Consider the following 56,847-nt stretch of genomic DNA (forward strand, 5'->3'; position numbering starts at 1 on the left):
TGGTTTGGTCTGCCGGCCAAGCTGGCGCGCCCAAGGCTTCTTGCCCTGGAAAACGCTGGCCTTATCCCGCCGACACCGCCGATTCCGGCCACTTCAAGTTTGTTCATGTTCCAGCCATCGCTTCCTGGCGGCATCAGGGGCCAATCGTTTTTTGTTCAGGTGTTCGGAGGAGATAAACAATGAAATTTCGCAAGCTCATCGGCGCGCTCGGCGCCGCAGGTCTGTTGTGCGGCGTGGCGGCTCAAGCGGTTCAGGCTGCAGAAGCCGTGTCTGTGCTGCACTGGTGGACGTCGGGCGGTGAATCGAAGGCGATCGGCGTGTTGAAGGACGACATGACGAAGCAGGGCTACACCTGGAAGGACTTCGCGGTTGCCGGTGGCGCGGGCGCCGCGGCCATGACCGCACTGAAGACGCAGGTGATCTCGGGCAACGCCCCGTCGGCGGCTCAGATCAAGGGTCCGCTGATCCAGGAATGGGCTGATCAAGGCGTGCTGGTGCCGATCGACTCGATTGCAGGCGACTGGAAGAAGAACCTGCCGCCGGAAATCGACAAGATCATGCACGCAGGCGGTCACTACGTAGGCGCGCCGTTCTCGGTGCATCGCGTGAACTGGCTGTATATCAACAAGGACGCGCTGGATAAGGCAGGCGGCAAAGTGCCGACCACCTGGCCGGAATTCTTCGCCGTGGCCGACAAGATGAAAGCGAACGGCATCGTTCCGGTGGCAGCAGGCGGCCAGCCGTGGCAAGACCTGACGCTGTGGGAAGACGTGGTGCTGTCGCAGGGTTCGGACTTCTATAAGAAGGCGCTTGTCGATCTGGACCCGAAGACGCTGAGCTCGGACCAGATGGTCAAGGTGTTCGACACGGTCCGCAAGGTCCAGTCGTACTTCGATAACGGCCGTACCGGCCGTGACTGGAACCTCGCCACCGCCATGGTCATCAACGGCAAGGCCGGCATGCAGTTCATGGGCGACTGGGCCAAGGGCGAGTTCGCGGGCGCGAACAAGAAAGCCGGCTCGGACTATGTCTGCGTAGCGGTTCCGGGCACGGAAAAGGCTTACACGTTCAACGTCGACTCGTTCGTGTTCTTCCAGCAGAAGGGCGCGAAGGAAGCCACGCCGGGTCAACTGGCACTGGCCAAGACCATCATGACGCCTGACTTCCAGGAGCAATTCAGCCTGAACAAGGGTTCGATCCCGGTTCGCCTGGGCGTGTCGATGGCCAAGTTTGACGATTGCGCGAAGAAGTCGTACGCCGATGAACAGACCGCGATCAAGTCGGGCGGTTATGTGCCGTCGCTGGCTCACGGCATGGCGCAAGGCGACGCAACGGCGGGCGCCATTACCGACGTCGTGACGAAGTTCATGAACTCGACGCAGGACTCGAAGAGCGCAGTGGCTGCTCTCGCGAATGCCGCGAAGACGAAGTAAGCGTTTCAGGTCGTAATCGGGCGTGTTCCGGCTTTGCTGGAACGCGTCCGAACCGAAATTTGTTGTAAGTAAAAACCGCTGTATCCCTGTTCCGGCCTGAGACTCTTGCCGGCAAATTTTCAGGAGTCGAGAAGTGGCTGCCTCCCCTAGCGGTATCGCGAGCAAGACTTCGCGCACCCCGCCCCGCCGCACGTCGCCTCTGGCGGCGCTTGCCGATACATACATCCCTAAGCTGGTACTTGCGCCTAGCGTGCTCATTGCGCTCGTGTTCGTGTACGGCTTTATTTTGATCACCGGTTATCTTTCGCTGACCAATTCGCGATTGATGCCGCGCTACGACTTCACCGGTTTCCAGCGCTACACGGAGCTGTTCTCGAACGACGTCTGGTGGACGTCCGCTGCGAATCTCGGCTGGTTTGGCATTCCGTTCATTGCGATCTGCGTCGGGCTCGGCCTGTTCCTGGCCATCCTGCTCGATCAGAAGATCCGCAATGAAGGTGCGTTGCGCGCGATCTTTCTCTATCCGATGGCGTTGTCGTTCATCGTGACGGGTACGGCGTGGCAATGGATCCTGAACCCTGGCCTCGGGCTCGAAAAGGTCTTCCACGACTGGGGCTGGACGAGCTTTTCGTTCGACTGGCTGGGTAACCCCGACAAGGCGATCTTCTGCGTGGTGATCGCAGCCGTGTGGCAATCGACGGGCTTTGTCATGGCTCTGTTCCTCGCCGGTTTGCGCGGCGTGGACGCGGAAATCTTCAAGGCCGCGCAGATGGACGGCGCTTCATTGCCGCGAATCTATCGCCAGATCGTGATTCCCAGCATGCGCCCCGTGTTTTTCTCCGTGCTGCTGATTCTCTGCCACATCACCATCAAGACCTTCGACCTCGTGGTTGCGTTGACCGCGGGCGGTCCGGGCACGTCGTCGTCGTTGCCGGCCATGTTCATGTACACGTTTTCGTTCAATCGCGGACAACTGGGCCTGGGCGCCGCTTCGTCGATGATGATGCTCGCCACCGTCGTCGCCGTGCTCGTGCCGCTCATGTATCTGGAATCGAGGAGCACGCGAAATGGACTCTAAGATGACGATCAGCCGCGCCGTCATCTATGCGGCGCTGGTTCTGTTTGCCCTGTACTTCCTGTTCCCGATCTACGTGATGCTCTCGACGTCCTTCAAGGACCTCGACCAGTTGCGCTCCGGCAACCTGCTCACGCCGCCCACCACATTCACGTTCGCGCCGTGGGTCAAGGCGTGGTCGCAATCGTGTACCGGCGTGCGTTGCGACGGCATGGAACCGTTCTTCATGAACTCCGTGCGCATGGTGATCCCGGCCGTGCTGCTCTCGTCGATAATCGGCGCGTTCAACGGTTATGTGCTCACGCACTGGCGCTTCCGCGGCGCCGACGCGGTGTTCACGATGTTGCTGGTGGGTTGTTTCATCCCCTTCCAGGCCATCCTTTTGCCGATGGCGCGTTTGCAAGGCATGCTCGGACTCGCTAACACCACGACCGGTCTGGTACTGGTGCACGTGGTCTACGGTATTGCGTTCACCACCATGTTCTTCCGCAATTTCTACGTGAGCATTCCGGCGGAACTGGTGAAAGCGGCGCGCATTGACGGTGCGGGTTTCTTCACCATCTTCACGAAGATCCTGATGCCGGTATCGCTGCCTATTTTCATGGTGTGCCTGATCTGGCAATTCACGCAGATCTGGAACGACTTCCTGTTCGGTATCGTGTTCTCCGGCGTCGATTCAATGCCGATCACCGTCGCCCTGAACAACCTGGTCAACACATCGACGGGTGTGAAGGAATACAACGTCGACATGGCTGCTGCGATCATTGCCGCCCTGCCCACCCTGCTTGTCTACATGGTCGCCGGCCGGTTCTTCGTGCGCGGCCTGACAGCGGGCGCGGTGAAGGGCTGATTTCCGCAGGGCGCCCCTCACTCAAGGCTGGCGCCCGCGGTAGAAGATCAACTGATGCGCGCACGAAGATACTCAGCGCAGAGACATTAAAGGATTCATAGCATGGCAAGCCTTTCAATCCGTGACGTGTACAAGACTTATGCGAACGGCGTCCCCGTTCTGAAGGGCGTGAACATCGATATCGATGATGGTCAGTTCCTGATCCTCGTGGGCGGTTCGGGCTGCGGGAAGTCCACGTTGCTCAATATGATCGCCGGGCTGGAGACGGTCACCAAGGGCGACATCATGATCGACGGCAAGACGGTGAATAACCTCTCGCCGAAGGATCGCGACATTGCGATGGTGTTCCAGTCGTACGCGCTGTATCCGTCCATGACCGTGCGCGAGAACATCTCGTTCGGCCTGAACATCCGCAAGGTGCCAAAGGACGAGCAGAAGGCGATCGTGACGCGCGTGTCGGATACGCTGCAGATCCAGCATTTGCTGGACCGCAAGCCGGGTCAGTTGTCGGGCGGTCAGCGTCAGCGTGTGGCAATGGGCCGTGCGCTGGCTCGCGATCCGGTGATGTTCCTGTTCGACGAGCCGTTGTCGAACCTGGATGCGAAGCTGCGGATCGAGATGCGTTCGGAGATCAAGTTGCTGCATCAGCGCCTGGGTACGACGATTGTGTACGTGACGCACGATCAGATCGAAGCCATGACGCTGGGCGATCGGATCGCGGTGATGAAGGACGGCGTAGTGCAGCAGTTCGGCGCACCGCAGGATATCTATGATTCGCCGGCGAATTTGTTCGTGGCGGGTTTCATTGGCGCGCCGCCGATGAATTTCATCGATGGAAAGCTGGTCGAGGCTGGCTCGGGTATCGGGCTTGAGATCGACACGGGCGTGTCGCGTACCGTACTGAATCTGCCGTTCGATGCCGCCGCGGTGCGCAGCAAGATTGGTCAGAACGTGATTCTTGGACTGCGTCCGGAGCGGATTACGGATGCTCGTGGTGCGCATAACCTCGAGGATGCGCGGTTGCAGCCGATCGACGTGAAGATCGACGTGATCGAGCCGACCGGGCCGGATACGCTGGTTTTTGCGCAAGTTAACGGCAAGCGCGTGGTGAGCCGCGTGCACCCGGCATCGAACCCGCAACCGCTGACGAATATGACGCTGTTGTTCGATGTATCGAAGGCTGTGTTGTTCGATTCGAAGACGGAAGAACGGCTGGCTTAAGCGTTGTTGCTGAAAAGGCTGGTTGAAGCCGCGCAGACCGAAAGGGCTGCGCGGTTTTTTCGTTTGCGTCGAACGCTCCCCCGCAGTAAGGCACAATTCCCCTTCCGAATTCCTGAACAAACCGGCCGCCGCCTGCCCGCGCTCGTCCGCAACTACCTTGCAGGCTCTGCTTAAAACGATGACAGATTCTTTCCTCAGCCAGCATCCCGAACTCGAATGGCGCATTGCCGATGGCATCGATCCATTCATCGAACTGGAAGCGCTTGATGACCCGCGCGTCGACGTCTGGGTCAGCGCGCAGAACGCGCGCACGACCGAAGCCTTCGGTAAGGCCCCGGACACCGACAAACTCACGAAAAGGCTGGCGAAGGCCTACACGTCGCAGGAGCGCATCGTGTCCTGCTCGCGTTATGGCGACTGGGGCTACAACACGTGGCAAGATGAGCAGAATCCGCTGGGCATCGTGCGCCGTACGCCGTGGGCTGCATGGCTCGCAGGTAAGCCCGCGTGGCAGATCATCCTTGACGTCGACGCGCTCGACTTGAACAACGCCCCCACGAACGAAAGCGAAGAAGGCGAAGCAATCCGCTGGGCGCTGCATGACTTCGACATGCTCTACCCCACCTGGGACCGGGCGTTGGTGAGCTTGTCGCCGGGAGGCTCGGACGCGTGCATGGTCCGCGAATTCGATATTGAATCGCGCACGTTCGTTGCAGATGGATTCACGCTGCCCGATGTCGGCAAGCACGGCATCTCGTGGATCGATCGCGACACGGTGTATGTCGGCTGGGACGATAGTGCGCACAGCAAGAAACCCGCGCTGACCACCTCCGGTTTTCCGCGCCAGGCGCGCAAATGGAAGCGCGGCACGAAGCTCGCTGATGCCCCCGTGGTCTTCGAGGGCAAGCGTCGCGATGTATCCGCGGGCGTCGACTACGATCAACTCGAAAACCTGCATCTCGCCTCACGCGCGACCTCGTTCTTCGAGACGCTTCAATACTGGCTCGATGAAACCACCGGCGAGTGGCAGCAATACGACGTCCCTCCGCACGCGGAACTCGAACATTGGAACGGCTGGCTGTTTGTCACGCCGCGCGAGTCCTACGAAGCAGGCGATGCAACCTACGCAAGCGGTTCACTGCTCGTCACCCGCCGTGATGAATTCCTCAAAGGCGCACGCGATTTCACCGTGCTGTTCATGCCATCGGGCCGCAACGTCCTCGCCGATATCGACTTCACGAAGCACTGGCTGGTTGTATCGCAGATGGATGACGGGTCGCCGCGCGTTGAATTGCTCGCGCCGCCCGCTGAGCTGAAAGGCGACTGGACCCGCCGCGACTTCGCGTTGCCTGCAGCGAGTCAGTCGTACGTGGATTCCATCGATAGCGAACGCGACGACACCGTGCTCGTTCACGTCGAGCATTTCCTCACACCGCCGTCGCTTTACCACGCCGATCTCGCGCAGCCGGAACGCGAATGGCAGCTTCTCGCGCGCCTTCCGGCTCAATTCGATGCCACGGGTCTTATCGCTGAACGTCGCCACGCGACCTCATCCGATGGCGTCGAAATTCCCTACTGGCTGGTCGGCCGCGAAGCGAACGTAAAAGGTCAGGAAACCGCGCCCTGCCTGCTTTACGGCTATGGCGGTTTCGAAGTCGCGCTCGACCCGCATTACGATGCAACCACCGGCATGGCATGGCTCGAACGTGGCGGGTTGTACGCCGTCGCGAACATTCGCGGCGGTGGCGAATTCGGGCCGGAATGGCATCAAGCGGCGCAGCAAGAGAAACGTCAGGTCGCCTTCGATGACTTCATCGCAGTTGCAGAAGCGCTGGTGGCATCGGGCGTGACGACATCGAAACAACTCGCCATTCGTGGCGGCAGCAATGGTGGCTTGCTCACCGCCGTCATGCTGGTCCAGCGCCCGGAATTATTCGGCGCGGTGCTGTCGGAAGTGCCGCTGCTCGACATGGCACGCTTTCATTTGCTGCTGCAAGGCGCTTCGTGGATAGATGAATACGGTGACCCTGACAATGCCGACGACCTGCGCTTCCTGTTGACCTATTCGCCGTATCAAAACATGAAAGCCGATGCGGTTTATCCGCCGGCGCTGTTCACGTCATCGGCGACCGATGACCGCGTGCATCCCGGCCACGCCCGCAAGATGGCGGCACGGATGCAGGCGCTAAGACATGCCCGCGTGTGGTATCTGGAGAACCGCGACGGCGGTCACGGCGCGGGCGTGGAGGCGGAAAGCATCGCGCGAGTGGAAGCGACGGCCTTCACGTTTTTGCAGCGGATGGTAGGCAGCGAGTGATGATTTGCCGGGTTTGCTGAGCGCGGGCTGAAAAATCACCCCGCGCGACTCGCCCGCACCGGCGTGCCATGCCAGCGCAATACCAGCGTGCGCCCGACGAACGTCAACACGCCCGTCACCGCAATCACGGTTCCCATCCCCTTCGGCGTACCGTCGTGCAGCGCTCCCACGGCAAGACTCGCCAGCGCGCCGAGCGCCAGTTGCACCGCGCCGAACATCGCGGCGGCGGCGCCCGCGTTATGCGGGTATCGATGCATCAAATCCGTCGTGCAATTGGCCGACAACAAACCCACGACACCGACCACGAAGAACAGGCAGCCGACGATCGACCACAAGCCGCCAAACCCGGTGATGCATACGAACGCCGTCGCCAGCGCCGCGATCACGCTGACAAATGACGCAATCGAGATCAGTTTCAGCGATCCGAGCGGCCCGACCAGCCGCGTATTCACCACATTCCAGCCGATGATCCCGATGATGTTCAGCCCGAAGAAAAACCCGTAGTGCTGCGGCTTCACATGAAAGTAGTCGATATACACAAACGGCGTCGCGGTGATGTACGCGAACATCGAAGCGAACGCCATCCCGCCGCATAACACGTGGCCCCACGTGACGGGATCGGTGAGAAGACGGCCGTACGCGGCAAACGAGCGCCCGAGCGCCGAGGTCGCGCGTTTCTCGCGCGGCCAGGTTTCCGGCACGCGCAAATACGTGGCCACCGCGCAGAGCGTGCCGAACAGCGTCAACGTGACGAAGACCGCGCGCCAGCCGCCAAGCAGCAGCAATTGCCCGCCGATCAACGGCGCGAGCAGCGGCCCGATCGATGTGACGATGGCGAGCATCGACAGCACACGAGCCGCGTCGGAAGGCGCGTGAGCATCGCGTGCAATCGCCCGTGCCAGCACCGACGCCGAACCCGCACCGAGCGCTTGCAGAAAGCGCAAGACGACCAGCGAATCGATGGAAAACGACAGCGCGCAGCCGACGCTCGCGAACGTGTAAAGCACAATGCCGCCGAGCAGCACCGGCCGGCGCCCGTAGGCATCGGAGAGCGGACCGTACACGAGCATGCCGAGCGAAAAACCGAGCATGAAACTGGTCAGCGTGATCTGCGCCGCGGCCGCGGTCGTACCGAACGCGGCGGCGAGAGACGGCAGGCTTGGCAGATACATGTCGATGGAAAGCGGACCGCACGCCGCCAGCGCGCCGAGCAGCAGGATCAGTCGGCGATCGGCACGGCGCTTGATGATTTCGGGCATGAGAGGCGAAAGGAAGCTTGAGGAAAAGGCGCAGTTTTCGGTACTGGCGAGTGGCGAAACGAATACGAAACGAGTGCGAAAAACCTCGAGGCGGCCACGTCCGGCGTACAAACGAAGGGCTTAAACAAAGCCTTAAAACAGTGTGCATTGTACGCGCCCCGCTTTCGTCGGCTTGGCTTCAATGCTTTCGAATGCAGCGCCAGGCCCGAGCATCGCGGACTCGATCCAGACGACTCCGGTACAATTTCATCTTGATTTCCTGCAGCCGCGCCGACCCGCCGGACTGAATTTCCGGCGCTGATCAAGGCTTGTCGAAGCCGGCGTCCGCAGCCCTTCTCCGCAGAACCCGTCATCCAGCGCAGGTCCAGTCATGTCCAGAAATGAAACTCTCTTCGAACGCGCCCAGAAAACCATCCCCGGCGGCGTGAACTCGCCGGTGCGCGCGTTTCGCTCGGTCGGCGGCACGCCGCGGTTCGTCGAACGTGCGCAGGGTCCGTATTTCTGGGACGCCGATGGCAAGCAGTACATCGACTACATCGGTTCCTGGGGTCCGATGATCCTCGGACACGTCCATCCCGAAGTGCTCGACGCCGTGCAGCGCGTGCTCGTGAACGGGTTTTCGTTCGGTGCGCCGACTGAGTCCGAGGTCGAGATTGCCGAAGAGATCTGCAAACTGGTGCCGTCGATAGAGCAGGTTCGCATGGTGTCCAGCGGCACGGAAGCGACGATGAGCGCGCTGCGCCTTGCTCGCGGATTCACGAAGCGTGATCGGATCGTGAAGTTCGAAGGCTGTTATCACGGCCACGCCGACAGCCTGCTCGTGAAGGCGGGATCGGGTCTGCTGACGTTCGGCAACCCCACGTCGGCAGGCGTTCCCGCCGATATCGCCAAGCACACGACCGTGCTCGAATACAACAATGTCGAGCAGCTCAATGAGGCGTTTGCTGCGTTCGGCGCGGAAATCGCGTCGGTGATCGTGGAGCCGGTGGCCGGCAACATGAACCTCGTGAAAGCCACGCCCGAATTCCTGAAGGCGCTGCGCGAGCGCTGCGACGAGCACGGCTCGGTACTGATCTTCGATGAAGTGATGTGCGGTTTTCGCGTGGCGCTCGGCGGCGCGCAGCAGGTCTACGGCATCAAGCCGGATCTGACGTGTCTCGGCAAAGTGATCGGCGGCGGCATGCCGGCGGCGGCGTTCGGCGGGCGTCGGGAGATCATGGCGCATCTCGCGCCGCTTGGCGGCGTGTACCAGGCAGGCACGTTGTCGGGGAATCCGATCGCGGTCGCAGCCGGGCTGAAGACCTTGCAACTGATCCAGGCGCCGGGCTTCTACGAAACGCTCACCAAGCAAACGCGACGCCTCGCCGACGGCCTCGCGGCCGTTGCAAAGGAAGCGAAGGTGCCCTTCTCGGCGGACGCCATCGGCGGCATGTTCGGCCTGTATTTCGCCGAGCGCATCCCGGCGAGTTTCGCTGAAGTCATGCAAGGCGACACGAAGCGCTTCAACGCGTTTTTCCACGCGATGCTCGATGCCGGCGTCTACTTCGCGCCATCGGCGTATGAAGCGGGATTCGTCTCGATCGCCCACGACGACGCCGTCATCGACGCGACGCTCGACGCCGCTCGCGGCGCCTTCGCCCGTCTCGCCGCCTAGAGCCGCCGCCATGTTCTCGCAGACCGATTTCTCGCACATGGAGCGCGCGCTGGCCTTGGCCGCGCGCGGCATGTACACGACGACGCCGAATCCGCGCGTCGGCTGTGTGCTGGTGAAGGATGGTGAAGTTATTGGCGAAGGTTTCACGCAGCCGGCCGGCCAGGATCATGCCGAGGTTCGCGCATTGAAAGACGCGCGGGCGCGTGGCCACGATCCGCGCGGTTCGACCGCCTACGTGACGCTTGAACCATGCAGCCATTTCGGCCGCACGCCGCCGTGCGTGCACGCGTTGATCGACGCGCGGGTCGCCAGAGTCATTGCCGCAATGGAAGATCCGAATCCGGCCGTATCGGGACGCGGATTGGCGATTCTCCGCGATGCGGGTATCGATGTGCGCTGCGGCCTTCTGGCCAACGAGGCGCACGAGATGAACATCGGCTTCGTGTCGCGCATGACACGCCGCCGTCCGTGGGTACGTATGAAAGTCGCGGCCACGCTGGATGGCCGCACGGGTTTGCCAAACGGCGAGAGTCAATGGATCACCGGCGAAGCGGCCCGTGCCGACGGTCATGCGTGGCGCGCGCGGGCGTGCGCGATCTTGACGGGCATTGGCACGGTGCGCGAGGACGATCCGCTACTCACCGTGCGCGCTGTTGAAACGCCGCGTCAGCCGCAACGCGTGCTGATCGACAGCCGCCTGGACGTGCCGCTTACTGCCCGGATTCTGGAAGGCGCACCGCCGTGGGTGTTCTGCGGCGACCAGCCCGACCCCGCGAAAGCCGATGCGCTGCGTGAACGCGGTATCGAATTCACGCCGTTGACGAACGAACACGGCAAGGTCGATCTGCCCGCCATGCTGGGTATCCTCGCCGATCGCGGCATTAACGAACTGCACGTGGAAGCCGGCCACAAGCTGAATGGTTCGCTGCTGCGTGAAGGATGTGTCGACGAATTGCTGGTGTATCTCGCCCCGAGTTTGCTGGGCAGCGCACCGGGCATGTTCGATTTCACGCCACCCGATACACTCGATGCCCGGCCGCATCTGCGGTTTCATCGGATTGACCGGATGGGCGACGACCTTCGTATTCTCGCGCGCTTCGCCGTGGTGAAGACGGATGCGCCGACGGACGCGAAACCAATCATCTAACGCTTACGCGAAAAGCCAAGGAATCTCGACGATGTTCACAGGAATTGTCGCGGCGGTGGGCCGCATTGAAGCGGTTACGCCGTTGGGTTCAGCCACCGATGCCGATGCCGGCGTACGCCTTTCGGTGGCATCAGGCGGGCTGGATCTCGCGGACGTCGAGCTGGGCGACAGCATCTCCATCCAGGGCGCGTGCATGACCGTGATCGAGAAGTCGGCCACTTCTTTTGCCGTCGATGTCTCGCGCGAGAGCCTGAACAAGACCGCCGGCCTGTCCGATCCCGGCGATGTCAACCTCGAAAAGGCGCTGCGCGCGCATGACCGGCTGGGCGGACACCTGGTATCGGGACATGTGGATGGCTTGGGCGAAGTGACGTATTTCGCGCCGGTCGGCGAATCGCATGAACTGCGGATTCTCGCCTCGCGCGATATCGGTAAATATCTGGCTTATAAGGGCTCGGTGACCGTGAACGGGGTGAGCCTGACGGTGAATTCGGTGAACGACCGGCCGGACGGCTGCGAGTTTTCGATCAACCTGATTCCGCATACGGTGGAAGTGACGACGTTGCGGCATTTGAAGGCCGGCTCGAAGGTGAATCTGGAGATCGATCTGATCGCGCGGTACGTGGAGCGGATTCTAACAACGTCTCAGGACTCATGACGTGGAGGCCGATCGCCCAATGACCAGCGATGTTCTTGAAGTTAGTGCGAACGCGGTCTGCGGCTTTGCACCACGGCGCCGGATCGAGCGCGTACTCGATCGTCGTGCCAGATGCATGGCTAGCCTCGGCACGATGAAAAAGGATATGCCGACCTCCATGTCAGGGCTGTAATCGACGAGGATCAGCGCTACATCCGGGATGTCCGCCACGCGACCGATCTCTCGATACACGGTCGCGACGAGCCCTAGCTGAGCAAGCAGTGCTGCAATCCGCGTCTCGCCAAGATAGTACGGATCTCGCACGGGATGCTTTGTCTTGGCGATAGCGGTTTCCCGCACTTCTTCGATCGTTTTGCCGACTGGCATGGCGGCACAAGCAAAGACATCATCTGAGTCGTTGGTCTGCGCGACGAACCGGAACGCAGGGGTGAAGGTTGTCCGGGCGCTCTCGACCTTTGTCGGAATGGCGATGGCGGGCATGGAAGCTCCGTCAGAACGCAAAAAAGAAACGCGCGGCAACGCCTGGCTGGGGGCATCAGCCATTTTGGGTGGATCAGGGAGAAAAATTCGAAGCGAAATCCGCCAAATTTCCTGCGGATCTGCTCAGGCGTGCGCCGCGGCGCGAGCGGCGAGCCGAAAACCGGTTTTTGTCGGTTTTTCAGTCGTATCGTTACTTTATCAGGGTCAGATCATATTCTCAACGCCCAAATAACTTTGTTCAGGGGCGCGAAAATCCCGGGAATCCAACATTTTGGAACAAGCCCTTCCCTCATCGCCAGGGTTCCTCGAGGCTGTAGACGCTCGCGAAGTGCAGCAATGACGGTGATATTATTGTTTTATAATAGACCGTATTGTTAACCAATATTCGAGGTATGTGATGGTAGCTGAGACTCGAACGCTGACAGCACAGGTACCCGTCGAACTGGCGGAAGAAGTGGATGCATTGTCAGAGCAGATCGAACGTCCAAGGCAGTGGATCATCAAGAAAGCACTCGTCCAGTACCTCGCGCGCGAGGCAGAAAAGCGCCGCCTGATCCAGGAAGGACTGGACGACGTGACCGCCGGACGTTTCGTCTCGATGGAACAGGCCCGGGCGTGGGCAAACAGCCTCGGCACGGACAACGAAGGGCCGGTGCCGAAAGCGTGAGCGTCAAGGTCACCCCCACCAGTAAGGCCATGTCTGACCTTGGGGTCATTGCCGACCACGTCAAGAAGTTCAACGACGCCGCCACCGCTCGCAAGATCGTCAATGCGTTGCTAGACGAAGCGGAACGCCTCGGAGAAGACCACTTTCACCGGCTCGGCGAAGAACTTGACGGATACGACGGTCCGCCCGCCCGCGAAGTACACCGCTGGGTATGTCTCGCGGGCCGATACGAATTGCACTACGAGGTCCTGCCACCGTATGCCGAAGAGCCCACGACCATTGCCGCGCTTCGCGTATGGGACGCCCGGCAGGATCGTTGAGGGGCAACCGTAAATGGGCTATCACATTCGCACCTTCGCGACCTTGAACCAAGAAAGTTCACAGGTCTGGGAAATTGAAAATGATGTTGCCGTCCGGATCGGCGTCACGAATGCGGAACAAAGTCCCGGATGCTATTTCAGAGCTGAGCCCGGCGAGTCGATTTGGGATGCGCTGCGTCGTCAAACGCCGTGGTTTGAACCCAACGGGGAATGCCCGTTTCACCAACCCGTCCATCTGATGGACCGACTTTCGGCCGTTGCGCCGTTTTATCTCGCTAATACCCGGCCGGATGGCCTGACGCCCGTCCAAAACCGGCAAATCCAGCGACTTGCCATCAGCGGTGGCGTAAAATACGCCCTTTCTCGCACCGGACGACCACCGCAATGACGCTCGCCTCCACCCCAGAGATCATCGCCGAGCTGAAAGCCGGCCGGATGGTGATCCTCGTCGACGAAGAAGACCGCGAAAACGAGGGCGATCTCGTCATCGCCGCCGACTTCGTGACGCCGGAAGCGATCAATTTCATGGCGCGCTACGGCCGTGGACTGATCTGCCTCACGCTAACGCCGGAGCGCTGCCGCCAGTTGAACCTGCCGCTGATGACGCAGCGAAACGGCACGCAGTACGGCACGGCATTCACGATCAGCATCGAGGCCGCCGAGGGCGTGACCACCGGCATCTCGGCTGCGGACCGTGCCCGCACCATTCAGGCGGCCGTGGCGCATGACGCGAAAGCCGAGCATATCGTTCAGCCGGGCCACGTCTTTCCGATCATGGCGCAACCGGGCGGCGTGCTGGTGCGCGCCGGGCACACGGAAGCGGGCTGCGACCTCACGGCAATGGCGGGTTTGACGCCGGCATCGGTGATCTGCGAAGTGATTCGCGACGACGGCGAAATGGCGCGGCTGCCCGATCTGATCGAATTTGCCGAGCTGCATGGCATCAAGATCGGCACGATCGCCGACCTGATCCACTACCGCTCGCGCACGGAATCGATCGTCGAGCGCGTCGCCGAGCGCACCATGCAGACGGCGCATGGCGCGTTTCGCGCCGTGCTGTACCGCGATCAGCCGAGCGGTTCGCCGCATATCGCGCTGGTGCGCGGGCAACCGTCGCCGGAGCGCGAAACGCCGGTGCGCGTGCATGAACCGCTGTCGGTGCTGGATCTGCTTGAAGTGGACTCGTCCACGCACTCCTGGACGCTCGACGCCGCCATGAAGGAGATCGCCTCGCGCGATCTGGGCGCGATCGTGTTGCTCAATTGCGGCGACACGAAAGAACATCTCGTCGATGTATTCCAGGCGTTCGAGCGCGAGGACAAAGCGGCCGAACTCAAGCGCCGGCCGGTCGATTTCAAGACCTACGGCATCGGCGCCCAGATCCTGCGTGAACTGGGCGTGGGCAAGATGCAAGTGCTGTCGAACCCCCGCAAGCTTGGCAGCATGTCGGGTTACGGCCTCGAAGTAACGGGGTTCATTCCCATGCCGGGCTGCCCTGCCACGGCCACGACAGAGTCGGCCGATCCCGCTTCCATCGCCCATTTGCGCTCGGTCTGACCGGCGCCAACCACCACACCGCACCACACTGAAAACGGACAAATAATGGAAATCGGACAATATCAACCGAACCTCGACGGCGACGGACTGCGCATCGGCATCGTGCAATCTCGCTTTAATGAACCGGTCTGTAACGGCCTCGTGGACGCCTGCACCGAAGAACTCGAACGGCTCGGCGTGATCGGTGAAGACGTGCTGCTCGTCACCGTGCCGGGCGCACTCGAAATTCCGCTGGCACTGCAAAAGCTGGCTGAATCGGGCCAATTCGATGCACTGATCGCACTTGGCGCAGTAATTCGCGGCGAAACATACCACTTCGAGCTGGTATCGAATGAAAGCGGCGCGGGCATTTCCCGTATCGCGCTCGACTTCGGCACGCCGGTCGCGAATGCCGTGCTGACCACCGAAAACGACGAGCAAGCCGTTGCCCGCATGACGGAAAAGGGCCGCGACGCAGCGCGCGTGGCCGTGGAAATGGCGAACTTGTCGGTCGCGCTGGAGCAGCTCGGCGGCGACGATGAAGACGAAGACGACGAGGACCGCGCATGAAAAGCGCTCGACGACGCTCGCGCGAACTCGCGACACAAGGGCTTTATCAATGGTTGCTGTCGGGCTCGCCCGGCGGCGAGATCGACGCGCAGTTGCGCGGTGCGCAAGGCTTCGATAAAGCCGACCAGGAGCATCTGGACGCGATCCTGCACGGCGTGATCAAGGAAGCGGACACCATTTCCGCCGAGTTGCAGCCCTGCCTCGACCGGCCGCTCGACCAGCTTTCGCCAGTCGAGCGCGCGGTGCTGATGGTCGCTGCCTTCGAGTTCAAGCATCACCTGGACATTCCGTATCGCGTGGTCATTAACGAAGCGGTTGAACTGACGAAGACGTTCGGCGGTTCCGATGGTTACAAGTATGTGAACGGCGTGCTGGATAAACTCGCCGTTCAGTTGCGGCCGACTGAAGCGCAAAGCCGCGGGCAACGCAGCTGATCTGCTATGAACTTCGCTAAAGAACCGCTCGACGCCGCTATCCGGTACGCCGCACGCGTTGACGCCATCGAGCCTTTCTACGTGATGGAACTGGCGAAAGAAGCGCAGGCGCTGGAGCGCGCGGGTCGCAACATCATCCACATGGGTATCGGTGAACCGGATTTCACGGCGCCGGAACCGGTGATCGCAGCCGCTACTGATGCCTTGCGGCGCGGCGTCACGCAATACACGAACGCACTTGGGTTGACGTCGTTGCGCGAGGCGATTTCCGGCCATTATCGCGACACATTCGGGCTCGATATCGATCCGGCACGCATCGTGGTGACAGCGGGTGCATCGGCGGCGTTGCTGCTGGCGTGCACCGCGCTGGTCGATCGCGGCGACGAAGTGCTGATGCCCGACCCGTGTTATCCGTGCAATCGCCATTTCGTGGCCGCCACCGACGGCCGTCCGGTCCTGATACCAAGCGGTCCGGCCGAGCGGTTCCAGTTGACAGCCGCCCAGGTCGAAGCGCACTGGACGCCCGCAACGCGCGGCGTGCTGCTTGCCTCACCGTCCAATCCAACCGGCACGTCCATCGAACCGGACGAACTGGCGAAAATTGTCGATGTGGTGCGCGCGCACGGCGGTTTCACGATCGTCGACGAGATTTATCAGGGCTTGAGCTACGACGCGAAGCCAGTGTCGGCGCTGTCGCTGGGCGACGACGTGGTCACCGTGAACAGTTTCTCGAAGTACTTCAACATGACCGGCTGGCGGCTCGGCTGGCTCGTCGTCCCGCCCGCGATGGTCGCCACGATGGAGAAACTCTCGCAGAACCTCTTCATCTGCGCGTCGACGCTCGCGCAACATGCGGCGCTGGCGTGTTTTGAGCCGGCTACGCTTGCGATTTACGAATTGCGACGCCTGGAATTCGGGCGCAGGCGGGATTTCATCGTGCCGGCGCTGCGTTCGCTCGGTTTTGAAGTGCCGGTGGTGCCAGACGGTGCGTTCTATGTTTACGCCGATACGCGGCACGTCGCGCATCCCGCTGCCGGCGACAGCAGCGCGCTAACCCGTTCGATGCTGCACGACGCCGGCGTCGTGCTGGTGCCCGGCAACGATTTCGGTTTTCATGCGCCGAAGGACTATATCCGGCTGTCTTATGCAACTGCGTACTCGCAGCTTGAAGAGGCCGTGCAGCGGCTGGGAACGTTGTTTAAAGTTTGAGCAGCAGGCCAAGATCTCAGGAAAGCAGAAACTAAAAGGCCGTTCCAACGTGAGTTGGAACGGCCTTTTATCTTGCCCGGCCTTGGATCCACAGCCTGAGCGCGCCCTACTTCGTCATCAAATCAAGCGCCAAACTCCGCCGAGGCTACGTGCTTCGCTTGCGCGTCGGCATCGGCGGTGTCGTTGTGGTCGTGCGGTGCGGACGACTTGGTAGCCGGTGCGGTAATCGCCGGGGCGCCATCGAGCGTCACATGCAGGCGCTTTTCGCCCGCTCCCGAGCTCGACGACGGGGAAGCCGACGCCACCACCTGCTTGGGCGCAGGCTGTGCCGGCGCTTGCGGCGTGTTGATCGGCACATTGCGGCCGCGCGCCACGTCACGCAGGCGTGCACGTTCGGCCAGCACCTTCGCGCCGTAACCGCCGTCGTCCTGTGCCGTCGAACCCACGTAGAAGCGCAATCCGCCCGCCACCGACCCACCACGCGCGATGCAATCCTTCAGCACCAGCGCACCGACCTTGATGTTCGCGAGCGGCTCAAGCGCTGCGTGCGAACCGCCGAAGTACTGGAATTTGTCGGAGTGAACCTTCGACATCACCTGCATCAACCCTTGCGCGCCAACACCGCTTTCAGCGTACGGATTGAACCCCGACTCGATCGCCATCACGGACAGCAGCAACAGCGGATCGAGGCCGACTTCACGGCCGGTATCGAAGGCGGCTCTCACCAGTTCGCTGACCGGCTCCTGCGCCACGTGATAACGCCGCGAGATGAAGTTCGCCACCAGGTTTTGCTCGCGATCCGACACCAGCACGCGATCGTCGCGTGCATCGGCGACTACGCGCTGCGAGGAAATTGCGCTGGCGAGCGTCGAAACAGTCGGTAACGTGCGGGGATCGAGTCCATTCGGCGACACGGCGAGACTCAGGCCGCCGGTCAGCTTGCGGGTGCTGTCGTCGTCGCTGGCAGCGGCGCCGAGCGACGTCGTTTCGCCGTTACGCAACTCCTCTTCACGCCGATGACCGATCGCGAAGGGTGGCAGGGGTTGACCGGAGAGCAACCGGGCCGGGCCGGCTTGTACAGCAGCCGACACGAGCGGCATGAGTTTGGCGGCGAAGGAGCCGCGCCAGGCCGGAAGGAGCCAGAGTGCCAGCGCGGTAGCAACGGCCGCGCAACCAACCAGACAGAAAACCGTAAGACTCATGTGTTTGGCGCGACGCAGCACTGCGCGCAAATAAGGCGCCAGGCGAGCGTCGGGACGCCACGACAACCAAGCATTCATTGGATAGATCTCCCAAATTGCATGATTTCCGCAGATGAAAAACCTCAACAACCGGTCCACCACGCAGAAATCGACACCGCCAGCTCTGGGTTAGCCACGAGCGGTATCGGGAAAACGGCACAAACCGTTGGGGAAACCTGACCGGAACATTTCGTTTCCGGGTCCGCGCAGCACGAAAGACATGCCGGGGCGCGCACACAGGTCACCACGCGAAAAACCGGCGAAGAAGAGCGCCGGCAAGAAAACCAAAGCCTCGATTCACCGGACTAATCCCGGTGCAGGGGTGCAGGTGACGCCTCGCGTCGTTTCAAAAGACCTGTGGCAGTGGTAAAAAGTTTCAATTGGTGTTGTCAATGCCAAAGGATTCTAGCAGGCTCAAATGATCCGTCAATGCTGGTAATTGTAAAAGCTATGACTTTCAGTAATTATGAACACTGTTCAGGAGGGCAAGAGCGGCCTGCCAAGCCGCTTTCCAGCGGAAACATCGGAATTGTGCCGATATGTACTATGCCGCACCGACATTCACGCAGGTAAAATCGACAATCGCCCGCGCGCGCATGTTCTTCATTAGGTGCTTAAGCCGTAACATCAGCCGTCGCTTCTGCCATCCTCTGCCGCAGACCGCGCGTCCCCGCAGGCCTCCCTTCCCTTTAGCCGATGAAATACAAAGACCTGCGCGACTTCACCGCGCGCCTCGAAACGCTCGGCGAATTGCGCCGCATCAGTCAGCCGGTTTCCCCCGTTCTCGAAATGACCGAACTCTCCGACCGCGTGCTGCGTTCGGGCGGTCCTGCCTTGCTGTTCCAGGCGCCGACGGGACACTCCATGCCGGTGCTGGCCAACCTGTTCGGTACGCCGAGGCGCGTGGCGCTCGGAATGGGTATCGAGACGCAAGCTCAAGCGGCGGCCGACCCCAGTCTTCTCAGCGATAAAGCCGCGCTCGAGTCCCTGCGTGACGTCGGCCGGTTGCTGTCGGCGCTCAAGGAACCCGAGCCGCCGAAGGGACTGAAGGACGCCGGCAAGTTGCTGTCGCTGGCCAAGGCCGTCTGGGACATGGCGCCGAAAACCGTCAGTTCGCCGCCCTGCCAGGAAATCGTGTGGGAAGGCGCGGACGTCGATCTTGCGCGTCTTCCGATTCAGACGTGTTGGCCCGGAGATGCCGGTCCGCTCATCACATGGGGACTCACGGTCACACGCGGCCCGAACAAGACGCGGCAGAATCTTGGTATCTATCGGCAACAACTGATCGGGCGCAACAAATTGATCATGCGCTGGCTCGCCCACAGAGGCGGCGCGCTCGATTTCAGGGAGTTCGCGCTTGCCAATCCGGGCAAGCCGTATCCGGTAGCCGTGGTGCTCGGCGCCGATCCGGCAACCATTCTGGGTGCTGTGACGCCGGTGCCAGATTCGCTTTCCGAGTATCAATTCGCGGGCTTGTTGCGCGGCGCGAAGACCGAATTGGCGAAGTGCCTCACGCCGGGTGTCGATACGTTGCAGGTTCCGGCCCGTGCCGAGATCGTGCTCGAAGGTTTCATTTATCCGCAGAACGGTCCGGTTCCGGCGGCACCCGACGGCGCACCGCCAAGGCCATCGAAGACTGCGTCGGCGAAATACGAGCACGCGCTTGAAGGTCCGTACGGCGACCACACTGGCTATTACAACGAACAAGAGTGGTTCCCGGTCTTCACGGTCGAGAAGATCACGATGCGCCGCGACGCGCTCTATCACTCTACGTATACAGGCAAACCGCCCGACGAACCGGCCGTGCTCGGCGTCGCGCTCAACGAAGTGTTCGTGCCGCTGCTGCAAAAGCAGTTCACCGAGATCACCGACTTCTATTTGCCGCCCGAAGGTTGCAGCTACCGGATGGCGATTGTGCAGATCAAGAAGAGCTATCCGGGTCACGCGAAGCGCGTGATGTTCGGCGTCTGGAGCTTCCTGCGACAGTTCATGTATACGAAGTTCATCGTTGTGGTGGACGACGACGTGAACATCCGCGACTGGAAGGAGGTGATCTGGGCGATCACCACGCGCATCGATCCGTCGCGCGATACGGTGCTCGTCGATAACACGCCCATCGACTATCTCGATTTCGCGTCGCCGAAGGCGGGCTTGGGATCGAAGATGGGACTCGACGCCACCAACAAATGGCCCGGCGAAACGGACCGCGAATGGGGCCGGCCGATCGTGATGGACGATGCAGTGAAACGCCGCGTGGATGCGTTGTGGGACGAAATCGGCTTTTCAGGAGGGACGCGCTCATGAATGTCGCGGCGACGGTTTATCGAGGGGATCTGGTTGAAAACACACATGCCGCGCATGTGGCGGTTGTCGATGCCGAAGGCCGGTTGTTGTACGCGTTCGGCGATCCGGCGCGTTTGACGCTCGCGCGCTCCGCGGCGAAACCGGCGCAAGCGGTCGCCGTGCTGGAAACGGGCGCGCTGGAGCGTTTCGGTTTCGACGACGCCGATCTCGCGCTGATGTGCGCATCGCACAACAGCGAGCCGCGCCACATCGAGCGCACGCGCGCGATGCTGGCCAAGGCGCAAGTCACCGAAGCCGATCTTCAATGCGGCGGCCACGCGCCTTTGTCGGACGCGGTATGCAAGGAATGGATCAAGCGCGATTTCACGCCGACCGGCGTGTGCAGCAATTGCTCCGGAAAACACGCAGGCATGCTGGCGGGTGCGCGGGCGCTGGGCGCGGCGGTTATCGACTATCACTTGCCTGAGCATCCGCTGCAGGTTCGGGTCAAACGGACCGTTGCCGAGCTCTGCGATCTGCCGGATAACGGCGTGCAATGGGCTATCGACGGCTGCAATCTGCCTACGCCGGCCTTTCCGCTCGATCGGCTCGCGCGGCTGTTTGTGAAACTGGCAAATGCCAGCGCCGGGGCTGAAACCACGCCGCGCTCGAGAGCCCTCGCCCGGATCTATCGCGCGATGACGACGTACCCGGAGCTCGTCGCGGGCGAAGGCCGGTTCTGTACCACGTTGATGCGCGCCTTCGATGGCGAACTCGTCGGCAAAGTAGGCGCCGATGCGAGTTATGCGATCGGCGTGCGTAGTTCCGGTACACCCACTGGCATGCCCACCGGCACACCCACCGGCACGCACGGGGCGCTCGGCATTGCGGTCAAGGTGGAAGACGGCAACACGGCCGTGCTCTACGCAATCGTGGCTCATGTGCTCGAGCAACTCTCGATCGGCGACGAAACGCAGCGTGAAAAACTCGCCGCCTACCGACATCCGCCGATGCGCAACACGATGGGCATCGAGACGGGACGGTTGGTGGTATCTGTACCGCTCGAACGCGCTTAACCCGCAAGCGCCCGGCCGCTTGCCCCGGGCATGGTCGCGGGATGGAGAACGCGAAGCCGGACTAGCGGCTTCGCTCAATACAAAAAGAAGAAGGAACGCCTGGATGCATGTCTTGCCATTGCTGTCTGATGGATTTTTTCTGTCGCTGTCGCTGTGTCTCGATATTGGTATCGCAAACGTCGCGATCATCTCACTGACGCTCTCCCACGGATTCAAACCGGGCATGATGCTCGGCCTCGGCACCTGTTTCGGCGATCTCGCCTACGCCGCGCTTGCGCTTGGCGGCATGGCCGCGCTGCTCCGGTTCGACGCCGTGCGCTGGGTCGTGTGGATCGGCGGCGCAATCGTGCTGCTGTTCCTGACCTTCAAAATGGCGCGTGAAGCGCTTTATCCGGCATCGGCGCCACCAGTGGAAGGCGAACCCGATCTCACCACGCCGCGGCCCTCCCAGCTCCGCAGTTTCATGCGCGGCATGCTGCTGGCGGTGTCCTCGCCGAGTGCGATTCTCTGGTTCGCCGCCGTGGGTGGCGCACTGATCGCGAAAGCGGGCGCAACAGGCCCGGCGAGCGCGTCAGTGTTTCTCATCGGCTTCTTTTGCGGCGGGCTCGGCTGGACGCTCTTTATCTGCTCGCTCGCCAGTCACGGCCGCAAACGCGCCGGGACGGCGTTGCTGCGCGCGTGCCACGTTTTGTCGGCGGTGCTGTTCGCATACTTCTCGTACAGCGTGATCGTCAACGGCTATCACGACCTGATCGTGAACGGCGCATCGAGGCTCTGACGCCCTGGCGCCACACGATCACGCCAGGAACTGAGCGTATCGCGCCATGTCGACGTTGCCGCCGCTGACCAGCACGCCCACGCGCTTGCCCTTCACCGGCACGATGTTCTGCAGCACGGCGGCCGCGGCCAGGCATCCTGTTGGCTCGACCACCATCTTCATGCGCTCTGCGAAGAACTTCATGGTCTGTACAAGCTGGTCATCGCTGACGGTGACGACTCGGTCCACGTAGCGCTGCAGAATCGGAAAGTTGCATTCACCCACATGCGTGGACGCCGCGCCGTCGGCGATCGTGCGCGGCACCTCGATATGTACGATCTCGCCGCGTGCGAGCGATTGCTGGGCGTCGTTGCCCGCCTCCGGCTCCACGCCGATCACCGTACATGACGGGCTCAGTTCGGCCGCCGCCAGCGCGCATCCGGCGAGCAATCCACCGCCACCGAGGCACACGAACAGATAGTCCAGCGGCCCGGTTTCCTCGATGAGTTCCTTCGCCGACGTTCCCTGCCCCGCGATCACGTGCGGATGGTCGTAGGGTGGAATCAGAGTCATGCCGCGCTCTTGCGCGAGCTTTGCGCCGATTTCCTCGCGATTCTCGGTGTACCGGTCATAAGTGATCACCTCGCCGCCGTAACCGCGCGTGGCTTCCATCTTCGCGGCCGGCGCGTCCTCCGGCATGATGATCGTCGCCTTGATGCCCGCGATGCGCGCCGACAGCGCGATCGCCTGCGCATGATTGCCCGATGAATAAGTCAGGACGCCGGCCTGGCGCTGGGTATCGGAGAAATGCGAGATCGCGTTGAAAGCACCGCGAAACTTGAACGCGCCCATGCGCTGGAAGTTCTCGCACTTGAAGAACAGATTCGCGCCGCTAAGCGTGTCAGCGGTGCGGGAAGTCAATACAGGCGTGCGATGTGCAGCGCCGGCGATGCGCTCGGCGGCGTCGGCGACGTCGGCGTAGGTAGGTGCGGGAAGGATTGACATCGAAACTCAAGGGCGGCGGTTGAGGAACCGTCATTGTCCCAGCATCGTGGAGCGTTTGGAAAGCCGGTCGAATGGCCAAATACCTCCCGCGAGTGAGTGCCGCGCTTGCAGAACCCTGGCGCAAAATAAAACAGCGCAACGCCGGCTCATGCCCGCGTTGCGCTGTTTTCAGCAAATCTCAATGGTCAGATGCCCGACCTCGTCAAACATCGAACCTCAACGACGCCAGCCGCGGTCATAACCGCCGTGATATCCGTATCCATAACCGTCGTGGTAGTGACCACGCCAGTACGGACGGCCGTAATAACCACCATAACCACCGTAACCGCCCACCACCACAGCCGGCGGGCCATAAACCACAGGCGGCGGCGCATACACGACTGGACCGGGCGCGTAATACACCGGCGGGGGCGGCGCCGCATAGGCCGGATACGCCGGTGCGAAAGGCACCCCAATGCCGATACCCACCGAAACATGCGCCTGCGCGGCGCTCACAAAGCCTACGCCGAGTGCGGCGGCAGCCAGAATCTGGACGATCTTTTTCACTTTTATTCTCCGCGCCGCGGTCCTGTACACACGACCGGTTACCGCAACGACATGACTTCAATGTAGCTAAAAACCCTGAATCTCACCTTAAGCATTTGTTGCAAATTGCAATATGTACGGTCCTAAAAACGCGTTTCGTCTGGCGAATTTCAAGCCGCCGGGCAGCCCCGCTGGTGCTGGCGCGAACGCTTTATGAACCGGATTAAGGGTTTGCCGGGAAAGCCGGCACGCGCCCCCGCTGCGCGCGACACTATTCCGAATGTCACCAAAGTAATGATTCATTACACTTTGTCATTCGTGCGAGCCAAAAGGAAAAGCCCCGCCGACAAATAAGCGTCGAACGGGGCTTCTTCATACGATGCTGCTTTCTTGGCTAAACAGCCAGCTAGACGCTCAACCCACTTTCACATAGGCGAATTCGCGTGTCACGCTGGGTGGCACATAAGCCCCGCTGATTTTGACTCGAGGCGTGAGCCGTTTGCGCTGATCCCACCACTGACGCCGATTCGTCTGGCTGAGAAAACGCAGGTGTTTCCGATACGCAAAAATACTCATGGCGACCCCCAAACGTTGCAAAACAAGCACTGGCACTCATCGGCCAATAAGACCAACCCTGACTGTTCAGGCCCGATCGCAAGTTTGCTCGAGCCTCGCAAAACCGTTGGCGACGGTCTGCGGCGCGTTTTTATGGCGCCGGCGCCGTTGCGCGATACTTCATGGTGCGTTGCAAACGTGAAAACGCGCGACACCAAATTTCCTATGGAGCAAAAAACATGCCTTTTTCAACGGCTCCCCGTTTGGGGTTCGTCGGCGCGGGGCGTCTCGCGCGCTGCCTGGCGGCCATTTGGTCACGCGCGGGTTATCCGGTCACCGCGATCGCAAACCGTTCGGCTGCCTCGGCGCACGAATTCGCCAGCGAATTGCCAGGCTGTATCGTCGCCGACGATGCCAGTGCGGTCGCACAGCACGCCGATATCGTATTTCTAACAGTTCCAGATGACTCCATTGGTGCGACGGCGAACGCTTTGCAGCTGGATCACGCTCGCGGCCGCGCATTGGCCGTCGTGCATTGCAGCGGCGCCACGCCCGTCGATGTCCTCGCCTCGGCCCAGGCTCAGGGCGCCGATATCGGCGGATTCCATCCATTGTTCCTCTTCGGCGGACTGGCGAGCGACCAGACGCGCATTGCGGGCTGCTCGGTCACGATCGAAGCCAGCGGTCCCTTGCACGACACGCTCACGGCGCTAGCCCAGGCGCTCGGCTGCCATCCACTGTCGATTCCAGCAGGCGGCCGCCTGCTCTACCACGCCGCTGCGCACTACGCGGCCAGCTTCGCGCTATGTTCGCTGTCGGAGACGGTAACGCTCTGGAAGGAATTGGGTTTCGACGAGGACGACGCGTTGCGCGCGGTCCTGCCGATGCTCGCCGGCACCATCGAAACTGCGCGCGAAAAGGGTTTGGCGGGCGCGCTTGCAGGCCCGGTGTCCCGTGGCGATACAAGTATTGTCGTGAAGCAACTGGCGCTGCTGCAAAACCTCGGTGGCGACCACGCCACGCTTTATGCACTGATGTCGCGGCGCGCGGTCGCGCTGGCAAAACGCCGCGTGTCGCCGCCGCCCGCAGAGACGCTCGACGCGATGTCACACGCCATCGAGCTGGCACTGAACGGCGCCGCGCCGCATCTCGATTGATAGCCCGATTGATAGCCCCGATCCCGCGAGCATGGCTGGCCGCATGAGGACATCGGGCGCGGGGTATATGGCAACCCGCCCAAGCCGCCATCAAGCCATGCTATCGTGATGCCCGGCGCGCCAGTGTGGCAAAGCCGCCGAGGGGTTCGGCCGCCGTGCCCGGTCACCAGCAACAAGCGCTCAAAAGCGCGGTTCAAAACCTGGTTCAGGCCTGGATCCACGCGTTGACTGAATACGCGAGGATCCGGCTTCGGCTGCTACCCCCGACGCCGACCCATTCCAGCTACGAGAACGAACAATGATCAAGGTGAGCTTTTTTTATCCGTATCGCGAGAATGCGCGCTTCGATATCGACTACTACTGCACGAGCCATATGCCGTGGGTAGCGGGCTTGCTCGGCAGCGCAAGCAAAGGCTGGTCGGCGGATGCCGGGCTGGCGGGCGGCGCACCCGGTTCTGCGCCAACGTACATTGCGGCGGGCCATTTGCTGTTCGATTCCGTCGATGCCTTCACAGCCGCGGTCTCGCCCCACGTGAAAGCGTTCGCCGCGGACATCGTGAATTACTACCCCGAGGGCGGTCCGCCCGTCGTACAGATCGGCGACGTTCGCGCCGTTAACTGAAGTTAAAGCCGAGCGGTTTTCCGCGCCGGCTTTACTTGCCCTTGTGTCACCCCGCGCGGCCATGAGCGCCGCGCTTTTGCCTTGAAAAGGATTTGAGATGTTCGGCGAGATCGCCCGTTTTCTGCTCAACACCATCTTTACGCTGTTCGGCGCCGCGCTGCTGCTGCGCGCCTGGATGCAGGTTGTCCGCATGCCCCCGTACAACCCCGTTTCCAACGCGGTGATGCAAGCTACGAACTGGCTGGTCTTGCCGCTGCGCAAGATCTTGCCGGCGGCGAAAACCATCGACTGGGCGAGCATTGTCGCGGCGTTTCTTGCTGCGCTAGTGTTCATGATCCTGATGGTTTTACTCGCGGGCGTCGATCCCGCCGGCCTCGCGGCGCTGCTGCCCACGCTGCTTCTGGTCGCGGTGATCACCGTCATCAAATGGGCGCTGAATCTCATCATCTGGATGACGATCCTGATGGCATTGCTGTCGTGGCTAAATCCGCAATCCCCCGCCATGCCGCTGCTTTATCAGCTCACAGCGCCGTTTCTCGAACCGCTGCGGCGCGTGTTGCCGCGCATGGGCGGTATCGATTTGTCGCCCATCTTGTTGTTCGTGATCGTGCAGGTGCTGTTGATGGTCGTGACGCGGCTGGCCGTGAGCATGACCATGTTCGGGGTTTGATACGCGTCGATCACGAGTGACGTGTTGCGGTAAAGAGGGTATTCCGCGTAAAATCGCGGTCTCTGCGGGCGTCGTATAATGGTAATACCCTAGCTTCCCAAGCTAGAGCCGTGGGTTCGATTCCCATCGCCCGCTCCAGTTTTCGTTTTACAAAAAGCCGCCTTCGAAGGCGGCTTTTTGATTTACAGCAGCGCCAGGTTTTGCTCCCGTCATTTGCCTTCGGCGTGTGTTTCAAGCCTCTGCTCAACCCTCGAATCCGTCCTTTCAGATGATCCACGATCCCTCCTCCGACCACGACGAAAACGACGAAAACGACGAAAACGACGAAGCCGACGATACCAACGACAGCGAAGCGACGAATGCGGCAAGCACGCTTCGTCATCGGCGGATTCGTAGTTTCGTCACGCGTGCTGGACGGGTATCGACGGGACAGCGTCGCGCACTCGATGAATTCGGGCCACGCTTTGTCGTGCCGTTCGCGCCGCAGCCGCTCGACTGGGATGCCGCGTTCGGCCGCAGTGCGCCGCGCGTGCTGGAAATCGGCTTCGGCATGGGGGCGACAACGGCGGAAATCGCATCGGCGCGCCCCACCGATGACTTTCTCGGCGTCGAAGTGCATGAGCCGGGCGTGGGCGCGCTGCTCAAGCTGATCGGCGAACAGGGGCTGACGAACATTCGCGTCGTTCAGCACGACGCCGTGGAAGTGCTGGAACAGATGATCGCGGCAGGCAGCCTCGACGGCGTCCACATCTATTTCCCGGATCCGTGGCACAAGGCGCGTCACCATAAACGCCGGCTCATCCAGCCGAAATTCGTTGCGCTGCTCGTGTCGCGGCTCAAGCCGGGCGGTTATATCCATCTCGCCACCGACTGGCAGAACTATGCCGAGCAGATGCTCGAGGTGTTGTCGGCGGAGCCTGCGCTGGAAAACACGGCCGGCACGAATTACGCGCCACGGCCCGATTATCGTCCGGTCACAAAATTCGAGCGCCGCGGCTTGAAACTCGGTCATGGCGTATGGGATCTGGTTTTCAAACGCCGCTGAAAGTGGCCGCGAACTCGTCGCGAGGCCAAAGCAAAACAGGCCGTTCCAACCCACCTTGGAACGGCCTGTTTCGTATGCGTTTGCCGGCTTCGAATCCGTGGCCTTCAGATCACTCCGCCCAGCTCAGCCCGCCGCTATATCCGACGATCAGGATCAGCAGCCCGAAGCCGATCCGATACCACGCGAACGCCGTGAAATCGTGCGTGGCGACGTAACGCAACAGCCAGCGGATACAGACGAACGCGCTGATAAATGCAGCAACGAGCCCGACGATAAACAGCCCTAGCGAATCCACCGACAACGTCCGCCACTGCTTCGCCAACTCGTACAGGGTGGCGCCGAAAATAATGGGAATGGCGAGGAAGAATGAAAACTCGGTGGCGACTTTACGTTCCAGCCCGAACAACATTCCGCCGATGATCGTCGACCCCGAGCGCGACGTACCCGGAATCAGCGCGAAACATTGGGCGAGCCCGACCTTGAATGCATCGGCGTAAGAGAGATCGTCCACCGACCTCACCCGCGGCGCGACGTTCTTCTCGCGATGCCGCGCTTCCGCCCACAAGATCACGATCCCGCCCACGATCAGCGCCACCGAAACCGGCACCGGCGCGAACAAAACGGCCTTGATGTGCTTTTCGAACAGCAGGCCGAGCACAACCGCCGGAATGGTCGCGATGATTACGTTCAGCGCAAACCGGCGGGCTTTCGGCTGCGTAGGCAGCCCGGCCACGACCGAGCCGATCTTGCGCCGGTATTCCCACACAATAGCCAGGATCGCGCCAAACTGGATCACAACGTCGAAAGTCTTGGCCTGCGCGTTCGTGAAATTCAGCAAACTGCCGGCGACGATCAAGTGCCCCGTGCTCGATACCGGCAAAAACTCCGTCAAGCCCTCCACCACACCCAGAATCAGCGCCTTGCAAAACAGAATCCAGTCCATCGCTCCGCCCTTTTGGCATAGATTGGCTGTCGCCAGCCAACCGATTCAGGCACGCGCGCACAGGATTGCGCCAGGAAAAATTACTTCTCGACGATCTGCACGCGTATGCCGTTTGTAAGGACGGTGATTGTACCGGGTTCGTAATTAACACCGGCAAACTGTAATTGTTCGGGCTTGAATGTATAGATCGGATAACGGTCCAGGAACTGCGTCGCCATGACCGCACCGACCGCGTTGATTTGCTGGTTATATTGCGCAGCCTCGCCGGAGACCTGGGCGTCGTCGACGCTCGGCGACAGCAGGATGACCGAATGGCTGGGTGCGTCGTAAGTGAGTTGACTGGAAAGTGTAAAGACGCCGGTTACCGGATTCGGCATGAACGGCGTGGCAAGCCGCGCGTCGAGCCGAACGGTTATTCGGTTGCGATCGGGCGCAAGGCCGACCAGCGGATTGCTCAGCATGACATCGAAGATCTGCGATGCGGTGCGCTGCAGCGGAAACTTGCGTTGTACCGCTTCCTGGACCTGCGCCTGGCTGAACGTGTAGTGATCGGGGATGAACGGGAATATTGCAGCGCGCGCTTGAGTTCGCAGCGCCACCGCGCCCGCGCCGCCAAGGGCCGCGAGCAGGAACCGGCGCCGCTTCGGCGCAACGGCTTGAGTCATGCGAAATTCTCCAGTGACGTGAACTTGAATGATGAGCGTTCGACTGCCTATGCGCGCTCAGGTTGCGTATCGGCTTCCAGTTGCGTGAGCCAGGCCAGCGCATAGGCACGCGAGTCACCACACATGGACTCCGATGGTTGCAAGCCCGAGCAGCAGGCCGGCCTGCGAGGGTCGCCGAAAATTGCACAACGCAGATCCTCGCCAAGCTGGACGCAGCGCACACCGGCAGGCTTGCCGTTCGGCATGCCGGGAATCGCGCTGGAAATCGACGGCGCGATGCAGCACGCGCCGCAGCTTTCGCGACACGCGTGAACGGAGTTCGGATCGAGGGCGGTGGACATCGGTTCGTACTGTTTGGGCACATTGGGCAACCCGTCATTGTGCCACTGCGCGACTGCGGCGTTGTCACGCGAGAATGGCGGAAACGCGTTGGCTATTTCTTCGCGCCGGCGGCGCCTTCTGCACTCTCCCCGCTTTCCACCGTGGCCTTGCGGGGACGTCCGCCACGCGCGCCGTTCACGCGCGCCGCGGCCGCTTTGGAAGCGCTGCGGCTGGCCCCGCCCGCCTTACCCAGCCGCTGAGCCATGAACGACCGCGTTCCCAAGGCGCCAGCGACTAACGGAGCCACGAGAATATCGGCGTCGACGGCGGGAAAATACAAACCCATGCCCGACGCCGTGATCTCGATCGTTGTCAGATCGTTGTCCGAAGCGTTTTCCAAACCCTGAATGATCCGCGCGGGAATTGCAAACGACGCGCCGTTCGACAGTTCGATCGCAACCCCGCCGTCCAGCGGATTAAAGCTTACGGAAATGGCGACCAGATTTTCGGCGACATGCTTTCTCATTCGCTCTTCGGCTTCGCGCATCTGGCGTTCGGCGAGATCAACAAAAGCCGTCATGAAGTGTTTTCCATTCAGTGCAGAGCGAGCCGACCACGTTTTGCATCCGGCGAGCGAAGGTGTTTGCGTCAACTTGCGAAAAACCATGATTCTTTTGCAGGGCCGGCGCTCCCACCGGACAGTTCAGGTCGAATATGGCATGTTGCCGGCCATCAAGGACATGCACATGCGCAGGGCGATGGTCGTTCAGATAAATCACGACGCGCACAGCGCCGATGCGGAAAATCGTTGGCATGTAGTCACTCTATCCATTGGCCGTGTGCCAGTAAGCCCAAACGCTTGGGTTTTTCGTGAAATCGTTGTTTTCCACTGCAAAACATAGCCCGCAGGGACTGTCCAAGCTTAGGCAGGAAGCGATCACGGCGCTATCAGCCGAATGGCCGAGGGGCCCGGTTTATCGAGCGCGCAGCGCGCCCAAGTCGAGTATTTATTAGTGGGCTGGCTTAGAATGACAGCCACTTTTGGGCAAGTGCCGCAAGGGTCGCAAGGCATTACATCGAGGGCGTCAGCACGGTGGATCCGCGACGCCATTGCGCGAACGACCGCTTCTTGCGCCTCATCCACAGTTGTTGTTGTCCGCGCCCTCTTGCCCGCTTTTGTAGCCCGTCACTTTTGCAGCCCGTCACGTCACCGGTTATCTCGACATCATGCCCATCACCTCGCCTCAGTTCGCACCGCTCGCGCAACTCTCCGCCGCTCTTCGCGACGGCAAAACCACCAGCCGCCAGTTGGTGGAGCAGGCGCTCGAGCGCATTGCAGATCCTTCGGGACAGGGATCGGTTTGCTTCCTGCATGTCGACACGGAACGCGCCCGCGCTGCCGCCGATGCCCACGACGCATTGCGCCGTGCAGGCACCGTGCTCTCGCCGCTGGCGGGCATTCCTGTGTCGATCAAGGATCTCTTCGACATCGAAGGCCAGGTGACACGTGCGGGCTCCCGTGTACTGGCCGACGCCCTGCCGGCCAAGGCCGACGCCGTCGCCGTTGCAAGGCTGCGGCGAGCGGGCGGCGTGATCGTCGGGCGCACCAACATGAGCGAGTTCGCGTTCTCCGGGCTCGGGCTGAACCCGCATTACGGGACGCCGCGCTCGCCGTATCGGAGGGATGTGGCAGGCGATGAACGGATTGCCGGCGGCTCGTCGTCGGGAGCGGCAGCATCGGTGGCGGACGGCATGGCGGCCATCGCGCTCGGCACCGACACCGGCGGCTCCATCCGTATTCCCGCCGCGCTCTGCGGGCTCACCGGCTTTAAGCCGACCGCCGACCGCGTGCCCACGCAAGGCGGTGTGCCGCTGTCCACCACGCTTGATTCGTTCGGGCCTATCGGGTTATCGGTGGCGTGCTGCGCGCTCGTCGACCGCATCCTCGCCGGCCGCGATACCGGCGTGCCTGCCACCCGGCCGCTGGACGGCGTGCGTCTCGGCGTGCTGACGAACTACGTGATGGACGGCGTCGACGAGACGGTCGCCAGCGCCTACTCCGCCGCGATCGGTCATCTGTCGGCAGCGGGCGCGCTCGTGGAAGACGTGCGTTTCGCGCCGCTCGACCGGCTGGGCGAAATCAATCGTTTCAGCTTTGCGTCCGTCGAAGCTTACGCATGGCATCGGCCGCTGCTACAGGCTCATGCCGACCAATACGATCCGCGCGTCCGCGTGCGCATCTTGAAAGGCCAGCCTGCCAGCGCCGCCGATTACATCGACTTGTTGCAGGCGCGCGCCGCGATGATCGAGCAGGCGCGCACGCTGTGGCAGCGGTTCGACGCCATCGTGTGCCCGACTGTGCCGGTCGTGCCGCCACGCGTGGCCGACCTCGAACACGACGACGAAGCGTTCGGCCGTACCAACGCGCTGATCCTGCGCAATCCGTCCGTCTTCAATTTCCTCGATAGTTGCGCGCTGTCGCTGCCGTGCCATCCGCGCGGTGAGGCGCCCGTCGGCCTCATGCTGGCCGGAGCGCCGTTTGGCGACGACGCGCTGCTGTCCATCGGCCGCGCGGTCGAAGCGGTACTCGAAACAACCCGCTGAGCCGCTCATGCCGCACCTGAAACCGCCCGGCGACCGCGATCGCGATAGAATTCCGTCGCCGGATATACCCTTTCAGGTGTTTTTTTCTCGAACGATTCGGAAAGATATGAACAACTCCTTGAACCATTTCACTATGCACCACGCCGATCGCGGCATTCGCCGCGAACGACGGTTGTTGGTTTTGCTCGCTGTGATCTGTCTTGGCCTCGTTGGCGGGGCGCTCTATCTTCAATTCGTCAAAGGCGAAGATCCCTGCCCGCTGTGCATCATTCAACGATACTTTTTCGTGCTGATCGCGGTCTTTGCCTTACTCGGTGCTTCGTTCAGGGGATGGCGTGGGATCGCGTTGCTCGAGACGCTGGTTGCACTGTCCGCTCTCGGGGGCATGGTAGCAGCCGCACGGCATGTTTATGTGCAGGCGCATCCGGGATTTAGCTGTGGGTTCGACGCACTTCAGCCAGTCGTGGATTCTCTTCCGCCCGCGCAGTGGCTTCCCCAGGTGTTCAAGGTAGCCGGGCTTTGCGAAACACCCTATCCGCCAATCTTGGGGCTCTCGCTTCCGCAGTGGGGCCTTATCGGCTTTGTTGTAATCTTCCTGGCTGTCGCCGGGAGTTTGTGGGGCAAGCGGAGATTGCGAGCTGGTTGAGTGCGGTTCCCGGGCGGTTCGGATCTTCGCCCGGCTGCTCGTCCCGCTTTCCGCAAAGATTGGCGCCGCGTGCGCAGGGCCCGTCAGGCTTTTGCCCGCTACACGCTTCTATCGAAGCCCTCTCGCGTCATCCGCACCCGTCAAGCTTGCGCGTCACTATCTACCAACGCCCCCACCTCGCCCCTCCCGTTTCGTCTCGACGACCGTCCGTATAGGTTTTCGACGTTTTTTCTCCTACCCACATTCGGCTGTTCACATAGTCTTGATACGTTCACCGGAATCTTTTCGAGATATTGCGGTGATATCTTTATTTCTGGATGGCGATCCACGTGCGCAGTTTCGGCCTGATTCTTTTGAATCCTGACGCCGATCTCGCGTAACGCGCGCCCGATCCGCAATGTCTCGGACTTCTATATGACAACGCAAACCATCCGGTTCTTCCAGCACAACGCCATTCGCGAAGTGCACGACGTACCCGCTTCCCGCACCGTGCTCCAGCATTTGCGCGAGCACGACCAATGCACCGGCACCAAAGAGGGTTGCGCCGAAGGCGACTGCGGCGCCTGCACGGTAGTCATTGGCGAACTGGATGCGGACGGCCAGCCCGTGCTCAAGGCTGTCAACGCCTGTATCCAGTTCATGCCGACGCTCGACGGCCGGGCACTCTTCACTGTGGAGGACCTGCGGGCCAAGGACGGCACGCTGCATCCGGTCCAGCAAGCCATGGTCGATTGCCACGGTTCGCAATGCGGCTTCTGTACGCCCGGTTTCGTCATGTCGATGTGGGCGCTTTACCAGAATCAGCCCGCCGATGCCGGTCTTCCCACGCGCGACGAAATCAACGCCGCCCTCTCCGGCAATCTCTGCCGATGCACCGGCTATCGGCCGATCGTGGATGCGTCGCAGAAAATGTTCGAGTACCCTCGCGCGCCGCTCGATCGCGAGAAGCTCAAAGACCAGCTCGAATCCATCCAGCGCAAGGAAACGCTCGAATATTGCGCGCCCGACGCGCGCGGCGCCGCGTTCGGTCACCCAACGTTCTTCGCGCCGGTCTCGCTCGCCGAATTCGCCCGGCTGCGCGCCGAGCATCCGGATGCACGCATCCTGGCCGGCAGCACCGACGTCGGCCTGTGGGTCACCAAGCAGTTCCGCAATCTCGGCGACGTTCTGTATATCGGCAATGTGACCGAACTCAAGTCGATCACCCGCGACGGCCAATGGCTGACCATCGGCGCTGCGGCCTCGCTGGAAGACTCGTATGGCGCGCTCTCGGCCGTGTATCCGGAACTCGCGGAATTGTGGACGCGCTTCGCCTCGCGGCCCATTCGCAACGCCGGCACACTCGGCGGCAACGTGGCGAACGGTTCGCCCATCGGCGATTCCATGCCCGCGCTGATCGCACTCGATGCCGAAATCGTCCTGCAGAAAGCCGCCAAGATCCGCACGCTGGCGCTCGATGCCTTCTATCTCGGTTATCAGAAAACCGCGTTGGAACCTGGCGAATTCGTTGCCGGAATTCGTGTGCCGCTGCCATCGGCGAAATTGCGCTTCCGGACTTACAAGATATCCAAGCGCTACGACCAGGACATCTCGGCCGTGTGCGCCGCGTTCGCCGTGACGCTCGACGGTACACGTGTGAGCGCCGCGCGTTTCGCGTTCGGCGGCATGGCGGCGACGCCCAAGCGGGCATCGAATGCGGAAGCGGTTTTGCTGGATCAGGAGTGGAACGAGGCGAACGTGGAAGCTGCCATGCGCGCGCTGGATATCGATTTCCAGCCGCTCACCGACATGCGCGCGTCGAGCGCGTATCGCAGCAAAGTGGCGCGCAACGTACTGTGGCGCTTCTTCCTGGAGACCCGTGAAGATTCGCCGCTCGCACTCCACGACGTCAACGCATTCGCGTTCGACGTGCAATGAGCGGCACCTCGCCGCATAACGCTGCACCAAGCACCAAGGACCACGCGATGAACAAGCGTACCGATCCCCTTCTCGACAGCGCCGCCCACGGCGAAATCACCGCGCGCGCGGGCGAAAAATCCGACGCCGCATCGGCGAAAAAGCCGGAGCGCGCGGCGATCGGCGTCGGCTTGCCGCACGAATCGGCGAACCTGCATGTCAGCGGCGAAGCGACCTACGTGGATGACATCGGCGAACTGCGCGGCACGCTGCACGCCGCGCTCGGCCTGTCGCGGCATGCGCATGCGCGCATCGTGTCGGTCAATCTCGACCTCGTGCTGGCCGCGCCCGGCGTGATTGCCGTGTTCACTGCCGACGACATCCCCGGCGAGAACAATTGCGGCCCCGTGCTCCACGACGACCCGATCCTCGCGAAAGACGAGGTGCTGTATCTGGGACAACCGGTGTTCGTGGTGATCGCGGAAACGCACGATCTCGCGCGCCGCGCGGCAGCACTGGCCAAGAGCGAAGAAGTGATCCGATATGAACCGCTCGAAGCCATCCTGACGCCGCGCGACGCTAAAGCGAAACAGCAGTTCGTGCTGCCGCCGCTGCATTTGAAACGCGGCGATCCCGACGGAAAAATCGCGGCGGCGGCGCATCGGTTGCAAGGCGAATTCGAAGTCGGCGGGCAGGAGCAGTTCTATCTCGAAGGGCAGATTGCGTACGCCATTCCGAAAGAACTGGACGGCATGCTTGTCTACAGTTCCACGCAGCACCCGAGCGAAATGCAGCATCTGGTCGCGCACATGCTCGACTGGCCGACGCACAACGTCATTTGCGAATGCCGCCGGATGGGTGGTGGTTTTGGCGGCAAGGAATCGCAGTCGGGCATCTTTGCCTGCATCGCATCGCTGGCTGCTCACTTGCTGCATCGGCCGGTGAAACTGCGCGCCGATCGCGACGACGACTTCATGATCACCGGCAAACGCCACGACGCGATCTACACCTACGAAGCGGGTTTCGATGACGACGGCCGCTTGCAAGGCGCACGCGTTGAAATTGCGTTGCGTGCGGGTTATTCGGCGGATTTGTCGGGCGCGGTGGCCACGCGCGCGGTCTGTCACTTCGACAATGCGTACTACCTGCAGGACGTCGATATCACAGCCCTCTGCTGCCGCACCAATACGCAGTCGAACACGGCGTTTCGCGGTTTCGGCGGTCCGCAAGGTGCACTCGTGATGGAAGTGATGATGGATGAAATCGCGCACCGGCTCAAGCGCGATCCCGTCGATGTCCGTCGCGTGAACTACTACGGCATCGACGAGCGCAACGTGACGCCGTACGGACAAACCGTGGAAGACAACGTGATCGCGCCGTTGACCGATGAACTGGTTACATCGAGTGCGTATGTGCAGCGGCGAAAGGCTATTGCCGCGTTCAATAAAACGAGTCCCGTGCTCAAGCGCGGTATTGCGTTCACGCCGGTCAAGTTCGGCATCTCGTTCAACGTGCCGTTCCTGAACCAGGCTGGCGCGCTGGTGCATGTCTATAAAGATGGCTCCGCGCTCGTCAATCACGGCGGCACCGAGATGGGCCAGGGTCTGAACACCAAGGTCGCGCAGGTCGTGGCGAATGCGCTGGGCGTGCCGTTGTCGCGGGTCCGCGTGACCGCCACCGATACCTCGAAGATCGCGAATACATCAGCGACGGCAGCGTCCACCGGCAGCGACCTGAACGGCAAGGCGGCAGAAGCCGCCGCGCTCACCATTCGCGGGCGGCTGGCGGAACTTGCCGCAAAACAGCTTGGTGGACGTGCCGAAGACGTGCGCTTCCATAACGGCGTGGTCGAATCGAATGGCGGTCAGATGCCTTTCGATCAACTCGTCGGCGCGGCGTATCTGGCGCGTGTGCAGTTGTGGTCGGACGGTTTCTACGCCACGCCGAAGGTCAACTGGGATTCGAAAACGCTGACCGGCCAGCCCTTCTACTACTTTGCCTACGGTGCAGCTATCTCGGAAGTGGTCGTCGATACGCTCACCGGCGAATGGCGCTTGTTGCGCACGGACATCCTCCATGACGCGGGACAGTCGATCAATCCCGCACTCGATATCGGTCAGGTGGAAGGCGGTTTCGTGCAGGGCATGGGCTGGCTGACGACAGAAGAACTCTGGTGGAATCGCGACGGCCGTCTGATGACGCACGCGCCGTCCACCTACAAGATTCCATCGGTGAGCGACATCCCCGCCGCCATGAACGTCGCGCTCTACGATAACCAGAACGTCGAACCAACCGTGTTCCGGTCAAAGGCCGTGGGTGAACCGCCGTTGCTGCTGGGCTTCTCGGTGTTGCTCGCGATCCGCGCGGCGATTGCATCGGCGGCGCCCGACTGCGCCGACGCGCCTGCGTTGCGCGCCCCGGCCACCCCGGAATCGATACTGAACGCGCTGGATGCACAGGCGTCGAAGAAAGCGATTGCGGCGGCTGCGGACATCGCCCAGCCGGCGCCGGTCAACTAGTCTTTAGAACGGAGCCTATTCGATGCAAGCCTGGCTGCGCGATCTGCAACACCTGCTCGCACACGGTGACGCCGTCGTGCTGGTGACGGTCGCACGCGTGGAAGGCTCGGCGCCGCGCGAAGCGGGCACAAAGATGATCGTCACACGCGACGACGCACGCCATACGATCGGCGGCGGCCATCTGGAATGGAAGGCCATCGAAACAGCGCGGCAGGTGCTGAAAGACGGCGCACGCAGTCCGCATATGCGGCGGCTCGAGCGTTTCGCGCTCGGCCCGAGCCTTGGCCAATGTTGTGGCGGTGCGGTTGTGCTGGCGTTCGAGCGCCTGGATATTAGCGATCTTGGCTGGGTCACGTCGCTGAGCAAACGCATGACGCAGGGACTATCCACCGTGCGCAGCGTCGGTTTCGGCCCGGCTCCGGACGGCGTCATGATCTCCGATCCCGAACCGGGCGTAGCCGGCCCCGATTGTTTGCTTTGGGACGGCGCGGGTTTCGACGAAAGCGGTGCGTTGCTGACCGAAACCATCGCGTTGCGCGAGTTTCCGGTGGTGCTGTTTGGCGCCGGTCACGTGGGCGCGGCGATCATCAAGGTGCTCGCCAATCTGCCCTTCCGCGTGATCTGGGTCGACGAGCGCGATGAAACCTTCCCGCCCATTGATCGTCTCCCCGAAAACGTCGCGATGGACGCCAGCGGAATCCCGGAAGCCGCCGTTGACGAAGCGCCGGCCAACAGCTACTTCCTCGTGATGACGCATAACCATGCGCTCGATCTCGCACTCGCCGAACGCATCCTCAGGCGTGGCGACTTCGCGTTCTTCGGCATGATTGGCTCGCATACGAAGAAGGTGCAGTTCGAGCGCCGGCTGGCGGCGCGCGGCATCGACCCCATGCGCATCGGCCGCATGACATGTCCCATTGGCGTACCCGGCATTGCCGACAAAGCGCCGGAAATGATTGCCGTATCGGTTGCAGCACAGTTGCTGCAGAAGGTCGAGGAACGCGCCGCGCACAGCTACAATTCCGCGCAGCATCCGCAAACCGCGTGATCTAGACCTTTTAAAGCACACGATAAGCATGAATTCCACTCTCGCCGACAAGATCGCCCGCGCACCCAAGGCCGAACTGCACATTCACATCGAAGGTTCGCTCGAACCCGAGCTGATCTTCGAACTCGCGAAACGCAACGGCGTGACGCTTGCGTACGACTCCATCGAAGCGTTGCGCGCGGCCTACGCATTCACCGACCTCCAATCGTTCCTCGATATTTACTACGCCGGCGCGAGCGTGTTGCTGCACGAGCGCGATTTCCACGACATGACCATGGCGTACGTAGAACGCGCGCTCGCCGATCATGTCACGCACACCGAAATTTTCTTCGATCCGCAGACGCACACTGAACGCGGTGTATCGATTGCCACGGCCGTTGCGGGTATCGAAAGCGCGCTGGCCGAAGGTGAGCGGCGCGGTATGACGAGCAAGCTGATCCTGTGTTTCCTGCGTCATCTGCCGGAAGAAGATGCGCTCAAGACCTTCGACGAAGCGCTGCCCTTGTTCGATCAATACAAGCATCGGCTGATTGGCGTTGGGCTGGATTCGTCGGAGCGCGGCCATCCGCCTTCGAAGTTCGAACGCGTATTCGCGAAGGCACGGGAGAAAGGGTTAAAACTCGTGGCGCACGCGGGCGAAGAAGGTCCGCCGGCGTATGTGTACGAAGCGCTCGACCTGCTGAAAGTGGATCGCGTCGATCACGGCGTGCGCAGCATGGAAGACCCGGCGCTGGTCGCTCGCCTCGCCGATGCCCGCATCGCACTGACCGTCTGTCCGCTGTCGAACCTGAAGCTGCGCGTCTTCGACGACATGACCCAACACACGCTCAAGGCGCTGTTGGATCAGGGCGTGGCCGTGATGATCAACTCCGACGACCCCGCGTATTTCGGCGGCTACGTGAACGCCAACTACTTCGCTATCACCGAAGCACTCAATCTCACCGACGCCGAGGTCTACACGCTGCTCAAGAACAGCCTGGAAGCGTCGTTCGTTACTGAAGCCGAACGCAATGCGATGGTCGCCGAACTCGACGCCTACTGGCACGCAGCAGCTTGAACGAGAACGCCATGGCAACGATTACCAACGAGACAACCACGCTCGAGCGTCTCTTCGGCATCCGCTCGGCGGGTTCGCGGACCAAGACAGAGATTGTCGCGGGCATCACGACCTTCCTCACGGCGATGTACATCATCGTCGTCAATCCGGGGATTCTGTCGCAGGCGGGCATCCCCTTCCCGGCGGCGCTCACGGCTACCGTGATTGTCAGTTTTCTCGGCAGTTGCGCGATGGGTCTGTACGCGCGTAACCCGGTTCTCGTCGCGCCGGGCATGGGCATGAACGCGCTGTTCGCGTTCGTGATGGTTCATGCCGGCAAGATGCCCTGGCAGACGGCGCTCGGCTGCGTGTTCTGGGCCGGCGTGATCTTCGCGGTGCTTGCGGCGTTCAACGCGCGCAAGCTTGTCGTCGATGCGATTCCGGCGAATCTGCGTCACGCCGTGTCGTGTGGCATCGGGCTGTTTATCAGCCTGATCGGATTGGTCAACGCGAAGTTCGTGGTCAGCGATCCCGTGACGATCGTGCATTCGGCGTCGCTGAATCCGGTGGTGATCACGTTTCTGATCGGTCTTGCCGTGACCACCATCCTGGTCGCGCGACGCGTGACCGGCGCCCTGATGCTCGGCATCATTTTCACAACCGTGATCTCGATTCCCATCGGCCGCTTCTGGGGCGACGGCACCGCTTACTGGCCCGCTGCAATCGCCACGAAAACGCTCGTGAACTGGAACGGCCTCTTCTCGGCGCCGGACTTCTCGGCAGTCGGTCAACTCGATCTGCTCGGCTCACTGAAGCTGGTCTACTGGCCCTTCATCTTCGTGATGCTGTTCACGTCTTTCTTCGATGCGCTCTCCACCTTCATGGCGATCTCGGAAGCCGGCAAGCTCTACGACGAAGATGGCAACCCGCGCAACATCCGCCAGTCGATGATGGTCGATTCGTTCGCCGCGCTCGTTTCCGCGCCGCTCGGCACGAGTCCGGCGAATGCGTACATAGAATCGGCGGCGGGGATTTCTGCGGGTGGCCGCACGGGGCTGGTCGCGGTCGTGGCGGGTTTGTGTTTCCTGCCCTTCCTGTTCCTCTCGCCGCTGCTCTCGCTGGTGCCGGCTATCGCGACCGCGCCTGCGCTCGTGCTGGTCGGCGTGTTCATGATGGAGTCGATCACGAAGATCGAATGGGACCGCTTCGACGAAGCCATTCCAGCCTTCCTCGCGATGATCCTGATCCCGCTGACCTATTCGATCACCGATGGCATCGCGTACGGTTTCCTCGCGTTCGTCGTGATCAAGTCGTTCACTGGCCGCGGAAAAGAAATCAAGCCGGCGATGTGGATTGTCGCCGCGCTGTCGTTGCTGTTATTGACACAGCTATAAATACGCTTCACTGGAGACGTTTCAACCATGACTCAGACCGCCTACCGCGCGCAGCTTCTCACTTTCCGGGACGACCCTGCTTTCTCCGACAATAACGCCGTGCACGAAACCGACGGCCTGTTGCTGGTGGAAGATGGCCGCGTGGTGGTGGCGGGCGCGTATGCGGCGTTTCGCGACCAGATTGCGCCGGACGCCGAGATAAAAGATCTGCGCGACAAGCTGATCGTGCCGGGTTTTATCGACTCGCACATTCACTATCCGCAGACCGACATGATCGCCTCTCCTGCGCCGGGTCTCCTGCCATGGTTGAACACCTATACGTTTCCGACCGAGCGCAAGTTCGAGGACCCGGCGTATGCGCGGGAAACGGCGGGCTTTTTCATCGATGAGCTGCTCGCTTGCGGCACGACCACGGCGCTCGTGTATTGCACGGTCCACAAGCAATCCGCCGATGCCCTCTTCAGCGAAAGCGAGTCGCGCAACCTGCGCATGATCGCGGGCAAAGTGCTGATGGATCGCAACTGCCCGGAGTATCTGCGCGACACAGCGCAATCGGGCTACGACGACAGCGCCGAACTCATCGCCCGCTGGCACGGCCGGGGACGGCAGGAATACGCGCTGACGCCGCGTTTCGCACCGACCTCCACGGAAGCGCAACTTGAAGCCTGCGCGGTGCTCGCGCGCAAGCATCAGGACGTGTACATCCAGAGCCATGTCGCGGAAAACACCGACGAAATCAAGTGGGTCGAAAGCCTGTTCCCGGGGCATCGGAGCTATCTAGACATCTACGATCACTACGACCTGCTGCGTCGGCGCGCGGTCTACGGCCACTGCATTTATCTCGACGATACCGACCGCCAGCGCATGGCCGAAACCGGCGCGGTAGCGTCGCATTGCCCGACATCGAACCTGTTCCTCGGCAGCGGTTTGTTCGATATCGAAAAGGCTAGTGCCGCGAAGATGCCGGTGGCGCTTGCAACCGACGTAGGCGGCGGCACGACGTTTTCAATGTTGCAAACCATGGGCGAAGCGCACAAGATCGCGCGCCTGACGGGCCATCACCTGACCGCGGTGCGGATGTTCTGGCTGGCGACCACGGGCGCGGCGCAAGTGCTCGACATGTCAGACAGGGTCGGGACGCTCAAGCCCGGCAGCGAAGCGGATTTCGTTGTGCTGGACCCCGCCGGCACGCCCCTGCTCGCACGCCGGACGGCGCGGGCCGAATCGCTGGAAGAACTGCTGTTCGCATTCGCGATGCTAGGCGACGACCGCGCCGTGTTCGAGACGTATGCGGCGGGGAAATGCGTGCATCGGCGAGAGGCGCGGCGCGCGGCAGTACCGGAGTTGGCAGCGGCTTGAGGGTTGTTGGTTCGGCGGAGAAAGCGCCCCTCGGGTTGTATGAACGACTCGCGTCCACCGAACGCGAGTCATGAACACTATTTGGCGCTCGCGGCCTTCACCACTGAAGGGGTCGTTTGCGTATTGATACGCCGTAACCTCGCTTGACCAGCGTTGATGCAGCGGGTTCAAGCGCTTTATCCAACGCTTAAGCAGTTCACCTTAATTCCGCTGAGGATTGCCTATCAGCCGGATTTTAATCGCAAACCAAACAAGACCCGTTCCGCGCGAAGCCTTTCGAGACGGGCTCTAAGCACTTGTTTAAGCACGCTTTCCTGCTTCCCGTTACAGTTTAGCCTTTTGGCAACGCCCGAGCGCGTATCCACTGTTCATGAAGTCACCCGCACAAGCCGTCCGCATCGGTTTATTCATACTCATTGCAGCATCGTCCGCGCACGCTTCAGCCTACGCGCTGGATTCCCAACTCGACTGCAAATCGACAGCGCACGCGTTCATCGCGCCGCTTCAGGAAAACCACGCCATAGAAACCACGCCGATGCGCGTGGAATCCAACTCCATCAACGCGTTCAAGCCAACCCACGGAAGTCACCTTACAGCGTTCGATTTCGGCGTGTTCGCGGTGGTCGGGTATCAGAAGGACGACGCGATCTTCAAGCAGGGCAGCGGCGAACCGATCGCCGATTCAGCCTACGGCGCGGTCGTGATCGGCGGGGAAGATTCGGTCAAGGAAAAGGTCCGGGCAGCCGGCAGCGGCGCCGTGATCCATCACGTCGCGCCCTTCATCACCGCGATTTTCTGCAACCGCGATTGACCGCGTCACCAGGCAAAGGGCCGCGCCCAACATCGGTTGGCCGCGGCCCTTTGTTAGCCTTTTGCTAACGGCAGATGCCCGGGCCGGATCAGCGCAGCATCTTCGCAATCGAACCAAGCAGGCGATCGATGTCACACGTAGTCAGCGCGCCCATCGTCGAGATGCGGAACAACTCGTTCGACAGTGCTCCCTGTCCCGCGTAAATCACGAAACCCTCGGTTTTCAAGCTGTCGTGCAGAACCGCATAGGTCATTCCCGCCGGCAGCCGGTATGCCCGCAACACGACGGACGACTCACCCGCCGGCAACGCGGCTTCAATACCCAACGCAGCCAGTCCTCCACGTGCTTGTTCAGCCAGCGCAGCATAGCGAGCGTGACGGGCCTGCAAACCGCCCTCCTCCTCGAACTCGCGCAAGGCTTCAACCAGCGCGTAATACGCATGCACGGACGGCGTGAACGGCGTGTTGCGCTCGTCCTGCAGCTTCGCAAGGCGCGTGATGCCGAGGTAATACGTGCGGCTCGCGGCATGCTTCAGCGCATCGCGTTTTGCAATCACGAACGCCGCGCCCGGCACGCCGTGCAGGCATTTATTCGCCGTCGCCGCGACCGCAGTAATCCCACCACCATCGAAGTCGATATGCTCCGCGCCGAAACTGCTCACGCCATCTAGTAACAAGCCGATGCCACGCGCTTTACACGCCGCGCTGAGCCGGTCGATCTCATTCAAACGGCCCGTTGTCGTCTCATGATGGATGATCGCGACATTGGTAAAACCGTCGAGTTTGCGGATAATCGCGTCGGTGTCCGGCGCTTCCATCCACGCGTACTTCACGACCTCATGATCGATCCGATACTGCTGCGCAATCTGCGCGATCCGTTCGCCATACACGCCGTTTTCGACAATCAGCAGGCGCCCGCCTTCCGGTACCATCCCCGCGATCATGCTTTCGACGGCAGCCGTGCCCGAACCGGTCATCAAGACAGCCGTCCAGACGGCGGGATCGAGGGCATAGGTTGCGAGCAAGCGCGAACGTGCTTCGTCCTGCAGATCGAAAAACTCCGGCTCGCGGTGGCACAAGTCGGTTTGCAGCAGGCTATTTCGCACGCGTTCGGTCAGCGTGACGGGGCCAGGATTGAGCAACAGCATGATTAGCGTCCGATATGGGTTTGCAACCGGCGACGCACGTCTTCCGGCGTGATCGACGGCCGTGGCAAGTCGCTGGGCGTGCCTGTGTTGATCGATAGCCGGGCGAAACGCACGCCGTCGATATCCTTCGCTTCGAACAAGCGGTCGATGACGGAAAGATCGTCGCCGTCGAGCGCCAACGCGTACCCGCACGCCGAAGCAATGCGCGCAAACTCGATCCCCTGCGACACCGTCGCCTGAGCGCCGGTCGATTCGTGCGCGCCGTTGTCCAGCAGCAAGTGCGTGAGGTTGGACGGCCCATAAGCGCCAAGCGTGGCGAACACGCCCATGCGCATCAAGGCGGCGCCGTCGCCGTCGAGCGCAACCACCAACAGGTCCGGCCGCGACAACGCGAGGCCGAGCGCCATGGGCGTGACGCATCCCATCGATCCGACCAGATACACCTGGTTCTCGCGGTCATCGATAGCGTAGAGTTCCCGCCCGCAAAATCCCGTCGATGCCAGCACGACCGTCGATTCCTTCGGTGTATGCGCGATCACGCGCTGCAACGCGTCGTGACGCGACACACGTTCGCCTGTGCCTTCGAAAGACACGACTTCAGCGCGCTCGTTCAAAGCCCGCTGACGCACACCGCTCAAGCCCTTCTTGCTCAACTTGTACGGCGCGACGCTGCCCTTCTGCATCACAAGCGCGTACGGCCGCCCGGTGCTGTCCATATGCGCGGTCGCCCGATCGAGCGCGGGACCGATCGCATCGGCTTCGGTGGGGAACAACTCCCACGGAATTTCCATCGTGTCGAGCATGGCCGGTGTCACCGGTCCCATCAGCGCGTGCTGCGGTTCGTCGGCAACGCCCGGCTGACCGCGCCACGTGACGATCAGCAATTGCGGCAGCCTGAACGTCCACGTCAGCGACGTCAGCGGGCTCACCGCGTTGCCGAGCCCGGAGTTCTGCATCATCGAGATACCGCGACGCGCCTTATGCACGCCCGACGCGCCGAGTGCCACGCCCGCGATCAACGCGACCGCATCGCCTTCATTCGCCGCCGATACATAGTTCAGCGACTCGTCCTGCAACACGTAGTTGATGAACGGCGTCAGGTACGAGCACGGCACGCCCGCGTACCAGTCGAAACCCCGCTCACGCGCGGCTTCAACGAATTGTGCAGCTTCGATCACGCGCCGGCCTCCGCGGACGCCGAGCCATTCGATCCGTACGGCGCTTGTCCGTGGGCGAAATCGCCGGCTCGGCGCAACTCGTCGAGGTCGTTCACGCCGCGCCAGTGGCCGTGCACGTACTGCACTTCAATACGCTCGCCCGCTTCGATCAGCGCATTGAGCAGCGCGGCCATGTCGAGCTTGGCGAAGTCATCGCGTTGCTGCAGTTGTCCGAGCGTGGCGACAAGACGTTTGCGGCCCGCGCCGCGCACGTTCAGGAGGCCCATCCAGCGGCCTTGCGGCGAGTTGAGATTCGCCGGACCAGCCGAGCTCGTCACACTTTCGAGCCAGACCTTCTGCCCGAACAACGCGCGATCGTCCGCCGTGGAGCAATACGCAAAATCCGTCGATGCCACGCCAGGTCCCGGCGTCTGCGATGAATCCACGACCACGCAAAAGTCGCTGTCCGACTCCACCAGATCGCGAAGAATGTAGCTGCGGAACAAGAGATCGCCGTAGGAAATCACGGTATCCGCGGTGAACGATTTCGCCGCGCATGCCAGCGACGCGAGTTCGCCCGTGTGCTCGTGCTTTTCATTCACGACAAGCCGGATCCCCGATGTATCGATGGCATCCGCACGATAACCTCCGACCACCGTGATGTCGTTGATGCCTTCCTTCTTGAAGGCTTCGACCAGACGGCGCAGCAGCGGCTTGCCCGCGATCGGCAGCATGACCTTGGGTTTGTCGGCGGTGACGGCTTCCAGCCCCGCGCCCCGGCTTGCCGCGAGCACGACGGCATTACGCGAAGCGCTCGCCGACGACAGATACACGCTCTCGGCGGCCGAATATTCCTCAGCGTCCTGGAGACGGAAAATTTCGTTCACGCTCGCCACGCGGTCTTCCACATTCACCAGCGTCTCGCTGCTGTGGATTTCCTTCGCGATCGCCTGCATGGTCGAGGCCGCGCCGCGCAGCAGATGGTTCGCCCAGATCACCGTGCTGATGCCGGCCTGGCGGAACACATCGGTTGGCGTGCTGTAATACTTGGTCGGCACGATCACGAGCGGGCCCCGGCCTGCCCATTCGCGCGCAAACGTGAGGATTTCGTCGGGCTTGGAGAGCTTGCTGTGAATCAGGATCGCGTCCGCGCCGGCTTGCCGATACGCCTCCGCGCGCTTTAACGCTTCTTCCATGCCCCAGCCCGCAATCAGCGCTTCCACGCGTGCGACGATGGAGAAATTCGGATCGCTTTGCGAGTCCTTGCCGGCCTTGATCTTGCCGCAGAACTCGTCCATCTCGGCGAGCGGCTGGCGCTCACCGTTCAGAAAACTATTGGTCTTCGGAAACTGCTTGTCTTCAATACATACACCGGCAATGCCGCGCTGCTCCAGCTTCTTCACCAGCCGGCGGACGTTGTTGAAGTTGCCATAGCCAGTGTCGCCGTCCAGCAGTATCGGCAGGTCGCTCGCGTCCGCCATGAACTCGAGCATGTCGACCACTTGCGTCCAGCTCGCTTCGTTGTTGTCGCGCACGCCGAACTGCGCCGAAATGGTCAGGCCGGAGCCCCAGATCGCCTTGAAACCGGCTTCCTTCACAATGCGCGCGGACAAGCCGTTATGCGCTTCCATCAGGAATTCGAGCTGATTGCTCTGCAGCATCTCGCGCAGACGAAGCGTGCGCGAAAATCCGACGGGAATTTGATGTGGTGCGTTCATCGTAGTGCTCCTGCAAGCTGACGCAGTTGCGGCAAGACTTCGTCGGCCGCGCGTTTAACGTCGTTCTGAAAATCGATTTCTATCCACGGCGCGCCGGTGACGTCGGCGATGTCGAATACCTGGCTGCGTTCCAGCAGCAAATCACGCACGGCTTCCTCGTGCGGCAAGTTGGCGCGGCCCGTGGCGACATAACCCGCGACGAGTTCGGCCAGACGGCGCGCGGCGGTTTCGTCGAAGCGGAAAAATCCCACCGACTCGCCGATAGTGTCGAACTGCAGATCGGCCAGCACTTGCTTGCGCAATTCCACCGGCACGCCATTGGCCACGCAGAGCTTCACGGGTTCATCGCCGGCTTCGAAATCACGGTCGATCAAGAGACGGTTCACCGGTCCCGCGCCCGCCACGAGCGGTTCGAGAATGCGTTCGTCGTAGAGTACGTCGGCGTCCATCAGCAGCACGTCGCCGCCACGTGTAAGCGCTTGAGCCGCTGTGTGCACCGACAGCACGCTGCCCAGCGAAAACTCACGGTTCACAACCACTTCGGTATGCGGTTTCCAGTCGATCGCGGCAAGTTCCGCTTCCACCTGTTCATGCTTGAAGCCGAGCACGAACACGATTTCATTGACGCCCGCCGACTTCAACAGTTGCAGATGGCGTTCGAGCAGCGACAACTCGCCGAAACGCAGCAGGCACTTCGGCTTTTGCAGCCCTTCGGGCTGAACCAGGCGCAGCCCCATCCCCGCAGCAAGAATAATTGCGCGCATGTTGATCCTATCGGTGATGCTTTATTCGATTTCCGGCACGCGCGCGAGACGACGGCGCTGCCAGCCCTTTTCAGCGAAATGCAGATAAACGATGCCCGGCAGGCCGAGCAACAATTCCCGCGCGCGCTTGGCGAGCGAGAGGGCGAGCGCGGCTTCCGGCGGCAAACCAATGAGGCGCGCGAGCAGCAGATACCCGCCCTCCTGCACGCCGAGTGAACCGGGAATGGCGAACGCCGCAGCGCGGATTGCCTGGCCGAGACTCTCCAGCATCAGCGCTTCGGTCCAGCCGACGGGCGAGCCGAGAAAGTGCAGCGCAAGCCACACCTCGCCGGTACCGACGACCCAGCCCAGCAGACTCAACGCGAAACTCAACGCAACGGGGCCGGGCCTTTCGTAGAGTTCGAGTACGGCGGCATCGACGGCTTGCGCGCGCGACACCAGCGACGACCAATCACGCTTCTTCGAAAAACGCGCGGCAAATTGCGAGGCGAAGCACGTCACGCGGCCGAACAAACCCTTGCGCTGCGCGAAGAAAAAACCGAGAACCATGAGGGAACACACCACGATCACGATCAGCACCGGCATCAATATGCCCACGCCCGATGCATAGCTGCTCAGCAACGCGAGCCCGATCATGGCGAAGCTCATTTGTCCGACGGATTGCATCGTCGTGCTGACGGTGATGACCGCGGCGGCGTCGCGGGCGCGCATGCCGCGCTGCGCGAGATAACGCACCATCAGCATCGGACCGCCGATCTGTCCCGCCGGCATCAGGCTATTCACCGATTCACCGGTCCAGCGCGCGAGCAACGCGTCGCGGAAGCTCACATCGCGTTGGTTGCGGGGAAACAGCGTTTCGATAGCCAGCGCATCGATCACGACAGGCAGCAGGTGGAACGCCGCCACCGCGAGCAGACCCCAGCCCGCGGCTGCGAGCGCCGTCGCAACGGAACCAAAGCCCTGCCAGCCAAGCAGCGCGATGAACAACACCACGCCGAGCGACAAAAGGACTGTTCCGGTGCGGCTCATGCCGCGCCTTTCTTCCCGCCCTTGCGGCGGAAAACCTGGCCGAAGCCAAAGTACGCGACCGAGTCCTTCATGTTCGAGATGAACCGCTGCCACGGCCGCATGTTCGGATTGGTGACATATTCAAACGTCAGCGACACGCGGAATTCACCCGCGCGAGCAGGCGTGATGCGATGACGCAGTTTGTCGCCATCGAAGAAAACGAGGCCACCCGGGGGAATCTGTACCGAACCCGGTTGATCGGGGATCCCGGGCGTACGCGTGTGCAGTTCGTAGTCGAGACTGCACGACGAATCGTCCATCACACCGAGCAGCAGCGTGTAACGGCGGCCTTCGTAGTACGACGTATCGTAGTGCCAGCCGATGTGGTCCCCCGCCTTCGTGTAGAAATACAGCGCATACGCGTGCGGATCGTCAGCGGGCGACTCCTGCAGCGTGTCGCCGCTGATTTTCTCCAGCCAGCCGATCAACGCCGGCGACCGGTACAACTCGGCGATGAACGGCGCGAGTTCGTCGATCGCGTGACGGCTCACGCTGCCGCCCTGCTTGTGTCCCGGCAAATAGTTGCGGTTGATCGCGGGCGTAACGGCATGGACTGCCGCGACCAGCTTCTCGGTAAACTCTCGCGGCAGGAAGTCGTCGAGATACAGGAATGCGCCCTGGTTATCGAACGTCTCGTGCAGCTTCGCCGTGTAGCGCTGAGGGGACAAGCGCTGAAGATGCGCGGCCAACGTTTCGTCAAGGGCTTGACGGCCCTTGGGATCAACCGACTTTTCGCCGAGCGAACGTGTGGATACGGAATCGACAGATGAATTCATTGGACAGCCTGCAAGTCTTGGCCGTCGGCATTCTTGCTGCGCACTGCGGTCTGGGCGGGACGCCGGAGCGCGCGCTGATAGTCCACGACGACCCAGACCGCGAACAACGGAGCGCCGATAGAAGCAGCCACCAGAAACGGCGTCATGCCGTTGAGCAGCGTCACCACCGGCAGCAGATACAACACGTCTTCGGTTTCGAAACCCGCCATGGATGCCTGCTTCGTGCCGCTCTTGCCCGCCATCGATTCGATCCGCATCCGCAGAAAGAAGATCAGCGCGACAGCAACGCCCGCGATGCCACCAAGCCACTCGGCCCGCACGATCATGGCCGGGTGATGCATGTTCACATAAAACCCGAGGCCCACGAACAGCAGCACGGTCACCAGGGAATCGCACGCAAGATCGTAAAAATGACCGATTTTGCTCGACATCCCGCTGATCCGTGCGAGCTCACCGTCGGTGTGATCGACGAAATTGGAGAGCGCGATCAACACGGCGCCCAAACTACATTCCCAGAAACTGCCGACGGACAGGTAATACGCGCCGGCAATGCCGATCAGCAGGCGTAGAGTGGTCAGGTGATTCGGTGTAACCGGGGTGCCAACAAGCGGTGTAACAAGCCGCCGCGCGAGCCGCGCGTCCCAGGTCGGGGGCTCGGGAAGGGTATGTGGTTGGGCGTTGCGGGGTTTGGTCATCTGCGAAATATATCTCGTTTCGAATTTAATTGCATACGACGACGCTTCGCCACAAACCTGTCACAAAGTCATTGTTCGGCTCGGAATTCGGAATGATCGAGGAGTAATTGCGGGCAACGACAGGCGATGGCGCCCGGCTCAAACAGCCGGGCGCCATGACGGTAAATTTTCCCGGAATTGGCCGCAGGGGCCGGACTCGGGCGCCGGCTTGCCAGGCTATTGCACGGGCACGGGCACGGGCGCAGGAGCGGGAACGGGCGCCGGAGCGGTCGCCTTCTCGTTCGTCCCGACCGCAACCGGGGCTTCATTACTCGCACCGCCATTTTTATCGAGCGGGATCTTCACTGTGCGCACCGTCCCGTTCCCCAGCGGGAAATCCGCGAGCGCGCTGCGGATCAGATAAGGCATGGCCCGGACCAGCGACGATTCGCCACCTGAATTGCTTGCGGTCACTTTGTACACTTCGCGCCCGCTGTCACGTTCGGTCATGCGGATCTGCAGCGAGTGGACGAAGATCGGGTAACTTTGGTCCACATAACCCGCTGGCCCCATGTCCCACCCGCCCCACGCTCCGTAAGCACCCCAGCCGTATGGCCGGCCGTACCAGCCGCCGTACATCGGCCACGGATCGTAATAGACGGGTTGCCGCACCGTCACCATGTCGCCGCGAATGGAATACGACAATTCCACGCGATAGTGCGCGCTGGCATCGGGGAGCTGCTTGAACGAATGGGTGGCAAGCTCGTTGGCGGCGAGCGCTTCATACGTTTTCTGTTCGATGCTGTTTTGCTGCTGCGCCGAACGGGCGAACGCGTAGGTCCGCGTAGCGTCGCTCCCGGACCAATCAGAGAACGCCGCCACCTGCGTCTGGACATAGGTCGTACAGCCTCCCAGCAACGCGAACCCCGCGACCAGGGTCACGCGTGCCGCACTCTTCCACTCCCCGTACAACTGTCCCAGCGTCATGGCCGACCTCGTTGCATTGTCTTGTTGATTTTTTGTTGCGATGTTGTTCGCAAACAGTCACCGTGAAGTGTCGCATGCACCGCACGGAGATTAGCTGATTCCACCTGTTTAAAGACCCTCGCTGGCGCGTGAAGTTCGGGAGATAGGCCATCCGGACAACCCCGAATCGAGCACACGATTCCGCGCGCCTTTGTACAATGATCCGACACAAGGCCGCCTGGAAAGCAAAGGCACCCGCTCAACTCAATCAGATCCGCCATGTCCAACTCGACCGCACCTGCCGTAATCCGCCGCGCCGACTACACGCCGCCCGCTTTCCTGATCGATACTGTCGCGCTCGAATTCGACCTCGTCCCGGAGCGGACCGTGGTGCGCAATACCATGCGCCTGCGCCGCAACCCGGACGCCGCGCCCGCGGCTACTCTGGAGCTGATGGGCGAGCAGATGGAATTCATCGGCGCAACGCTCGACGGCCGTCCGCATGCAGACGTCCACGTCAACGAGAACGGTTTGTCGGTGAGCAATATTCCCGACGCTTTTGAATTGACCATTGAAAGTGCATGCAAGCCGGCTGAGAACACGACGTTGTCGGGCCTGTATGTATCTGGCGGCAACTTCTTCACGCAATGCGAGGCCGAGGGTTTTCGCCGCATCACGTATTTCCTCGACCGCCCCGACGTCATGGCTACGTACACGGTGACCCTGCGGGCGAACAAAACGGCGTACCCGGTGCTGTTGTCAAACGGCAACCTAATCGAAGAAGGTGATCTTGGCGACGGCCGGCACTTCGCGCGCTGGGAAGACCCGTTCAAAAAACCGAGCTATTTGTTTGCGTTGGTTGCGGGCAAGCTGGTCAAGCTCGAGCAGCGTACGAAAAGCGGTTCGGGCAAGGAAAAGTTGCTGCAAGTGTGGGTCGAACCGCACGATCTCGACAAGACGCAGCACGCAATGGATTCGCTGGTTCACTCCATCGAATGGGACGAACGCCGCTTTGGGCTCGAGCTCGACCTCGATCGTTTCATGATTGTCGCCGTGAGCGACTTCAACATGGGCGCGATGGAAAACAAGGGCTTGAACATCTTCAACACGAAGTACGTGCTCGCGAATCCCGAAACGGCTACCGATGTGGATTTCAGCAACATCGAAGCCGTGGTTGGCCATGAATATTTCCACAACTGGACGGGTAACCGCGTGACCTGCCGCGACTGGTTCCAGTTGAGCCTGAAGGAAGGCCTGACCGTGTTCCGCGACCAGGAATTTTCCGCCGACATGGCCGCCGGACTCGAACCGGGCGCAGCCAGCGACGCAGCGCGTGCGACCAAACGGATTGACGACGTGCGCGTGCTGCGCCAGATGCAGTTCGCTGAAGATGCCGGTCCTATGGCGCATCCGGTGCGCCCGGAAAGCTACGTGGAGATCAACAATTTCTACACGATGACCGTCTACGAAAAAGGCTCGGAAGTCGTGCGCATGTATCAGACGCTGCTCGGCCGCGACGGTTTCCGGCGCGGCATGGATCTGTATTTCCAGCGCCACGACGGCCAGGCCGTGACCTGCGACGACTTCCGCCACGCAATGGCGGACGCCAATGGCCGCGATCTGGCGCAGTTCGAGCGCTGGTACAGCCAGGCGGGCACACCCCGCGTAACGGTGCGCACACGCTACGACGCGGCCACAAAGCGTTATGCGCTCACGCTCACACAAGGTTACGGCGAAGCATCGGAGGCGGCGCGCGCCACGCAAAAGGGTCCGCTGCTGATTCCGTTCTCGGTCGGTTTGATCGGCAAGAGCGGCGCCGACCTGCCGCTGAAACTCGATGGTGAAAAAGAGCCGCAAGGCACGACACGCGTGCTGGAATTCACGGAACAGGAGCAAACCTTCACGTTCGCCGATGTCGCCGAAGAGCCGTTGCCTTCGTTGTTGCGCAATTTCTCGGCGCCGGTGGTGGTCGATTACGACTACACCAACGAACAACTGGCGTTCCTGCTTGCTCATGACTGCGACCCGTTCAATCGATGGGAAGCCGGCCAGCGCCTCGCCACGCGTGAGCTGCTTGCATTGGCGGATCGGGCATCGAAGGGCGAGGAATTGACGCTCGCCGATCAAGTCGTTTCCGCGTTTGCCCAGGTACTCGACGACACCACGCTCACACCGGCATTCCAGGAATTGGCGCTGATGTTGCCGTCGGAGGGATATCTTGCGGAACAAATGGCTGTGTCGGACCCGGCTGCCGTTCACGCCGCGCGCGTGTTTGTCAGCCGCCGGCTCGCCACGGGACTGCGCGAACGGTGGCTCGCCGTGTACGAGGCGAACCGCACGCCGGGCGAATATCGCGCGACGCCGGAAGACGCCGGCAAGCGTGGCCTGAAGAATCTCGCCCTCGCCTACCTGAGCCAGCTCGACGACCCAACGCGAGCCATCGAACTCGCGAGCGCCCAATACGACGCCGCGAACAACATGACGGACCGGTCAGCGGCATTGTCCGCGCTCCTGACGGCGGGTGCCTCAGGTTCCGTCGATACCGCCCTCGCCGATGCCGCGCTCAGCGATTTCTACCAGCGCTTCGAGAGCGAGCCGCTTGTCATCGACAAGTGGTTCGCGCTGCAAGCCACGCAACGCGGCGGCCCGAAACGCAACGTGCTCGAGATTGTGCGCAAGCTGATGCAACATCCGGCGTTCACGCTGAAAAACCCGAATCGCGCCCGCTCGCTGATTTTCAGCTTCTGCGGTGCGAATCCGGCGCAATTCCACGCCGCCGACGGTTCCGGCTACGCGTTCTGGGCTGAACAGGTCGTTGCGCTCGACGCCATGAACCCACAGGTCGCGGCCCGCCTTGCACGTACGCTCGAGCAATGGCGCCGGTACACGCCGGCCTTGCGCGAGCAGGCGCATGCGGCGCTTGAAGAGGTGGCATCGAAGGTGAATTCCCGTGACGTACGCGAGATCGTGGAGAAAGCGCTGGGCTGAGCATCTCGTGGCTCATCCCGGCTGATCGTAAACCGGCGCTTCGGCGCCGGTTTTTTTATGCGCGGACGTTAAGGAAACCGGCAGCACGCGGCGCGCGCATTCCTGTGACATCGAGAGACACATTCCAAGCGGGTAGAATCTTAGGCATTCGTCTAACGCTCCCGGAGCCCAACGCAATGTCGACCCCCTCATCCATTTCCCGCCGCACGACGCTCACCAAGTATCTGATCGAGCAGCAGCGGGAACATCAAAACCTTCCCGCCGACCTGCGACTGTTGATCGAAGTGATCGCACGGGCATGCAAGCAGATCGGCTATCAGGTAAGCAAGGGCGCGTTGGGCGAAGCGCTGGGCACCGCCGGCAGCGAAAACGTCCAGGGCGAAGTGCAGAAGAAACTCGACATCCTGTCGAACGAAATCCTGCTCGAAGCCAACGAATGGGGCGGCAACCTGGCCGCGATGGCATCGGAGGAAATGGAAAAGATTTTCCCGATCCCGAACCGCTATCCGAAGGGCAACTACTTGCTCACGTTCGATCCACTCGACGGCTCTTCGAACATCGACGTGAATGTGTCCATCGGCACGATCTTTTCAGTGCTGCGATGCCCGGACGGCATGGAGCCGAGCGAACAGGCGTTCATGCAACCCGGTTCGGCGCAAGTGGCGGCCGGCTACGCGGTCTACGGTCCGCAAACCGTGTTCGTGTTGACCACCGGCTACGGCGTAAACTGCTTCACGCTTGACCGCGAGCTCGGATCGTGGGTGCTCACGCAGAGCAACATGCAAATCCCCGCTGATACGCGCGAGTACGCGATCAACGCATCGAACAGCCGTCACTGGTATGAGCCGGTGCAAAAGTATGTGAACGAATTGAACGAAGGCAAGGATGGCCCGCGCAAGGAAGATTTCAACATGCGCTGGATCGCGTCGATGGTTGCAGACGTGCACCGTATCCTGAGCCGTGGCGGCGTGTTCATGTACCCCGCCGACAAGCGCACGCCCGATCGTCCGGGCAAGCTGCGCCTGTTGTATGAAGCGAACCCGATGGCGTTCATCGTCGAACAGGCGGGCGGCGCGGCCACCGACGGCGCGCAGCGCATCCTCGACATCATTCCGAACAACCTGCATCAGCGTGTGCCGGTGTTCCTGGGATCGAAAAACGAGGTCGAACGCGTGACGCGTTATCACGCAGAAAAGAATTGACCGTAGGGTGTTGCCAAACTCGCCGGAAGGTCCTTATAATCTCGTTTCTCTGATGCCGGAATAGCTCAGACGGTAGAGCAGCGCATTCGTAATGCGAAGGTCGGGGGTTCGATTCCTCTTTCCGGCACCAACAGGTTTTCCCGCAAGTTCCCAGTTTGTCCTAAAACCCCGGCACCGTACTGGTTCCCGGGGTTTTTTGTTTCCGTGATGTTCCTCCGAGTTCAACCTGAGTCTCACTGGTTCGGGGGTATATCTGGGGGTATGCTGGAAGCAGTTGGGGGTACGTCCTCCGATCCTGGAGAACCGCCATGGGCAAGACTTCGGGGTTATCAGACGCGCGATGCCGGCAGGCAAAATACAATCCTGCGGGATCAAGCACTTAGCCCGATCCTTGTGATCGGGCTTTTTGTTTTTCCTTTTCATGTAACCACTGTGTAAGCACATCCCCAAAAAACGGCATCGATATCCGAATTCAGAAGCCTCCAGGCAAGGTTAGAGTGGTCTGCGATTCGGGGCGCGCCTCTCGCACTACAGTGTAGTTTCAGTTTGATACGATCATTACTTGGTACGAAGTTTGTTGTCCGTCATCCAAGTCCACACTCCAAGATTCTTTCCTCGAGAAGGCTTAGTTCGATAGCGCACGCAAAGCCAAGTGCAACGTTTGCGTTGCGAACCTAACAGCCTAGTATCAACCGCATGCTCCTCGATTCTCTAACCACAAACACTATGGCATTCGTGGCGGCGAGCAGCTTGTAAGGACTGAAACGATACCTATCCTATACCGCCACATTTGGGATCAAGGCACCGGGAAACTAATCGCCCAGCTTTAGAAATCCCAAAGCGCTGCGGTACAAATGAGGTCAATCATGCGCGTCCTAGCCAAGTCTTGTTTAGTCATTCTCGTCGTGACCCTGCCACTTACGGGTCACGCGCAAACGCTGAGTCGTCAGCATGGCTTGCAGCAAGACCGCCCCGCGCCACCAGCGTTGTCGAACTCTGATTCGCCGGCCCAGGAATCCATACAGGCTCCCGCGTATGCACCAACTCAACCAATGATGGCAGCTCGCGGTTGTGTTACGCCGTATGGTGCTTGCCCTCTCCCGGGTAACCCGCCTGCTGGATATCCGTGTTGGTGCAACAGCGCTCAGGGACCGATTAACGGCACGTCGCAGTAAGGGGGCCAATATGGCGGACGCACACAGCACTTTAACGCGCCTGAAATTTCGGCCAGCGCTTGCGGCCGCCGTTGTCATCGCCGTCCTTTTGTTCTCGCTGGCGGGACTGACCATCTTCTGGAGTAAGCCGGTCCCGGGTCCGACGGTGGTACTCGATATGTCCGATAAAATGGAGCACTGCAGAACGACAATGCGTCAGCAATT

Annotated in this window: 53 protein-coding genes and 2 tRNA genes (1 of these 55 running past the window's edge); 37 read left to right on the forward strand and 18 right to left on the reverse strand. The window is 61.4% G+C overall.

What is annotated here, in order from left to right; all coding sequences use genetic code 11:
• Positions 1-179: 179 nt before the first annotated feature.
• The 5 genes from M0D69_RS01020 to M0D69_RS01040 all read left to right on the forward strand — a co-directional run bounded on the left by M0D69_RS01020 (position 180) and on the right by M0D69_RS01040 (position 6,896).
• The gene (locus M0D69_RS01020) at positions 180-1,433 is read left to right on the forward strand and encodes an ABC transporter substrate-binding protein (RefSeq protein ID WP_301780229.1); all 1,254 of its coding nucleotides are present in this window, start codon (positions 180-182) and stop codon (positions 1,431-1,433) included.
• A gap of 154 nt (positions 1,434-1,587) precedes the next feature.
• A complete protein-coding gene (locus tag M0D69_RS01025) occupies positions 1,588-2,511 on the forward strand; it encodes a carbohydrate ABC transporter permease (RefSeq protein WP_367619671.1) in 924 nt (307 codons plus the stop codon).
• On the forward strand, positions 2,501-3,358 hold the full coding sequence (locus M0D69_RS01030; RefSeq protein ID WP_301780231.1) for a carbohydrate ABC transporter permease: 858 nt from the start codon (positions 2,501-2,503) through the stop codon (positions 3,356-3,358). The genes M0D69_RS01025 and M0D69_RS01030 overlap by 11 nt, the downstream gene beginning before the upstream one ends.
• 102 nt (positions 3,359-3,460) lie before the next feature.
• Positions 3,461-4,579, forward strand: coding sequence for an ABC transporter ATP-binding protein (locus M0D69_RS01035; protein ID WP_301780232.1), 1,119 nt, complete (start codon positions 3,461-3,463; stop codon positions 4,577-4,579).
• A gap of 178 nt (positions 4,580-4,757) precedes the next feature.
• On the forward strand, positions 4,758-6,896 hold the full coding sequence (locus tag M0D69_RS01040) for a prolyl oligopeptidase family protein (protein ID WP_301780233.1): 2,139 nt from the start codon (positions 4,758-4,760) through the stop codon (positions 6,894-6,896).
• 35 nt (positions 6,897-6,931) lie between these two features.
• On the opposite strand, the gene M0D69_RS01045 is transcribed toward M0D69_RS01040, so the two are convergent.
• Positions 6,932-8,155: a Bcr/CflA family multidrug efflux MFS transporter gene (locus M0D69_RS01045; RefSeq protein ID WP_301780234.1), complete on the reverse strand. Its 1,224-nt coding sequence runs from the start codon at positions 8,153-8,155 to the stop codon at positions 6,932-6,934.
• Positions 8,156-8,525: 370 nt separating this feature from the next.
• On the opposite strand from M0D69_RS01045, the gene hemL reads away from it, so the two are divergent.
• The 3 genes from hemL to M0D69_RS01060 are packed head-to-tail and all read left to right on the forward strand — an operon-like array spanning position 8,526 to position 11,614.
• On the forward strand, positions 8,526-9,809 hold the full coding sequence (hemL, locus tag M0D69_RS01050) for a glutamate-1-semialdehyde 2,1-aminomutase (protein ID WP_301780235.1): 1,284 nt from the start codon (positions 8,526-8,528) through the stop codon (positions 9,807-9,809).
• 10 nt (positions 9,810-9,819) lie between these two features.
• The gene (ribD, locus tag M0D69_RS01055) at positions 9,820-10,956 is read left to right on the forward strand and encodes a bifunctional diaminohydroxyphosphoribosylaminopyrimidine deaminase/5-amino-6-(5-phosphoribosylamino)uracil reductase RibD (RefSeq protein ID WP_301780236.1); all 1,137 of its coding nucleotides are present in this window, start codon (positions 9,820-9,822) and stop codon (positions 10,954-10,956) included.
• 31 nt (positions 10,957-10,987) lie between these two features.
• The gene (locus tag M0D69_RS01060; RefSeq protein ID WP_301780237.1) at positions 10,988-11,614 is read left to right on the forward strand and encodes a riboflavin synthase; all 627 of its coding nucleotides are present in this window, start codon (positions 10,988-10,990) and stop codon (positions 11,612-11,614) included.
• Here M0D69_RS01060 and M0D69_RS01065 read toward each other — a convergent pair.
• The gene (locus M0D69_RS01065) at positions 11,609-12,094 is read right to left on the reverse strand and encodes a hypothetical protein (RefSeq protein ID WP_301780238.1); all 486 of its coding nucleotides are present in this window, start codon (positions 12,092-12,094) and stop codon (positions 11,609-11,611) included. The two genes, M0D69_RS01060 and M0D69_RS01065, sit on opposite strands and share 6 nt — an antisense overlap.
• Here M0D69_RS01065 and M0D69_RS01070 point away from each other — a divergent pair.
• The 8 genes from M0D69_RS01070 to M0D69_RS01105 all read left to right on the forward strand — a co-directional run bounded on the left by M0D69_RS01070 (position 12,084) and on the right by M0D69_RS01105 (position 16,830).
• The gene (locus tag M0D69_RS01070) at positions 12,084-12,326 is read left to right on the forward strand and encodes a hypothetical protein (RefSeq protein ID WP_301780239.1); all 243 of its coding nucleotides are present in this window, start codon (positions 12,084-12,086) and stop codon (positions 12,324-12,326) included. The genes M0D69_RS01065 and M0D69_RS01070 overlap by 11 nt on opposite strands.
• Positions 12,327-12,491: 165 nt before the next feature.
• On the forward strand, positions 12,492-12,761 hold the full coding sequence (locus M0D69_RS01075) for a CopG family ribbon-helix-helix protein (protein WP_301780240.1): 270 nt from the start codon (positions 12,492-12,494) through the stop codon (positions 12,759-12,761).
• A 29-nt stretch (positions 12,762-12,790) separates the two neighbouring features.
• Entirely contained in the window at positions 12,791-13,081 is a 291-nt protein-coding gene (locus M0D69_RS01080) for a type II toxin-antitoxin system RelE/ParE family toxin (RefSeq protein WP_301780241.1), read from the forward strand.
• 13 nt (positions 13,082-13,094) lie between these two features.
• Complete coding sequence (locus M0D69_RS01085) at positions 13,095-13,469, forward strand: hypothetical protein (RefSeq protein ID WP_301780242.1); 375 nt, start codon at positions 13,095-13,097, stop codon at positions 13,467-13,469.
• Positions 13,466-14,638, forward strand: coding sequence for a bifunctional 3,4-dihydroxy-2-butanone-4-phosphate synthase/GTP cyclohydrolase II (ribBA, locus tag M0D69_RS01090; protein ID WP_301780243.1), 1,173 nt, complete (start codon positions 13,466-13,468; stop codon positions 14,636-14,638). Before M0D69_RS01085 ends, ribBA begins: the two co-directional genes overlap by 4 nt.
• 45 nt (positions 14,639-14,683) lie before the next feature.
• A complete protein-coding gene (gene ribH, locus M0D69_RS01095) occupies positions 14,684-15,187 on the forward strand; it encodes a 6,7-dimethyl-8-ribityllumazine synthase (protein ID WP_047896193.1) in 504 nt (167 codons plus the stop codon).
• Entirely contained in the window at positions 15,184-15,621 is a 438-nt protein-coding gene (gene nusB, locus M0D69_RS01100) for a transcription antitermination factor NusB (RefSeq protein ID WP_047896192.1), read from the forward strand. Before ribH ends, nusB begins: the two co-directional genes overlap by 4 nt.
• A gap of 6 nt (positions 15,622-15,627) precedes the next feature.
• Positions 15,628-16,830, forward strand: coding sequence for a pyridoxal phosphate-dependent aminotransferase (locus M0D69_RS01105; protein ID WP_301780244.1), 1,203 nt, complete (start codon positions 15,628-15,630; stop codon positions 16,828-16,830).
• A 122-nt stretch (positions 16,831-16,952) separates the two neighbouring features.
• On the opposite strand, the gene M0D69_RS01110 is transcribed toward M0D69_RS01105, so the two are convergent.
• A complete protein-coding gene (locus M0D69_RS01110) occupies positions 16,953-18,110 on the reverse strand; it encodes a transglycosylase SLT domain-containing protein (protein WP_301780245.1) in 1,158 nt (385 codons plus the stop codon).
• A 657-nt stretch (positions 18,111-18,767) separates the two neighbouring features.
• On the opposite strand from M0D69_RS01110, the gene M0D69_RS01115 reads away from it, so the two are divergent.
• The 3 genes from M0D69_RS01115 to M0D69_RS01125 all read left to right on the forward strand — a co-directional run bounded on the left by M0D69_RS01115 (position 18,768) and on the right by M0D69_RS01125 (position 22,208).
• Positions 18,768-20,375, forward strand: coding sequence for a UbiD family decarboxylase (locus M0D69_RS01115; RefSeq protein ID WP_301780246.1), 1,608 nt, complete (start codon positions 18,768-18,770; stop codon positions 20,373-20,375).
• Positions 20,372-21,430 carry an asparaginase gene (locus M0D69_RS01120; RefSeq protein WP_301780247.1) on the forward strand — a complete coding sequence of 353 codons (1,059 nt, stop codon included), beginning with the start codon at positions 20,372-20,374 and terminating at the stop codon, positions 21,428-21,430. The genes M0D69_RS01115 and M0D69_RS01120 overlap by 4 nt, the downstream gene beginning before the upstream one ends.
• A gap of 103 nt (positions 21,431-21,533) precedes the next feature.
• Positions 21,534-22,208 carry a LysE family translocator gene (locus M0D69_RS01125; RefSeq protein ID WP_301780248.1) on the forward strand — a complete coding sequence of 225 codons (675 nt, stop codon included), beginning with the start codon at positions 21,534-21,536 and terminating at the stop codon, positions 22,206-22,208.
• A gap of 18 nt (positions 22,209-22,226) precedes the next feature.
• Here M0D69_RS01125 and M0D69_RS01130 read toward each other — a convergent pair whose 3' ends face one another.
• Together M0D69_RS01130 and M0D69_RS01135 are read right to left on the reverse strand one after the other, a co-directional pair.
• On the reverse strand, positions 22,227-23,192 hold the full coding sequence (locus M0D69_RS01130; protein WP_301780249.1) for a threo-3-hydroxy-L-aspartate ammonia-lyase: 966 nt from the start codon (positions 23,190-23,192) through the stop codon (positions 22,227-22,229).
• Positions 23,193-23,408: 216 nt separating this feature from the next.
• Positions 23,409-23,738, reverse strand: a complete 330-nt coding sequence (locus M0D69_RS01135) for a hypothetical protein (RefSeq protein ID WP_301780250.1) — start codon at positions 23,736-23,738, stop codon at positions 23,409-23,411.
• A 773-nt stretch (positions 23,739-24,511) separates the two neighbouring features.
• On the opposite strand from M0D69_RS01135, the gene M0D69_RS01140 reads away from it, so the two are divergent.
• The 5 genes from M0D69_RS01140 (at position 24,512) to trmB (ending at position 27,766) form a co-directional block, all read left to right on the forward strand.
• Entirely contained in the window at positions 24,512-25,429 is a 918-nt protein-coding gene (locus tag M0D69_RS01140; RefSeq protein WP_301780251.1) for a Rossmann-like and DUF2520 domain-containing protein, read from the forward strand.
• A 298-nt stretch (positions 25,430-25,727) separates the two neighbouring features.
• On the forward strand, positions 25,728-26,051 hold the full coding sequence (locus M0D69_RS01145) for an EthD family reductase (RefSeq protein ID WP_301780252.1): 324 nt from the start codon (positions 25,728-25,730) through the stop codon (positions 26,049-26,051).
• A gap of 97 nt (positions 26,052-26,148) precedes the next feature.
• The gene (locus tag M0D69_RS01150; RefSeq protein ID WP_301780253.1) at positions 26,149-26,721 is read left to right on the forward strand and encodes a YggT family protein; all 573 of its coding nucleotides are present in this window, start codon (positions 26,149-26,151) and stop codon (positions 26,719-26,721) included.
• 64 nt (positions 26,722-26,785) lie between these two features.
• Positions 26,786-26,859, forward strand: a tRNA-Gly gene (locus tag M0D69_RS01155).
• 130 nt (positions 26,860-26,989) lie between these two features.
• On the forward strand, positions 26,990-27,766 hold the full coding sequence (gene trmB / locus M0D69_RS01160) for a tRNA (guanosine(46)-N7)-methyltransferase TrmB (RefSeq protein ID WP_301780254.1): 777 nt from the start codon (positions 26,990-26,992) through the stop codon (positions 27,764-27,766).
• Between the two features lie 109 nt (positions 27,767-27,875).
• On the opposite strand, the gene M0D69_RS01165 is transcribed toward trmB, so the two are convergent.
• The 5 genes from M0D69_RS01165 to M0D69_RS01185 all read right to left on the reverse strand — a co-directional run bounded on the left by M0D69_RS01165 (position 27,876) and on the right by M0D69_RS01185 (position 30,474).
• Complete coding sequence (locus tag M0D69_RS01165; RefSeq protein WP_301780255.1) at positions 27,876-28,709, reverse strand: undecaprenyl-diphosphate phosphatase; 834 nt, start codon at positions 28,707-28,709, stop codon at positions 27,876-27,878.
• A gap of 80 nt (positions 28,710-28,789) precedes the next feature.
• Positions 28,790-29,374: a DUF1439 domain-containing protein gene (locus M0D69_RS01170; RefSeq protein WP_301780256.1), complete on the reverse strand. Its 585-nt coding sequence runs from the start codon at positions 29,372-29,374 to the stop codon at positions 28,790-28,792.
• A gap of 47 nt (positions 29,375-29,421) precedes the next feature.
• Positions 29,422-29,715 (reverse strand): YkgJ family cysteine cluster protein, encoded by a 294-nt coding sequence (locus M0D69_RS01175; RefSeq protein WP_301780257.1) that lies wholly within the window; start codon positions 29,713-29,715, stop codon positions 29,422-29,424.
• Between the two features lie 92 nt (positions 29,716-29,807).
• On the reverse strand, positions 29,808-30,275 hold the full coding sequence (locus M0D69_RS01180; RefSeq protein WP_301780258.1) for a DUF2442 domain-containing protein: 468 nt from the start codon (positions 30,273-30,275) through the stop codon (positions 29,808-29,810).
• Complete coding sequence (locus M0D69_RS01185) at positions 30,259-30,474, reverse strand: DUF4160 domain-containing protein (RefSeq protein ID WP_301780259.1); 216 nt, start codon at positions 30,472-30,474, stop codon at positions 30,259-30,261. The genes M0D69_RS01180 and M0D69_RS01185 overlap by 17 nt, the downstream gene beginning before the upstream one ends.
• A 448-nt stretch (positions 30,475-30,922) precedes the next feature.
• On the opposite strand from M0D69_RS01185, the gene M0D69_RS01190 reads away from it, so the two are divergent.
• The 9 genes from M0D69_RS01190 (at position 30,923) to M0D69_RS01230 (ending at position 43,008) form a co-directional block, all read left to right on the forward strand.
• Positions 30,923-32,299: an amidase gene (locus tag M0D69_RS01190; RefSeq protein WP_301780260.1), complete on the forward strand. Its 1,377-nt coding sequence runs from the start codon at positions 30,923-30,925 to the stop codon at positions 32,297-32,299.
• A gap of 133 nt (positions 32,300-32,432) precedes the next feature.
• On the forward strand, positions 32,433-32,945 hold the full coding sequence (locus M0D69_RS01195; RefSeq protein ID WP_301780349.1) for a disulfide bond formation protein B: 513 nt from the start codon (positions 32,433-32,435) through the stop codon (positions 32,943-32,945).
• A gap of 414 nt (positions 32,946-33,359) precedes the next feature.
• On the forward strand, positions 33,360-34,862 hold the full coding sequence (gene xdhA / locus M0D69_RS01200; protein ID WP_301780261.1) for a xanthine dehydrogenase small subunit: 1,503 nt from the start codon (positions 33,360-33,362) through the stop codon (positions 34,860-34,862).
• Positions 34,863-34,909: 47 nt separating this feature from the next.
• Positions 34,910-37,360, forward strand: a complete 2,451-nt coding sequence (xdhB, locus tag M0D69_RS01205) for a xanthine dehydrogenase molybdopterin binding subunit (protein ID WP_301780262.1) — start codon at positions 34,910-34,912, stop codon at positions 37,358-37,360.
• 22 nt (positions 37,361-37,382) lie between these two features.
• Complete coding sequence (xdhC, locus tag M0D69_RS01210; RefSeq protein WP_301780263.1) at positions 37,383-38,408, forward strand: xanthine dehydrogenase accessory protein XdhC; 1,026 nt, start codon at positions 37,383-37,385, stop codon at positions 38,406-38,408.
• 28 nt (positions 38,409-38,436) lie between these two features.
• Positions 38,437-39,465, forward strand: a complete 1,029-nt coding sequence (locus M0D69_RS01215; protein ID WP_301780264.1) for an adenosine deaminase — start codon at positions 38,437-38,439, stop codon at positions 39,463-39,465.
• Between the two features lie 11 nt (positions 39,466-39,476).
• Entirely contained in the window at positions 39,477-40,838 is a 1,362-nt protein-coding gene (locus M0D69_RS01220; RefSeq protein WP_301780265.1) for an NCS2 family permease, read from the forward strand.
• Between the two features lie 27 nt (positions 40,839-40,865).
• Positions 40,866-42,197, forward strand: a complete 1,332-nt coding sequence (gene guaD / locus M0D69_RS01225; RefSeq protein WP_301780266.1) for a guanine deaminase — start codon at positions 40,866-40,868, stop codon at positions 42,195-42,197.
• Between the two features lie 370 nt (positions 42,198-42,567).
• A complete protein-coding gene (locus tag M0D69_RS01230) occupies positions 42,568-43,008 on the forward strand; it encodes a hypothetical protein (protein ID WP_301780267.1) in 441 nt (146 codons plus the stop codon).
• Between the two features lie 88 nt (positions 43,009-43,096).
• Here the strand turns inward: M0D69_RS01230 and M0D69_RS01235 are convergent, their stop codons facing one another.
• From M0D69_RS01235 to M0D69_RS01270, 8 genes are all read right to left on the reverse strand, one after another.
• Entirely contained in the window at positions 43,097-44,155 is a 1,059-nt protein-coding gene (locus tag M0D69_RS01235; protein ID WP_301780268.1) for a 2-aminoethylphosphonate aminotransferase, read from the reverse strand.
• Positions 44,156-44,157: 2 nt separating this feature from the next.
• Positions 44,158-45,333, reverse strand: a complete 1,176-nt coding sequence (gene aepY, locus M0D69_RS01240) for a phosphonopyruvate decarboxylase (RefSeq protein ID WP_301780269.1) — start codon at positions 45,331-45,333, stop codon at positions 44,158-44,160.
• On the reverse strand, positions 45,330-47,030 hold the full coding sequence (aepX, locus tag M0D69_RS01245; RefSeq protein WP_301780270.1) for a phosphoenolpyruvate mutase: 1,701 nt from the start codon (positions 47,028-47,030) through the stop codon (positions 45,330-45,332). Before aepX ends, aepY begins: the two co-directional genes overlap by 4 nt.
• Positions 47,027-47,794: a phosphocholine cytidylyltransferase family protein gene (locus M0D69_RS01250; protein ID WP_301780271.1), complete on the reverse strand. Its 768-nt coding sequence runs from the start codon at positions 47,792-47,794 to the stop codon at positions 47,027-47,029. The genes aepX and M0D69_RS01250 overlap by 4 nt, the downstream gene beginning before the upstream one ends.
• 21 nt (positions 47,795-47,815) lie before the next feature.
• Complete coding sequence (locus M0D69_RS01255; protein WP_301780272.1) at positions 47,816-48,823, reverse strand: flippase-like domain-containing protein; 1,008 nt, start codon at positions 48,821-48,823, stop codon at positions 47,816-47,818.
• Positions 48,820-49,638: a 2OG-Fe(II) oxygenase gene (locus tag M0D69_RS01260; RefSeq protein WP_301780273.1), complete on the reverse strand. Its 819-nt coding sequence runs from the start codon at positions 49,636-49,638 to the stop codon at positions 48,820-48,822. Before M0D69_RS01260 ends, M0D69_RS01255 begins: the two co-directional genes overlap by 4 nt.
• Positions 49,635-50,333, reverse strand: coding sequence for a CDP-alcohol phosphatidyltransferase family protein (locus M0D69_RS01265; protein WP_301780274.1), 699 nt, complete (start codon positions 50,331-50,333; stop codon positions 49,635-49,637). Before M0D69_RS01265 ends, M0D69_RS01260 begins: the two co-directional genes overlap by 4 nt.
• Positions 50,334-50,549: 216 nt before the next feature.
• On the reverse strand, positions 50,550-51,299 hold the full coding sequence (locus M0D69_RS01270; RefSeq protein ID WP_301780275.1) for a DUF4136 domain-containing protein: 750 nt from the start codon (positions 51,297-51,299) through the stop codon (positions 50,550-50,552).
• A 258-nt stretch (positions 51,300-51,557) separates the two neighbouring features.
• On the opposite strand from M0D69_RS01270, the gene pepN reads away from it, so the two are divergent.
• The 4 genes from pepN to M0D69_RS01290 all read left to right on the forward strand — a co-directional run.
• Positions 51,558-54,266: an aminopeptidase N gene (gene pepN / locus M0D69_RS01275; protein ID WP_301780276.1), complete on the forward strand. Its 2,709-nt coding sequence runs from the start codon at positions 51,558-51,560 to the stop codon at positions 54,264-54,266.
• A 176-nt stretch (positions 54,267-54,442) separates the two neighbouring features.
• Positions 54,443-55,468, forward strand: a complete 1,026-nt coding sequence (locus M0D69_RS01280; RefSeq protein ID WP_301780277.1) for a class 1 fructose-bisphosphatase — start codon at positions 54,443-54,445, stop codon at positions 55,466-55,468.
• A 54-nt stretch (positions 55,469-55,522) separates the two neighbouring features.
• Positions 55,523-55,598: transfer RNA gene (locus M0D69_RS01285), tRNA-Thr, on the forward strand.
• Positions 55,599-56,551: 953 nt separating this feature from the next.
• Positions 56,552-56,847, forward strand: the beginning of a protein-coding gene (locus M0D69_RS01290) for a hypothetical protein (protein ID WP_301780278.1). 565 nt of this gene lie beyond the right edge of the window; only the first 296 of its 861 coding nucleotides appear in the window; its start codon is at positions 56,552-56,554; the stop codon falls past the right edge of the window.

The sequence above is a fragment of the Caballeronia sp. SEWSISQ10-4 2 genome, from assembly GCF_030464885.1.
Lineage (GTDB): Bacteria > Pseudomonadota > Gammaproteobacteria > Burkholderiales > Burkholderiaceae > Caballeronia.

Bases quoted from the DNA above. Each gene is read 5' to 3' on its own strand.
- M0D69_RS01270 (WP_301780275.1), bottom strand. From the start codon at position 51,299: ATGACGCTGGGACAGTTGTACGGGGAGTGGAAGAGTGCGGCACGCGTG.
- M0D69_RS01110 (WP_301780245.1), bottom strand. From the start codon at position 18,110: ATGAATGCTTGGTTGTCGTGGCGTCCCGACGCTCGCCTGGCGCCTTAT.
- M0D69_RS01170 (WP_301780256.1), bottom strand. From the start codon at position 29,374: ATGACTCAAGCCGTTGCGCCGAAGCGGCGCCGGTTCCTGCTCGCGGCC.
- M0D69_RS01235 (WP_301780268.1), bottom strand. From the start codon at position 44,155: ATGCTGTTGCTCAATCCTGGCCCCGTCACGCTGACCGAACGCGTGCGA.
- M0D69_RS01115 (WP_301780246.1), top strand. From the start codon at position 18,768: ATGAAATACAAAGACCTGCGCGACTTCACCGCGCGCCTCGAAACGCTC.
- ribD (WP_301780236.1), top strand. From the start codon at position 9,820: ATGTTCTCGCAGACCGATTTCTCGCACATGGAGCGCGCGCTGGCCTTG.
- M0D69_RS01180 (WP_301780258.1), bottom strand. From the start codon at position 30,275: ATGACGGCTTTTGTTGATCTCGCCGAACGCCAGATGCGCGAAGCCGAA.
- xdhC (WP_301780263.1), top strand. From the start codon at position 37,383: ATGCAAGCCTGGCTGCGCGATCTGCAACACCTGCTCGCACACGGTGAC.
- M0D69_RS01150 (WP_301780253.1), top strand. From the start codon at position 26,149: ATGTTCGGCGAGATCGCCCGTTTTCTGCTCAACACCATCTTTACGCTG.
- trmB (WP_301780254.1), top strand. From the start codon at position 26,990: ATGATCCACGATCCCTCCTCCGACCACGACGAAAACGACGAAAACGAC.
- M0D69_RS01230 (WP_301780267.1), top strand. From the start codon at position 42,568: ATGAAGTCACCCGCACAAGCCGTCCGCATCGGTTTATTCATACTCATT.
- xdhA (WP_301780261.1), top strand. From the start codon at position 33,360: ATGACAACGCAAACCATCCGGTTCTTCCAGCACAACGCCATTCGCGAA.
- M0D69_RS01035 (WP_301780232.1), top strand. From the start codon at position 3,461: ATGGCAAGCCTTTCAATCCGTGACGTGTACAAGACTTATGCGAACGGC.
- M0D69_RS01030 (WP_301780231.1), top strand. From the start codon at position 2,501: ATGGACTCTAAGATGACGATCAGCCGCGCCGTCATCTATGCGGCGCTG.
- M0D69_RS01215 (WP_301780264.1), top strand. From the start codon at position 38,437: ATGAATTCCACTCTCGCCGACAAGATCGCCCGCGCACCCAAGGCCGAA.
- M0D69_RS01220 (WP_301780265.1), top strand. From the start codon at position 39,477: ATGGCAACGATTACCAACGAGACAACCACGCTCGAGCGTCTCTTCGGC.
- M0D69_RS01060 (WP_301780237.1), top strand. From the start codon at position 10,988: ATGTTCACAGGAATTGTCGCGGCGGTGGGCCGCATTGAAGCGGTTACG.
- M0D69_RS01075 (WP_301780240.1), top strand. From the start codon at position 12,492: ATGGTAGCTGAGACTCGAACGCTGACAGCACAGGTACCCGTCGAACTG.
- aepX (WP_301780270.1), bottom strand. From the start codon at position 47,030: ATGAACGCACCACATCAAATTCCCGTCGGATTTTCGCGCACGCTTCGT.
- M0D69_RS01065 (WP_301780238.1), bottom strand. From the start codon at position 12,094: ATGCCCGCCATCGCCATTCCGACAAAGGTCGAGAGCGCCCGGACAACC.
- M0D69_RS01080 (WP_301780241.1), top strand. From the start codon at position 12,791: ATGTCTGACCTTGGGGTCATTGCCGACCACGTCAAGAAGTTCAACGAC.
- hemL (WP_301780235.1), top strand. From the start codon at position 8,526: ATGTCCAGAAATGAAACTCTCTTCGAACGCGCCCAGAAAACCATCCCC.
- M0D69_RS01140 (WP_301780251.1), top strand. From the start codon at position 24,512: ATGCCTTTTTCAACGGCTCCCCGTTTGGGGTTCGTCGGCGCGGGGCGT.
- M0D69_RS01085 (WP_301780242.1), top strand. From the start codon at position 13,095: ATGGGCTATCACATTCGCACCTTCGCGACCTTGAACCAAGAAAGTTCA.
- M0D69_RS01175 (WP_301780257.1), bottom strand. From the start codon at position 29,715: ATGTCCACCGCCCTCGATCCGAACTCCGTTCACGCGTGTCGCGAAAGC.
- M0D69_RS01190 (WP_301780260.1), top strand. From the start codon at position 30,923: ATGCCCATCACCTCGCCTCAGTTCGCACCGCTCGCGCAACTCTCCGCC.
- M0D69_RS01265 (WP_301780274.1), bottom strand. From the start codon at position 50,333: ATGACCAAACCCCGCAACGCCCAACCACATACCCTTCCCGAGCCCCCG.
- M0D69_RS01130 (WP_301780249.1), bottom strand. From the start codon at position 23,192: ATGTCAATCCTTCCCGCACCTACCTACGCCGACGTCGCCGACGCCGCC.
- guaD (WP_301780266.1), top strand. From the start codon at position 40,866: ATGACTCAGACCGCCTACCGCGCGCAGCTTCTCACTTTCCGGGACGAC.
- M0D69_RS01120 (WP_301780247.1), top strand. From the start codon at position 20,372: ATGAATGTCGCGGCGACGGTTTATCGAGGGGATCTGGTTGAAAACACA.
- nusB (WP_047896192.1), top strand. From the start codon at position 15,184: ATGAAAAGCGCTCGACGACGCTCGCGCGAACTCGCGACACAAGGGCTT.
- M0D69_RS01250 (WP_301780271.1), bottom strand. From the start codon at position 47,794: ATGCGCGCAATTATTCTTGCTGCGGGGATGGGGCTGCGCCTGGTTCAG.
- pepN (WP_301780276.1), top strand. From the start codon at position 51,558: ATGTCCAACTCGACCGCACCTGCCGTAATCCGCCGCGCCGACTACACG.
- M0D69_RS01195 (WP_301780349.1), top strand. From the start codon at position 32,433: ATGCACCACGCCGATCGCGGCATTCGCCGCGAACGACGGTTGTTGGTT.
- M0D69_RS01255 (WP_301780272.1), bottom strand. From the start codon at position 48,823: ATGAGCCGCACCGGAACAGTCCTTTTGTCGCTCGGCGTGGTGTTGTTC.
- M0D69_RS01105 (WP_301780244.1), top strand. From the start codon at position 15,628: ATGAACTTCGCTAAAGAACCGCTCGACGCCGCTATCCGGTACGCCGCA.
- M0D69_RS01070 (WP_301780239.1), top strand. From the start codon at position 12,084: ATGGCGGGCATGGAAGCTCCGTCAGAACGCAAAAAAGAAACGCGCGGC.
- M0D69_RS01145 (WP_301780252.1), top strand. From the start codon at position 25,728: ATGATCAAGGTGAGCTTTTTTTATCCGTATCGCGAGAATGCGCGCTTC.
- M0D69_RS01045 (WP_301780234.1), bottom strand. From the start codon at position 8,155: ATGCCCGAAATCATCAAGCGCCGTGCCGATCGCCGACTGATCCTGCTG.
- ribBA (WP_301780243.1), top strand. From the start codon at position 13,466: ATGACGCTCGCCTCCACCCCAGAGATCATCGCCGAGCTGAAAGCCGGC.
- M0D69_RS01260 (WP_301780273.1), bottom strand. From the start codon at position 49,638: ATGAATTCATCTGTCGATTCCGTATCCACACGTTCGCTCGGCGAAAAG.
- M0D69_RS01125 (WP_301780248.1), top strand. From the start codon at position 21,534: ATGCATGTCTTGCCATTGCTGTCTGATGGATTTTTTCTGTCGCTGTCG.
- M0D69_RS01020 (WP_301780229.1), top strand. From the start codon at position 180: ATGAAATTTCGCAAGCTCATCGGCGCGCTCGGCGCCGCAGGTCTGTTG.
- M0D69_RS01280 (WP_301780277.1), top strand. From the start codon at position 54,443: ATGTCGACCCCCTCATCCATTTCCCGCCGCACGACGCTCACCAAGTAT.
- ribH (WP_047896193.1), top strand. From the start codon at position 14,684: ATGGAAATCGGACAATATCAACCGAACCTCGACGGCGACGGACTGCGC.
- M0D69_RS01040 (WP_301780233.1), top strand. From the start codon at position 4,758: ATGACAGATTCTTTCCTCAGCCAGCATCCCGAACTCGAATGGCGCATT.
- xdhB (WP_301780262.1), top strand. From the start codon at position 34,910: ATGAACAAGCGTACCGATCCCCTTCTCGACAGCGCCGCCCACGGCGAA.
- M0D69_RS01165 (WP_301780255.1), bottom strand. From the start codon at position 28,709: ATGGACTGGATTCTGTTTTGCAAGGCGCTGATTCTGGGTGTGGTGGAG.